This is a genomic window from Staphylococcus borealis (assembly GCF_001224225.1).
Lineage (GTDB): Bacteria > Bacillota > Bacilli > Staphylococcales > Staphylococcaceae > Staphylococcus > Staphylococcus borealis.
The window spans coordinates 57,672-115,342 of record NZ_CUEE01000001.1 but is presented as its reverse complement, the minus strand read 5'-3'; the positions used below and the strand labels follow the sequence as shown (position 1 = coordinate 115,342).

At 33.7% G+C, this 57,671-nt stretch carries 62 protein-coding genes (2 of these 62 cut by a window edge); 38 read left to right on the top strand and 24 right to left on the bottom strand.

What is annotated here, in order from left to right; translation table 11 throughout:
• Together AK212_RS00650 and AK212_RS00645 are read left to right on the top strand one after the other, a co-directional pair.
• Window positions 1-308, top strand: partial view of an HAD family hydrolase gene (locus tag AK212_RS00650; protein ID WP_053028614.1) — the end only. Its footprint begins 337 nt before the window's first position; only the last 308 of its 645 coding nucleotides appear in the window; its start codon lies beyond the left edge, outside the window; its stop codon occupies window positions 306-308.
• Between the two features lie 5 nt (window positions 309-313).
• Window positions 314-505: a hypothetical protein gene (locus tag AK212_RS00645; protein ID WP_053028613.1), complete on the top strand. Its 192-nt coding sequence runs from the start codon at window positions 314-316 to the stop codon at window positions 503-505.
• A 122-nt stretch (window positions 506-627) separates the two neighbouring features.
• Here the strand turns inward: AK212_RS00645 and AK212_RS00640 are convergent, their stop codons facing one another.
• Both AK212_RS00640 and AK212_RS00635 read right to left on the bottom strand, forming a co-directional pair.
• On the bottom strand, window positions 628-819 hold the full coding sequence (locus AK212_RS00640) for a hypothetical protein (RefSeq protein ID WP_053028612.1): 192 nt from the start codon (window positions 817-819) through the stop codon (window positions 628-630).
• Window positions 819-1,169: a hypothetical protein gene (locus tag AK212_RS00635; RefSeq protein ID WP_053028611.1), complete on the bottom strand. Its 351-nt coding sequence runs from the start codon at window positions 1,167-1,169 to the stop codon at window positions 819-821. The genes AK212_RS00640 and AK212_RS00635 overlap by 1 nt, the downstream gene beginning before the upstream one ends.
• Before the next feature lie 422 nt (window positions 1,170-1,591).
• On the opposite strand from AK212_RS00635, the gene AK212_RS00630 reads away from it, so the two are divergent.
• Window positions 1,592-2,980, top strand: a complete 1,389-nt coding sequence (locus AK212_RS00630) for an amino acid permease (protein WP_053028610.1) — start codon at window positions 1,592-1,594, stop codon at window positions 2,978-2,980.
• A 446-nt stretch (window positions 2,981-3,426) separates the two neighbouring features.
• Here AK212_RS00630 and AK212_RS00625 read toward each other — a convergent pair whose 3' ends face one another.
• From AK212_RS00625 to AK212_RS00600, 6 genes are all read right to left on the bottom strand, one after another.
• The gene (locus tag AK212_RS00625; RefSeq protein ID WP_053028609.1) at window positions 3,427-4,299 is read right to left on the bottom strand and encodes a MurR/RpiR family transcriptional regulator; all 873 of its coding nucleotides are present in this window, start codon (window positions 4,297-4,299) and stop codon (window positions 3,427-3,429) included.
• Complete coding sequence (locus AK212_RS00620; protein ID WP_053028608.1) at window positions 4,300-5,733, bottom strand: PTS transporter subunit EIIC; 1,434 nt, start codon at window positions 5,731-5,733, stop codon at window positions 4,300-4,302.
• 12 nt (window positions 5,734-5,745) lie between these two features.
• On the bottom strand, window positions 5,746-6,633 hold the full coding sequence (gene murQ, locus AK212_RS00615; protein ID WP_053028607.1) for an N-acetylmuramic acid 6-phosphate etherase: 888 nt from the start codon (window positions 6,631-6,633) through the stop codon (window positions 5,746-5,748).
• On the bottom strand, window positions 6,633-7,685 hold the full coding sequence (locus AK212_RS00610) for a MupG family TIM beta-alpha barrel fold protein (protein WP_053028606.1): 1,053 nt from the start codon (window positions 7,683-7,685) through the stop codon (window positions 6,633-6,635). Before AK212_RS00610 ends, murQ begins: the two co-directional genes overlap by 1 nt.
• Window positions 7,686-7,906: 221 nt before the next feature.
• Window positions 7,907-8,257, bottom strand: coding sequence for a hypothetical protein (locus AK212_RS00605; RefSeq protein ID WP_053028605.1), 351 nt, complete (start codon window positions 8,255-8,257; stop codon window positions 7,907-7,909).
• Window positions 8,258-8,330: 73 nt separating this feature from the next.
• Window positions 8,331-9,029 carry a helix-turn-helix transcriptional regulator gene (locus AK212_RS00600; RefSeq protein WP_053029048.1) on the bottom strand — a complete coding sequence of 233 codons (699 nt, stop codon included), beginning with the start codon at window positions 9,027-9,029 and terminating at the stop codon, window positions 8,331-8,333.
• 388 nt (window positions 9,030-9,417) lie between these two features.
• Between AK212_RS00600 and AK212_RS00595 the strand changes: the two genes are divergently transcribed.
• The 7 genes from AK212_RS00595 to AK212_RS00565 all read left to right on the top strand — a co-directional run bounded on the left by AK212_RS00595 (window position 9,418) and on the right by AK212_RS00565 (window position 17,464).
• Window positions 9,418-10,209 (top strand): inositol monophosphatase family protein, encoded by a 792-nt coding sequence (locus AK212_RS00595; RefSeq protein WP_053028604.1) that lies wholly within the window; start codon window positions 9,418-9,420, stop codon window positions 10,207-10,209.
• Window positions 10,210-10,319: 110 nt separating this feature from the next.
• On the top strand, window positions 10,320-11,261 hold the full coding sequence (locus AK212_RS00590) for an LCP family glycopolymer transferase (RefSeq protein ID WP_053028603.1): 942 nt from the start codon (window positions 10,320-10,322) through the stop codon (window positions 11,259-11,261).
• A 367-nt stretch (window positions 11,262-11,628) separates the two neighbouring features.
• The gene (gene fdhF, locus AK212_RS00585) at window positions 11,629-14,583 is read left to right on the top strand and encodes a formate dehydrogenase subunit alpha (RefSeq protein ID WP_053028602.1); all 2,955 of its coding nucleotides are present in this window, start codon (window positions 11,629-11,631) and stop codon (window positions 14,581-14,583) included.
• On the top strand, window positions 14,583-15,056 hold the full coding sequence (locus tag AK212_RS00580; protein ID WP_053028601.1) for a helical membrane plugin domain-containing protein: 474 nt from the start codon (window positions 14,583-14,585) through the stop codon (window positions 15,054-15,056). The genes fdhF and AK212_RS00580 overlap by 1 nt, the downstream gene beginning before the upstream one ends.
• Window positions 15,057-15,217: 161 nt before the next feature.
• The gene (locus AK212_RS00575) at window positions 15,218-15,436 is read left to right on the top strand and encodes a hypothetical protein (RefSeq protein WP_053029047.1); all 219 of its coding nucleotides are present in this window, start codon (window positions 15,218-15,220) and stop codon (window positions 15,434-15,436) included.
• A gap of 27 nt (window positions 15,437-15,463) precedes the next feature.
• Window positions 15,464-16,243, top strand: a complete 780-nt coding sequence (locus AK212_RS00570) for an N-acetylglucosaminidase (protein WP_053028600.1) — start codon at window positions 15,464-15,466, stop codon at window positions 16,241-16,243.
• A gap of 96 nt (window positions 16,244-16,339) precedes the next feature.
• On the top strand, window positions 16,340-17,464 hold the full coding sequence (locus tag AK212_RS00565) for an FAD-dependent monooxygenase (RefSeq protein WP_053028599.1): 1,125 nt from the start codon (window positions 16,340-16,342) through the stop codon (window positions 17,462-17,464).
• A 100-nt stretch (window positions 17,465-17,564) separates the two neighbouring features.
• On the opposite strand, the gene AK212_RS00560 is transcribed toward AK212_RS00565, so the two are convergent.
• The 5 genes from AK212_RS00560 to AK212_RS00540 all read right to left on the bottom strand — a co-directional run bounded on the left by AK212_RS00560 (window position 17,565) and on the right by AK212_RS00540 (window position 20,738).
• Window positions 17,565-18,521, bottom strand: a complete 957-nt coding sequence (locus tag AK212_RS00560) for a 2-hydroxyacid dehydrogenase family protein (protein ID WP_053028598.1) — start codon at window positions 18,519-18,521, stop codon at window positions 17,565-17,567.
• 78 nt (window positions 18,522-18,599) lie between these two features.
• The gene (locus AK212_RS00555) at window positions 18,600-18,914 is read right to left on the bottom strand and encodes a DMT family transporter (protein WP_053028597.1); all 315 of its coding nucleotides are present in this window, start codon (window positions 18,912-18,914) and stop codon (window positions 18,600-18,602) included.
• A gap of 1 nt (window position 18,915) precedes the next feature.
• A complete protein-coding gene (locus AK212_RS00550) occupies window positions 18,916-19,245 on the bottom strand; it encodes a DMT family transporter (RefSeq protein WP_053028596.1) in 330 nt (109 codons plus the stop codon).
• Between the two features lie 148 nt (window positions 19,246-19,393).
• Window positions 19,394-19,993, bottom strand: coding sequence for a CHAP domain-containing protein (locus AK212_RS00545; protein WP_053028595.1), 600 nt, complete (start codon window positions 19,991-19,993; stop codon window positions 19,394-19,396).
• A 316-nt stretch (window positions 19,994-20,309) separates the two neighbouring features.
• On the bottom strand, window positions 20,310-20,738 hold the full coding sequence (locus AK212_RS00540; protein WP_053028594.1) for a magnetosome magnetite crystal formation protein family: 429 nt from the start codon (window positions 20,736-20,738) through the stop codon (window positions 20,310-20,312).
• Between the two features lie 405 nt (window positions 20,739-21,143).
• Between AK212_RS00540 and AK212_RS00535 the strand changes: the two genes are divergently transcribed.
• Window positions 21,144-22,214, top strand: a complete 1,071-nt coding sequence (locus tag AK212_RS00535) for an NAD/NADP-dependent octopine/nopaline dehydrogenase family protein (RefSeq protein ID WP_053028593.1) — start codon at window positions 21,144-21,146, stop codon at window positions 22,212-22,214.
• A gap of 105 nt (window positions 22,215-22,319) precedes the next feature.
• Window positions 22,320-23,726: a Na+/H+ antiporter NhaC gene (gene nhaC / locus AK212_RS00530; RefSeq protein ID WP_053028592.1), complete on the top strand. Its 1,407-nt coding sequence runs from the start codon at window positions 22,320-22,322 to the stop codon at window positions 23,724-23,726.
• 525 nt (window positions 23,727-24,251) lie between these two features.
• On the opposite strand, the gene AK212_RS00525 is transcribed toward nhaC, so the two are convergent.
• Entirely contained in the window at window positions 24,252-25,016 is a 765-nt protein-coding gene (locus AK212_RS00525; RefSeq protein ID WP_053028591.1) for a CHAP domain-containing protein, read from the bottom strand.
• A gap of 802 nt (window positions 25,017-25,818) precedes the next feature.
• On the opposite strand from AK212_RS00525, the gene AK212_RS00520 reads away from it, so the two are divergent.
• The 9 genes from AK212_RS00520 to AK212_RS00480 all read left to right on the top strand — a co-directional run bounded on the left by AK212_RS00520 (window position 25,819) and on the right by AK212_RS00480 (window position 33,830).
• Window positions 25,819-26,541: a helix-turn-helix transcriptional regulator gene (locus AK212_RS00520; protein ID WP_228480668.1), complete on the top strand. Its 723-nt coding sequence runs from the start codon at window positions 25,819-25,821 to the stop codon at window positions 26,539-26,541.
• Between the two features lie 255 nt (window positions 26,542-26,796).
• Complete coding sequence (locus tag AK212_RS00515) at window positions 26,797-27,531, top strand: transcriptional regulator, SarA/Rot family (protein WP_156304986.1); 735 nt, start codon at window positions 26,797-26,799, stop codon at window positions 27,529-27,531.
• A 29-nt stretch (window positions 27,532-27,560) separates the two neighbouring features.
• Window positions 27,561-27,884 carry a PH domain-containing protein gene (locus AK212_RS00510; RefSeq protein ID WP_053028589.1) on the top strand — a complete coding sequence of 108 codons (324 nt, stop codon included), beginning with the start codon at window positions 27,561-27,563 and terminating at the stop codon, window positions 27,882-27,884.
• A gap of 468 nt (window positions 27,885-28,352) precedes the next feature.
• Entirely contained in the window at window positions 28,353-28,697 is a 345-nt protein-coding gene (locus AK212_RS00505) for a transcriptional regulator, SarA/Rot family (RefSeq protein ID WP_037549844.1), read from the top strand.
• Between the two features lie 159 nt (window positions 28,698-28,856).
• A complete protein-coding gene (locus AK212_RS00500) occupies window positions 28,857-29,999 on the top strand; it encodes an acyl-CoA dehydrogenase family protein (RefSeq protein WP_174841463.1) in 1,143 nt (380 codons plus the stop codon).
• Between the two features lie 255 nt (window positions 30,000-30,254).
• Window positions 30,255-31,172: an ABC transporter substrate-binding protein gene (locus tag AK212_RS00495; RefSeq protein WP_053028587.1), complete on the top strand. Its 918-nt coding sequence runs from the start codon at window positions 30,255-30,257 to the stop codon at window positions 31,170-31,172.
• Window positions 31,173-31,466: 294 nt separating this feature from the next.
• Entirely contained in the window at window positions 31,467-32,414 is a 948-nt protein-coding gene (locus tag AK212_RS00490; RefSeq protein ID WP_053028586.1) for a nucleoside hydrolase, read from the top strand.
• A gap of 68 nt (window positions 32,415-32,482) precedes the next feature.
• Window positions 32,483-33,031, top strand: coding sequence for a biotin transporter BioY (locus AK212_RS00485; RefSeq protein WP_053028585.1), 549 nt, complete (start codon window positions 32,483-32,485; stop codon window positions 33,029-33,031).
• Window positions 33,032-33,065: 34 nt separating this feature from the next.
• A complete protein-coding gene (locus tag AK212_RS00480) occupies window positions 33,066-33,830 on the top strand; it encodes a GNAT family N-acetyltransferase (RefSeq protein ID WP_053028584.1) in 765 nt (254 codons plus the stop codon).
• Window positions 33,831-33,855: 25 nt separating this feature from the next.
• Here AK212_RS00480 and fdhD read toward each other — a convergent pair whose 3' ends face one another.
• Window positions 33,856-34,659 (bottom strand): formate dehydrogenase accessory sulfurtransferase FdhD, encoded by an 804-nt coding sequence (fdhD, locus tag AK212_RS00475; RefSeq protein ID WP_053028583.1) that lies wholly within the window; start codon window positions 34,657-34,659, stop codon window positions 33,856-33,858.
• A 202-nt stretch (window positions 34,660-34,861) separates the two neighbouring features.
• Here fdhD and modA point away from each other — a divergent pair, with 202 nt between their 5' ends.
• The 5 genes from modA to AK212_RS00450 all read left to right on the top strand — a co-directional run bounded on the left by modA (window position 34,862) and on the right by AK212_RS00450 (window position 38,547).
• Window positions 34,862-35,656 carry a molybdate ABC transporter substrate-binding protein gene (modA, locus tag AK212_RS00470; protein WP_053028582.1) on the top strand — a complete coding sequence of 265 codons (795 nt, stop codon included), beginning with the start codon at window positions 34,862-34,864 and terminating at the stop codon, window positions 35,654-35,656.
• Between the two features lie 11 nt (window positions 35,657-35,667).
• Window positions 35,668-36,339: a molybdate ABC transporter permease subunit gene (modB, locus tag AK212_RS00465; RefSeq protein ID WP_053028581.1), complete on the top strand. Its 672-nt coding sequence runs from the start codon at window positions 35,668-35,670 to the stop codon at window positions 36,337-36,339.
• Window positions 36,340-36,945, top strand: a complete 606-nt coding sequence (locus AK212_RS00460) for an ATP-binding cassette domain-containing protein (RefSeq protein WP_053028580.1) — start codon at window positions 36,340-36,342, stop codon at window positions 36,943-36,945.
• Between the two features lie 79 nt (window positions 36,946-37,024).
• Complete coding sequence (locus AK212_RS00455) at window positions 37,025-38,029, top strand: ThiF family adenylyltransferase (RefSeq protein WP_053028579.1); 1,005 nt, start codon at window positions 37,025-37,027, stop codon at window positions 38,027-38,029.
• Window positions 38,030-38,040: 11 nt separating this feature from the next.
• Window positions 38,041-38,547 carry a MogA/MoaB family molybdenum cofactor biosynthesis protein gene (locus tag AK212_RS00450; RefSeq protein ID WP_053028578.1) on the top strand — a complete coding sequence of 169 codons (507 nt, stop codon included), beginning with the start codon at window positions 38,041-38,043 and terminating at the stop codon, window positions 38,545-38,547.
• A gap of 106 nt (window positions 38,548-38,653) precedes the next feature.
• On the opposite strand, the gene moaC is transcribed toward AK212_RS00450, so the two are convergent.
• Window positions 38,654-39,136, bottom strand: a complete 483-nt coding sequence (gene moaC, locus AK212_RS00445) for a cyclic pyranopterin monophosphate synthase MoaC (RefSeq protein WP_053028577.1) — start codon at window positions 39,134-39,136, stop codon at window positions 38,654-38,656.
• Between the two features lie 62 nt (window positions 39,137-39,198).
• On the opposite strand from moaC, the gene AK212_RS00440 reads away from it, so the two are divergent.
• The 7 genes from AK212_RS00440 (at window position 39,199) to AK212_RS00410 (ending at window position 43,927) form a co-directional block, all read left to right on the top strand.
• Window positions 39,199-40,458: a molybdopterin molybdotransferase MoeA gene (locus tag AK212_RS00440; RefSeq protein WP_053028576.1), complete on the top strand. Its 1,260-nt coding sequence runs from the start codon at window positions 39,199-39,201 to the stop codon at window positions 40,456-40,458.
• Window positions 40,455-40,925, top strand: a complete 471-nt coding sequence (gene mobB / locus AK212_RS00435) for a molybdopterin-guanine dinucleotide biosynthesis protein B (RefSeq protein WP_053028575.1) — start codon at window positions 40,455-40,457, stop codon at window positions 40,923-40,925. Before AK212_RS00440 ends, mobB begins: the two co-directional genes overlap by 4 nt.
• Before the next feature lie 6 nt (window positions 40,926-40,931).
• Window positions 40,932-41,381 (top strand): molybdenum cofactor biosynthesis protein MoaE, encoded by a 450-nt coding sequence (locus tag AK212_RS00430; protein WP_053028574.1) that lies wholly within the window; start codon window positions 40,932-40,934, stop codon window positions 41,379-41,381.
• Between the two features lies 1 nt (window position 41,382).
• Complete coding sequence (gene moaD, locus AK212_RS00425; protein WP_053028573.1) at window positions 41,383-41,616, top strand: molybdopterin converting factor subunit 1; 234 nt, start codon at window positions 41,383-41,385, stop codon at window positions 41,614-41,616.
• A gap of 6 nt (window positions 41,617-41,622) precedes the next feature.
• Complete coding sequence (mobA, locus tag AK212_RS00420) at window positions 41,623-42,228, top strand: molybdenum cofactor guanylyltransferase MobA (protein WP_053028572.1); 606 nt, start codon at window positions 41,623-41,625, stop codon at window positions 42,226-42,228.
• Between the two features lie 13 nt (window positions 42,229-42,241).
• Window positions 42,242-43,264, top strand: coding sequence for a GTP 3',8-cyclase MoaA (gene moaA / locus AK212_RS00415; RefSeq protein ID WP_053028571.1), 1,023 nt, complete (start codon window positions 42,242-42,244; stop codon window positions 43,262-43,264).
• Between the two features lie 309 nt (window positions 43,265-43,573).
• Window positions 43,574-43,927 (top strand): SarA family transcriptional regulator, encoded by a 354-nt coding sequence (locus AK212_RS00410; RefSeq protein WP_053028570.1) that lies wholly within the window; start codon window positions 43,574-43,576, stop codon window positions 43,925-43,927.
• 53 nt (window positions 43,928-43,980) lie between these two features.
• Here AK212_RS00410 and AK212_RS00405 read toward each other — a convergent pair whose 3' ends face one another.
• Both AK212_RS00405 and AK212_RS00400 read right to left on the bottom strand, forming a co-directional pair.
• Window positions 43,981-45,186: an MFS transporter gene (locus AK212_RS00405; RefSeq protein WP_053028569.1), complete on the bottom strand. Its 1,206-nt coding sequence runs from the start codon at window positions 45,184-45,186 to the stop codon at window positions 43,981-43,983.
• Window positions 45,183-45,620: a MarR family winged helix-turn-helix transcriptional regulator gene (locus tag AK212_RS00400; RefSeq protein WP_053028568.1), complete on the bottom strand. Its 438-nt coding sequence runs from the start codon at window positions 45,618-45,620 to the stop codon at window positions 45,183-45,185. Before AK212_RS00400 ends, AK212_RS00405 begins: the two co-directional genes overlap by 4 nt.
• 178 nt (window positions 45,621-45,798) lie before the next feature.
• Here AK212_RS00400 and AK212_RS00395 point away from each other — a divergent pair, with 178 nt between their 5' ends.
• The gene (locus AK212_RS00395) at window positions 45,799-46,560 is read left to right on the top strand and encodes a VOC family protein (protein ID WP_053028567.1); all 762 of its coding nucleotides are present in this window, start codon (window positions 45,799-45,801) and stop codon (window positions 46,558-46,560) included.
• On the opposite strand, the gene AK212_RS13735 is transcribed toward AK212_RS00395, so the two are convergent.
• Window positions 46,557-46,808 carry a hypothetical protein gene (locus tag AK212_RS13735; RefSeq protein WP_080365498.1) on the bottom strand — a complete coding sequence of 84 codons (252 nt, stop codon included), beginning with the start codon at window positions 46,806-46,808 and terminating at the stop codon, window positions 46,557-46,559. The two genes, AK212_RS00395 and AK212_RS13735, sit on opposite strands and share 4 nt — an antisense overlap.
• Before the next feature lie 162 nt (window positions 46,809-46,970).
• Between AK212_RS13735 and AK212_RS00390 the strand changes: the two genes are divergently transcribed.
• A complete protein-coding gene (locus tag AK212_RS00390) occupies window positions 46,971-48,230 on the top strand; it encodes a lipid II:glycine glycyltransferase FemX (RefSeq protein ID WP_053028566.1) in 1,260 nt (419 codons plus the stop codon).
• Window positions 48,231-48,368: 138 nt separating this feature from the next.
• Complete coding sequence (locus AK212_RS00385; protein WP_053028565.1) at window positions 48,369-51,551, top strand: efflux RND transporter permease subunit; 3,183 nt, start codon at window positions 48,369-48,371, stop codon at window positions 51,549-51,551.
• A gap of 85 nt (window positions 51,552-51,636) precedes the next feature.
• Here AK212_RS00385 and mspA read toward each other — a convergent pair whose 3' ends face one another.
• Entirely contained in the window at window positions 51,637-51,954 is a 318-nt protein-coding gene (mspA, locus tag AK212_RS00380) for a membrane stabilizing protein MspA (RefSeq protein WP_053028564.1), read from the bottom strand.
• 188 nt (window positions 51,955-52,142) lie between these two features.
• A complete protein-coding gene (locus tag AK212_RS13545; protein ID WP_174841458.1) occupies window positions 52,143-52,310 on the bottom strand; it encodes an SE1832 family protein in 168 nt (55 codons plus the stop codon).
• Between the two features lie 139 nt (window positions 52,311-52,449).
• On the opposite strand from AK212_RS13545, the gene AK212_RS00375 reads away from it, so the two are divergent.
• A complete protein-coding gene (locus AK212_RS00375; RefSeq protein WP_053028563.1) occupies window positions 52,450-53,358 on the top strand; it encodes an AEC family transporter in 909 nt (302 codons plus the stop codon).
• Window positions 53,359-53,611: 253 nt separating this feature from the next.
• Here AK212_RS00375 and AK212_RS00370 read toward each other — a convergent pair whose 3' ends face one another.
• From AK212_RS00370 to AK212_RS00360, 3 genes are all read right to left on the bottom strand, one after another.
• Entirely contained in the window at window positions 53,612-54,403 is a 792-nt protein-coding gene (locus AK212_RS00370) for a glucose 1-dehydrogenase (RefSeq protein WP_053028562.1), read from the bottom strand.
• Between the two features lie 27 nt (window positions 54,404-54,430).
• Window positions 54,431-55,294: a GRP family sugar transporter gene (locus tag AK212_RS00365; protein WP_053028561.1), complete on the bottom strand. Its 864-nt coding sequence runs from the start codon at window positions 55,292-55,294 to the stop codon at window positions 54,431-54,433.
• A 191-nt stretch (window positions 55,295-55,485) separates the two neighbouring features.
• Window positions 55,486-56,358 (bottom strand): GNAT family N-acetyltransferase, encoded by an 873-nt coding sequence (locus AK212_RS00360; protein WP_053028560.1) that lies wholly within the window; start codon window positions 56,356-56,358, stop codon window positions 55,486-55,488.
• A 148-nt stretch (window positions 56,359-56,506) separates the two neighbouring features.
• Here AK212_RS00360 and AK212_RS00355 point away from each other — a divergent pair, with 148 nt between their 5' ends.
• Window positions 56,507-57,671, top strand: the 5' portion of a protein-coding gene (locus tag AK212_RS00355) for a DNA topoisomerase III (RefSeq protein ID WP_053028559.1). Its footprint extends 971 nt past the window's final position; 1,165 of the gene's 2,136 nt are visible here — the first part of the coding sequence; the start codon lies at window positions 56,507-56,509; its stop codon lies off the right edge, out of view.

Sequence of the window (57,671 nt, the reverse complement as noted above, 5' to 3'; positions counted from 1 at the left end):
CGATTCAAACGTTAGGTATTAACGATTATATTGATGTGATTGTAGGAAGAGAAGATGTTGAAGCGGTGAAACCAGACCCAGAGCTTTATTTAACGGCTGTACAACGCTTAAATTATTCACCTGCACATTGCTTAGCTATTGAAGATTCAGCCAATGGCGCTACTGGTGCAATGAATGCTGGGTTAGATGTAATTATTAATACAAATGAGATGACAGAAGCACAAGACTTCTCTGACATAGCTTATGTCGGCAAAGATTTAAGCTTTGAAGAGATAGTAAATACATTCTTTGAAGCGAATAAGGAGTAAATATGATGTCGTGGCAAATTATCATATTCTTTTTAGCAGGTCCTATTATCATAGGCATAGGAAATTTAGTATTAGGCCCTATATTTAGTAAACATATACCTTTTAAAGTTCAAGTGCGTTCTTTCGTTGTCGGTACAATGATCTATTTGATTTTAGCTACTATAGGCTATTACTTATTGTTACAAGGAAGAATATAAAGCACTCGTATGATAGTTAGTAAATAGAAAAGAGTGGGAGTGGGACAGAATTCTTTTAAATTCGTCGTCCCACTCCCTCTTTCTATAAAAATCTAGTTTTACGATTAGATTATGATTACCGCTTAGTTCATAAATACTTTTAATATAATAGTGACGATTAATAAGACGATGAGAATTAAATCAATACCTACCATAATTGTATAACGTGTGGATTTTTGACCTTGTGATTTAGCTTGTTGCATCGCTTTATAATTAGGCACTAAACTTAGTATAAGTAAGACAATAATTAAAATGATACCTATTGTGACAGACATTATTTTGTACCTCCATTCTGTTTATCAATCCATTCCCAAATAAATCCTGCTAAAAGGCCAACAATGAGACCCGCTATAACACCCATTTCCAGTGTAAAGAAGAGGGCACCTATAATTATGAAAATAATTAAAGCGATTGGCAACGTAATGCCAAATTTTAACTTACGCTCATCTGAATTGAAAATTGTAAACACAGCAAAATATAATAAGAAAAAAGTTAAAGTTGCGATTAGTGTTCTTATGATTAGTGGATTAACGGTATCATGATTGGCACTGAAATAGTTTAATAGAAAGAAAACGATGCCAAATATAATAGAAATTTTAACACTCTTTTTTAACAATGCTTGCATTCATTAATACTCCTTGTATTGATCAGTAAAAATTCTAACAAAAGTATATCACACTCTAAATTAATTTTTGCGACATCCTCATCCATTAAACGCTTAGAAAATGATTATAAACAATTGAATTAAAAAAAGATTATTTGCAAAAGTGAAAAATCTCAATAAAAAATATTGTAAAAAGTAACTTTGTTTAAATGGCAAAAATACTGTAAAATCAAGGTTTTTAAAAATTTGAAAAGAGTTATTACAACAGTAATGGAAGCGATTTCAAAAAGTTGTAAAATTTATGTTTTAATTTTGTCAAATTATAGTATAATAACTTCATTAAGGTAAAGGAACTTTTAAGGGAAAAGAAGGAAAGCAAAAGAGGGTTTTCTGAAAGACAAAAGTATTCGAACCTTAGATTTAATAGAGATGGGGTTATTTTAATGGATAACAATGAATTACATAGGGGGCTAAGTGCACGTCAAATTAGAATGATCGCACTTGGTGGTACTATTGGTGTTGGTTTATTTATGGGAGCAACAAGTACGATTAAATGGACTGGTCCATCAGTTATTTTTGCATATTTAATCGCAGGGATCTTTTTATTCTTAATCATGAGAGCAATGGGGGAAATGATTTACTTAAATCCAACTACTGGATCTTTCGCTACATTTGCGAGTGATTACATTCACCCTGCAGCAGGATATATGACAGCATGGAGTAATATCTTCCAATGGATTGTTGTAGGAATGAGTGAAGTTATTGCAGTGGGCGAGTATATGAATTATTGGTTCCCAAACTTGCCACAATGGATTCCTGGTGTCGTTGCGGTGCTACTATTATTAGCAGCTAACTTAACTTCTGTAAAAGCATTCGGTGAATTTGAATTCTGGTTTGCAATGATTAAAGTTGTAACAATTATATTAATGATCATTGCTGGTTTAGGATTAATCTTCTTTGGAATTGGTAATGGTGGCCATGCGATTGGACTTTCAAATTTATGGTCTCATGGTGGCTTTATGCCTAATGGATTTGTAGGTTTCTTCTTTGCATTATCAATTGTTATTGGTTCTTACCAAGGCGTTGAATTAATTGGTATCACTGCCGGAGAAACAAAAGATCCTCAGAAAAATATTAAAAGTGCAGTAAACGGTGTTATCTGGCGTATATTAATTTTCTACATTGGTGCGATTTTCGTAATTGTTACTATCTACCCATGGGATCAATTAGGTGAAATCGGTAGCCCATTCGTAGCTACATTTGCTAAAATTGGTATCACTTTTGCAGCTGGATTAATTAACTTCGTTGTTTTAACTGCAGCATTATCTGGATGTAACTCAGGTATCTTTAGTGCAAGTCGTATGATTTTTACATTAGGTCAAAAAGGTCAAATGCCTAAAATCTTTACACGAGTTATGAAAAATGGTGTACCATTCTATCCAGTATTAGCCATTGCTTTAGGTATCTTAGTAGGTGCGTTATTAAATGTTATTCTTCCTTTATTTATTAAAGGTGCGGATAGTATTTTCGTATATGTATATAGTGCATCTATATTACCTGGTATGATTCCTTGGTTTATGATTTTAATTAGTCACATTCGTTTCAGAAGATTGCATCCTGAGAAGGTTGAAGGTCATCCATTCAAAATGCCAGGTGGAACGTTTGCGAGTGCAATTACAATCTTATTCTTATTAATTGTATTAATTGGCATGTTATTCAACAAAGAAACAGTTGTTTCAGTTGTCATTGGTATTATTTTCTTAGCAGCGGTAACGACTTACTACTTCGTTCGTGGACATCACAAAAATGATGGATACCGTAAAGTTAAATAAGCGCATAAATAAATCAAAATCAAACATCATCAACACATGATTCAAAATGGACTAAGACACACAGTGCTTAGATTCATATGAAGGGGAGTGGTACAATGAATTTAAATCAATTCTGTGCCGCTCTCTTTTTAACGCTTTTACCGAAAGAAAGCGTCGTAACAAAAAGAGCTAAAACCCAAGTCATAATGTCTTGGTTACATTAAATAAGAGGCTGGGACATAAATAATATAATGAGGCTATTTTTGCAAATTCGCAGTAGCTGACTGAACTGAGAAGGCGCTTGATTCAAGCTTTTCTCAGTTCTAGTCATCCTTGCGGGCGGGGCCCCAACAAAGAGAATTTCACTAAGAAATTCTACAAGCAAAGCAAGTTGGGAGTGGGACAACGAATTTAAAAAGAATTCTGTCCCACTCCCTCTTCTATATCTTATTTCTTGTTTGAAAAGGTTAATGCTTAAATTCCACATTTGATAAATGTTTACGATAATTATCGAGTGCCATTTTTGATTGCGTGATAAAATCTAATGACGTTTCATAATTTAATGCAATATAACGATAGAAAAGAACATCAATCGTAAACATCTGAGCAAATAAAGAAGTAGTTGCCCCCATACGCAATTCATTTTCGTCTGAATGGCCATACGTTAGAACAATATCAGAAAGCTTGGCTACATGATTATGCTCAGAACTTGAGATGGTAATAATTGGAATATGGTAATCTGAAACCACTTTGACCATTGCTCGAAGTTCACTTTGATCGCCGTTATTCGTTATAAATACTACACAATCATCTTTATCATGCGTAGACAACATCGTTGTAAATAAATGTGTTTCTTGTACAAGTTGAACATTTAGCCCAATACGCGATAATTTTTGATATAAATCCGTAGCACAGACGTATGATGCGCCATAGCCAAATATAAAAATCGTATTCGCACGTTTAAACTGTTTGCATATGTTATCTATTGTTGCATTATCCGCAAAGGTAGAACTCTTTTGAAGTGCTTCTTCTGCACGATGATATAACTTCTTTTTTAAAGTGTCTACCGACTCATTGTTAAGCAGTTCAATCTTATACGGTGTTTCTTGTTTAGGGAATAATGTTGCTAACTGTGTTCTGACTTCATGAAAGCTTTGATTAATTAATTTTTGGCTATATCGATTTAATGTTGAAACACTCATTTCCAGTTCTTCAGCAATCTCCTGATTCGACATGCGAATCACTTTATGTGGTGAGTTTAATATAAATCGTGATAGTTTCTTTTCATTTTTAGAAAAAGAAGGATAATTGTCGTCGATTAAATATAAAATATTTGTCATCTAATCACCTAGTTTATTTAAGTTTCTCATTTCTTTAGTCGTACCGAAAAAGTATGTGAAAATAAAACCACCTAGGTACGCAGATAGTAATCCTATAATGTAGCCTAAATATTTCTGATGTGCAATTAAAGGTAATAATGAAATACCACTAGGTCCTATTGCGGTAGCACCGATATGACCAATTCCACCGATAACCGCACCTCCAATACCACCACCGATACAAGCGGTAATAAAAGGTCGACCTAATGGTAAAGTCACACCATAAATAAGCGGTTCACCAATTCCTAAGAAACCAACAGGTAATGCACCTTTAATCGCATTTCTTAGTGTTGTATTGTGCTTACATCTTACCCATAAAGCTAAAGCTGCACCTACTTGTCCAGCACCAGCCATTGCTGCGATAGGTAGTAAGTAAGTTGCACCAGATTGATTAATTAATTCGATGTGTATCGGGGTGAATATATGATGTAAGCCTAACATAACAAGTGGTAAGAAGAACGCACCTATAATAAATCCGCTAAATATGCCACCTACACCAATGACCCAATTTACGACGCCAACCAAACCGTCAGATATAAATCCGGCAATAGGCATAATTAGGAATATCGTTAGCAAACCTATAATGAGTAATGATATTGTTGGTGTTACGATAATATCTATCGCATTTGGAACGACTTTATGTAACTTTTTCTCAATCATACTTAATAACCATACTGCTAAGATAACCCCTATAATACCACCTTGACCTGCTAATAAAGGTTCACCAGTAAAGATATTTTTGATTGGGTTGTCTTCGGTAATACCTGTTAATAATGTGGTACCCCCAATAACACCACCTAAACCTGGCGTTGCACCAAATACTTTAGCAGCATTAAATCCAGTAAAGATAGCTAAATACGCTAACATACCATCTTTAATGACATTAAGTACGGCTACAAGCTGTTTGACCCAATCGGCTGAAATAGTGCCTGCTGTAATAAAGTTATTGAGTACTGCCGCAATACCACCAATTAAACCGGCACCTATAAATGCAGGAATTAATGGTATAAAGATGTTAGCAATAGACTTTAAAATCTTGTTTAGTTTACTTTGTTTGTGCTTTTGTTGATAGTCACTTTTATTTTCTTTAGCTTGCGCTTCAATATTAGACTTATTGCTATGGTGGGGGATATCTTCTCCTAGTTGTACACCGCTTAGCTTAACCATTTCAGCTGATACCTTATTAACTGTACCGGGACCAACCACGACTTGAAGACGCTCATCTTGTACTACGCCGAGTACACCATCTATAGTTTTAAGTTTTGAGTAATCAATTTTTGACTCATCATTTATTTTTAAACGCACACGTGTCATACAATGAATGATATTATCCACGTTATCAATGCCACCAACCGCATCTAAGATATGATGGGCTAATTGTTGATCCTTATTCATATCATTGCCTCCTTAAGATTGAATTGCTTGTTTCACAATACCGTTATGCTTTGCTAGTCTCGATTTAGCATCACTTTTCGTTGTGTCACATAGATTCATAACGATTGCCACTTTGATATCATTGTCAGCTTGTTGATATAAGGATTGCGCTTCTTCAAAAGTTAAGCCACAAATGTCTTCAATAATATGTATAGAGCGTTGTTCAAGTTTGTAATTTGTCGCCTTTAAGTCAACCATCAAGTTATCATACACTTTTCCAACACCAATCATAGTCATAGTTGATATCATATTAAGCACAAGCTTTTGTGCTGTGCCTGATTTTAGTCTCGTAGAGCCAGCTAATACTTCAGGTCCAACATTGACTTCAAGTGCATGATTAGCGATTGTACTGATGTCACTATTTGAATTGCATGATAGAGCGACTGTCATTGCATTGATTTCATTAGCGTACGTTAACGCTCCTTTAACATAAGGCGTACGTCCACTTGCGGAAATACCTATGACAACATCTTTATGATTTAAATGGATTGTTTTTAAATCGGTCATTCCCATTTCTACGTTATCTTCAGCACCTTCGATTGCTTCAGTCATAGCTTGTTGACCTCCAGCAATTAAACCGATCACTTCATTTGGCTGTGTATTAAAGGTTGGAACACATTCGGCTGCATCTAATATACCTAAACGACCACTTGTACCTGCTCCAATATATATAATGCGACCACCATCGCGAAATCGAGTGATGGTTGCTTCAATGACTTTATTTAACTGTGGCAGTATAGAGGCTACTGCTTTAGCTACTAATTGATCTTCTTGATTCATTGCTTTTAAAGCTTCTAAAATAGACATTTCATCTAAATGCATCGTTTGTGTATTTCTACTTTCAGTTGTTAAATGTTCCATTAGCGTTTCTCCTTTTCAGTAATAAATTCAAAAGTGTCACCAGGTTGGATTAAGTCAATCATTGCTATATCTTCAGCACATATTGAAGCAACATGATTAATCGCTTTATGACTAGGCAAATTTGATTTAATAATTTGCAACTCACCTTCGTAACGTTTGTTAAGTGAATTATCCACAGTAATATCTCCTCTAGTGCGATTATGGTTCGAATGATTATTAGGAGGAATACTGACCTTTGTTGCTCTAGAATACTTAGATCGTATGACATGTTCTGGCGCATCAAGACGAGATGTATGATGTTTGAAGATGAGTTGCTCGTATGATTCATCAAAATAAGTTAGACGAAGCTTGAAATGACGATGATCAACCATCTGCTGTAAAGCGATTGCCTCTGAGCGAGTGATAGCAGTGTCACCAATAAGAATATAGTTTAGTTTAGAATGAACTAAAGCTTGTGCAGATTGAAGTAACGTCATATGTCTGTGTTGCTCAATAGTTGGAAGTCCCTTGAATATTGGACCTCTAAAAGTAGTTCCAGGAATAAAGGCCATAATCGGAGCATGTTCATCATATTTTCGTATAAGTTCATTTTGTTGTTCAATGAAACTTAAAGCTAAACCTGTATCAGGTCTAGGGTAGTAATTATGGCAAAAATAGATTTTCGGTAATGATTTTTGATTGTAAAGTGTATCAAGGATATGAGCAGTAATCGTACTAGCATTTAAACAACACTTTAAATGATGCTGATATAAGTCTTCTATTAAACTACGCTTAAAATCTTCATCTATTCTAATAACAAAATCCCCATTTGGAAATTGATCGAAAAAACGGTAAACGTTTTGATTCAGCAATGAAGGATTGATATCAATGATATAGGTTACTGATGTATCTTTTAATAATTGACATAATTCTCCCAAATACGTCAATTTTGTCTCATCATTTTCCTCAGGTATTTGTAATGATGTGAAAATAACGTCATAACCAAGATGAACCATATCTAAAATATAAGAAGTATTTAATGGTTGACCTAAATAGACTGAGAAACCTAGCATGTGAATCCTCCTTAATTACTGTAATCACTTACAATTATAGCGTTTCACGTTTTTTATTACAATTTACATATATATTATATAATTTTTATATTTAATTGGTGGATCGCTAAGTATTCAAAGATGAGATTGAATGACAGAATTGACGTGAATTTATAACTAAGAAAGATGCATAAAAGTTTGAAGAAGTCATGGGTATCGATGGTTGTACAAGGGAAATGAAACTACTGGAACACATTTAACAAGTGAACGAATGTTTGGTGAATTTGATTTTGGCGTTGTTGTAAATCAATTAATATCGTTCCTTGTTGAAAATCATGTAACGGGTGTGAGGATAAATGATTCAGTAATTTATTATAAGCATGTTTGAGTTCAAGGGAAGGTGATGTGTGACTGTTGTTGGCGTCATTTTGAAGCGTTAAAGCTAAATCATGACTAAAATGATGAATCGAAGTATGATACGCATCAATTTCTTGATTTAAGTACCGGTCATCCATTAGATAGTAATATCGTATCTTTTCGATGTGCGTGAGTAGCACAATGAGTTGTTGACGAATTTGAGTTAATTGATCCAAGGTATGTGAAACTCCTTACTTTGCAGGTATTAAGTCATAAAAGAGGTAGAACGTAGAGGACCAACCGAACATATTAGTCAGTATGCTCGATTGGATTTAAAAATTGAGTATAATTTTGTATTGAAATATCGTATGTTTTAATCGTCTTTTCGAAGGAATAAGAAATATCATAAATATCGAGTACTGGTAGCTCCCGTGTTCGACCTAAACCGATTTCATATATAATGGCTAGCCATTCACCATTACGACATAGTAAACCAATAAATATCACATTTTCAGCAATAGTGTCATGATGATCATTGAAGTCAATCAGCATAACATTTCGCTCAGAACTATAGATTAATATGTCTGTAAATAGACGAGGTAAAGTAATTTGTTCTGTATCTTCGAATTTAATTAAGTCAGTCATATGGGTGAGTGATTTACGAACATGCGTGTTAGGTATATTGATAAGCTGATTAATAATAGATTCAATCACTTTCGTATAAGGTAATGTTGAATAAGATTGGCTTTCTATTAAGGTTAAATATAGAGATATCAATTGCTGTTCATTAAAATGAATTTGTATTTTATCCTCAGAATTTTGAATTTGATAGCCACCATGTTTCCCTTTATGTGCGTATATTTGAACACCTTGATTTTCTAAATCAGCAATGTCACGACTAATTGTACGAACAGAAACATTTAAGTGTTGTGCCAATTCTGATGCATTGATTGTTTTGCCTTGTTGTATCAATGAAATAATTTGATTTTGGCGATCCAATTTCTTCAACATAAACACCACCTATAACCATTACATATTACATTAATTATAACATAACACTGATATTGAAGACATTTTGAGAATAGTCGTAGATTATGTGTGTAAAATTAAACATTTTTTATTTAGAAAACGCTTACAAATTAAAGTGTTTTATGCTAATATATTATTTGTAACAGGGGAGAACGAATTCAAACAAAGGGGTAGAAGCTATATAACAGATAGCTTGTTGTGAATCGTTCGAGTTACATCGAAACATCTTCAATATTTATTACTTACTTTCCTTTCTATTTGTCGGCTAGCAGATGACTAGCCGATTTTTTTGTGTCGCAATTTAAAAATACCTATGACAAATAAATACAGTAAGATACAATAAAGTGAAATAGATCGTTGAGGTGAAATGATGCAAAATGAACTTCATTATATAGATACACATATCATGAATTGGTTAACACACTTAGATGATGTTATTCCACAATTAATCAAAGATATGTCTACGGATACCAAACTAAATCGCTTTGATTTAGTTACTAATGTAGACAAGCAACTTCAAAACAAATTTGAAACGTATTTAGCTGAACACTTTCCTGGTCATCAATTGTTAGCTGAAGAAAAAGATAATGATACGATTCAGCCATACGAGGGTCATTTATGGATTATGGATCCAATTGATGGTACGGCAAATTTAGTTAAGCAACAAGAAGATTATTGTATTATCATTGCATATTTCGTTGAAGGGGAACCTAAACTGTCGTACATATATGATTATCCTCATGATAAATTGTACAAGGCTATAGCGGGTAAGGGGGCATATGTTAATGGTCAGCCATTATTGCCACCTCGTGAATTACAATTACGTGATGCTATCATTTCGTTTGGAACACAATATATAAATGAGGATACAAGTAAAGCATTATATGATGCGTCATTCAGCGTGAGAAATATTGGATCATGTGGATTAGATTCAGTTAGAGTCATCAAAGGGCAATTTGGCGCACATATTAATACAAACCCTAAACCGTGGGATATAGCTGCACAATTTTTATTTGCAAAAGAATTAAATCTGGAAATGACACAATTAAATGGCGAACCGTTAGACTTTGCTAAGAGTGGTCCTTTCATTATTAGTAACCGTGGTTGTTATAAAGCTATTTTGGCTATTATCAATCGAGATGGTGGCTATCATATTTAATACTTATAATCGCTAGTTTAAGAAAAGTTAGTTCTTAAGACGTATAGCAAGTTAATCATTTTAATATATAATTATGATATTAATTCATAAAAAAGAATAGGAGTGGTAGGATGCGTAGAACGCATAAACGAATGAGCCTGCCCGTAAAAATAGTTACATGGTTTATAGGGATATTGTTTGTACTAGCAATTGTAGCGACAATTTTTGTGGTGGCTAGTATTTTTATCACGAGTGGTAAGATTCATAATCCATTAAATAGACAACATTCAGAACTGAGATCAAATAATATCAGTTTATCTAACGGTGACCCATTTACCATTGCATTATTTGGTGTTGACTCAGATGCACAACGTAAAAGTCAAAATGATGGTGAAAGAAGTGACACAATCATGCTTCTTTCTATTAATCCGAAGAAACAAACAACAGAAATCGTTAGTGTGCCTCGAGATACACAAGCTGATATTGTAGGTAAAGGTACAACAGAGAAAATCAATCATGCTTATGCTTATGGTGGGCCGACGATGGCTGTTAAATCATTAGAGAAACTAATGAATGTTCCTATCGATCATTATGCGACGGTTGATATGGATGGCTTACATGATATGATTGATGCTTTAGGTGGCGTCGATGTTACGAGTAATGATACTTTCACTACGAAAGGAACAAACTTTGTAAAAGGTCAATCCACACACGTAGATGGTGATACTGCAATGGCCTTTATACGTAGTCGTAAAGAAGAGGGCGCTGGTGGCGATTTCGGTCGTCAAGAACGACAACAATTGATCCTTCAAGCGATGGCAAATAAGATGACAAGTGCGTCAGCATTGACACATTTCCCATCATTGATGAATCAAATCCAGAAAAATGTAAAAACAGATTTAACGTTAAATGACATGAACGATATTAGAAAAAATTATAAAAACGCCAATGCAACAGTGAACCGTCATCAATTAGAAGGGCAAGGAGGCATTCAAGATGATGGTCTTTGGTACTTTATACCAAATGATGACTCAAAACAGAACGCTACAGATGTGTTAAATAATAACTTGTAAGCATAATGAACGGGACAAAAGTTAAAATAAATGCGTTGTCCCACGCTTTCTCTTTTGCTATTCAAGTAAACCTATACTTATAGAGGTAGGCTATCAAACTCAAAAGTGTTTGGTCCTACCTCTTTTTATATACTCTAAAAAATTAAAATATAATAAATCTTTAAAAATTAATTTTGTAATAGTGGAATGTATTATTAATATTTAATTCTTTTAAAATTGCAAAAATTTATGAAACGCTTAACATTTAATGAAATAAGTAATACAATTAATGTAATTCTATGTTCAATATATGCGGGGTATTGGAATGGAATGGTTACGTCGTTAAAGTCATTTTATGGAAAATTTTAATATAGATGGGGTGGAGAGTATGCAAGAACATTTAATCGTCACGCTTGATGGCACAGATTATCTTGTAGAACCAGGAACAAGTTTGCTCGAGTTTATAAAATCTCGTGATACTTTCGTACCTTCAATTTGTTATAACGAGTCAATGGGACCAATCCAAACATGTGATACATGTATGGTCGAAATTGACGGCAAAATTGAACGTGCGTGTAGCACTGTTGTAGATCGACCTATGACAGTTAATACTCAAAATAGCGATGTGAAAGCGAGCCAAAAAGAAGCTTTAGATCGTATTTTAGAAAAACACATGTTGTATTGTACAGTATGTGATTATAACAACGGTGACTGTGAAATACATAACGCCATGGATGCATGGGGGTTAGAGGAGCAGTCATACGAATATAAGACGAAGCCATATGAAAAAGACTATGGTCCATTTTATCGATATGACCCAGATCAATGTATTCTCTGTGGTCGATGTGTCGAAGCATGTCAGGATATCGAAGTAAATGAAACCATCTCAATCGACTGGAATCGTGAACATCCTAGAGTTATCTGGGATAATGATGTTCCAATTAATGAGTCATCATGTGTATCATGTGGTCAATGTGCAACTGTTTGTCCTTGTAATGCCATGATGGAAGTTAATATGGAGGGCAATGCTGGTTATATGACAGATACTGAACCAGGTTCATTAGCAGCAATGATTGATTTAACTAAGAAAGCTGAACCAGGTGATGGTCTATTATTCGCAGTATCAGATTCTGAAGCGGAAATGCGTAAAGAACGTATTAAGAAAACGAAAACGGTTTGTACATATTGTGGCGTAGGTTGCTCATTTGATGTATGGACTAAAGATAGAGAAGTGCTTAAAGTTCAACCATCACACGATTCACCAGCAAACAAAATTGCTACATGTGTGAAAGGTAAATTCTCTTGGGGTCATATTAATTCAGACCAACGTTTAACAAAACCACTTGTGAGAAAAGATGGCGAGTTCCATGAAGTTGAATGGGATGAAGCATTGGATGTAATTGAATCTAACTTCAAACGTATTAAAGATGAATACGGTGGCGATCACCTAGCATTTATCGCATCTTCTAAAGGAACAAATGAAGAGTCATATTTAATGCAAAAACTTTCAAGACAAGTTTTCGGTTCTAACAATGTTGATAACTGTTCAAGATATTGTCAAGCTCCAGCTACAAAAGGCTTATTTAGAACAGTTGGTCATGGTGGGGACTCAGGCTCAATTGAAGATCTTGAAAAAGCAGCAATGACAGTTTTAATCGGTACCAATACTGCTGAAGCACACCCAGTTATTGCTTCAAGAATGAAACGTGCACAAAAATTATTCGGACAAAAAATGCATGTATTCGATATCAGAAAACATGAAATGGCAGAGCGTGCGGATGCCTTCTATCAACCGAAACCAGGTACGGATTTAGTATGGCTTGGTGCGGCTACGAAATACATCATTGATCATGATTTACATGATAAAGATTTCTTAAATGAATGGGTAGATAATTATGATGAATATTACAAATCATTAGAATTATTTACGATGGATTTTGCTGAAGAAGCAACTGGTATTCCAAAAGAACAAATCATTAGTTTTGCTGAAGAGGCTGCAAAAGCTGAATCAATGTCAATTTGTTGGGCAATGGGTGTTACGCAACAAGATATTGGTAGTGATACAAGTACAGCCATTTCTAACTTATTACTTGTCACAGGTAACTACAGAAAACCAGGTTCAGGTGCGTATCCGTTACGTGGTCACAATAACGTACAAGGTGCAAGTGACATGGGTAGTATGCCTGACCAATTCCCAGGCTATCAAAAAGTGGCCGACGATGAAGTTAGAGCGAAATTTGAAAAAGAATATGGTGTTGCATTAAACCCAACACCTGGACGTGACAATCACCAAATGATGGAAGGTATCCATAATGGAGATATTCAATCATTATACTTATACGGTGAAGATACAGGTATTGTAGATTCTAATATTAATTTTGTTCAATCAGCTTTAGAAAAAGTAGACTTCCTAGTAGTTCAAGATGAATTCTTAACATTTACAGCAACTTATGCAGACGTTGTCTTACCAGCAAGTCCATCATTAGAAAAAGATGGTACGTTCACAAATACAGAACGTCGTATTCAACGTATTAACAAAGCATTACAACCATTAGGTGAGTCTAAACCAGACTGGGAAATCTTCCAATTGATTGCGCAACGTATGGGTGCGGATTGGAATTATAAACATCCAAGTGAAATCATGGATGAAATCGCACGATTAACACCATCTTATTCAGGTGTAAGCTATGATCGATTACAAGGTTTCAACAGTCTTCAATGGCCAGTAGCACCAGACGGTTCAGATGAACCAACGTTATATATGAATGGATTTAATTTTGAAAATGGTCGTGCTAAATTATTCCCATTGACATTTGATAACTTCTTTAAAGAAGACGAAGTGTATGACCTACATGTGAATAACGGTCGTTTACTTGAACATTTCCATGAAGGTAATATGACATATCAAACTGAAATGATTAAATATAAAATGCCTAATGCATTTGTTGAAATTTCACCAGAACTAGCAAAAGAACGTGATATTCATGAAGGTGCAGAACTACGATTGATTTCTGAAACTGGGGAAGCAACATTGATTGCCACAATTACCGATCGAGTTAAAGGTAAAGAAATCTATATTCCTTTAAATAATGATGCTATGTCAAATGGTGATTTAGGTGCTATCAATAAATTAACGAACAGTGATGTCGATCAATATACAGACACACCATCATATAAACGAACAAGTTGTCGTATGGAAGTATTGACACGTAAAGGTAAGTCACCATTAAATCCAACCAACTTCCGTGTCGATAAGCAACGTAATCCGCAATATAGTGTCCAAGTACAGAAAAAATGGGAACGTCCTGATTATGTTTTCCCAGGAAATGTGGTGGATAAATAATGGCTGAAAGAATAACAAAAATTAAACGTTTAGAGAAGTCTGAAGCGCAAATTAAACTTGAAAGTATTAATGAAGTCACAGATGCTATTGCTGAAAATAAAGATAGTATTTTAAAAGCAATTCGTATAGTGAAAGCATTAGATGAGGCGAAAATTCTTGATTTAATGAATGGTGGCATTAGAGGTCGTCAAGTGATTATTAATAAATTTATGACCGAGCTTAATAAAGACTTATATGCAGGTTTAATTACAAATTTAGCACCAATGGTCTTTATGTTAGGTGAGCTCAATGTACAAGAATTAAGCCAATTCTTAAATAAACTGAATAAAGGCTTACATGTTGCAAATCAAGCTAATCCTAATGCTAAAACAAGTATTCGTAGTCTAATGGGTGTCCTTAAAGACGATGATATGAATCGTAGCTTAACATATATGCTTAACTTACTGAAAGGTATGTCAAGAGACGAGAAATAATGTAATTAAAATAAGTAAGGAGTGAGACGATGAATTCAGTCTCACTCCTTACTTCGTTTCTTTAAATAAATTTATAAGTACTTTCAACTTAAATTATGGTAAGGTGGACTATATATTAATAAAAAGGGGTGAGAACAATTCATCCAAACGCAATTAAAATTATGACAGTGATTTCTAATGTATTCATTATTTTAGGAATTATTTTTTTAGTGATGATGCAAATGGTGCTAGCAATTTCAATGTTTGCTGTATCACTGGCAATTAGTTTGGTTATCTTCAATGTATTATTCAGAGACCGAACTGGCATGAAGATTGTCATCAACATATCGTTTGCGATTGTCTTAATTGTTATTATCATTACTTACTTATATTTATCTTAATTAGCTATATAAAGGATTGTCAGTGACATGAAACAATTATCTCATTTACGTTTGCCAATCATATTGTTAGGCACTATCATCATTATTTTCATTGTTTTATTAATTATTAAACACTCGGATTTGTTGAAAAATGATCGTCATTATAGCTTTCAAGAAGCATTACAGAAACAAACGGATACAAGTGTGTTAAATACTGTTGAAAGCAATGGTCAATTTGTGAATGCGAATAACCAAGACATAGAGAAGGCGATGCGCATATCACGAGATGATAATAACTTTAAATACATGGATATTTCTCAACAAGTTCCAATGTCGAAACAAGAAGTAAATCAGATGCTAAAAGGATACGGTATTCTTGAAAATCAAGCCGATGCTTTTATAGAAGCGCAAGATAAATATAAAGTGAATATCATCTACTTAATAAGCCATGCACGTGTTGAAACGGCGAATGGTGAATCTAAACTCTCTAGTGGTATCAAAGATGGCAAGACACGGTATTATAATTTTTTTGGTGTGGGTGCCTTCGATGAAAATGCAATACATACAGGTAAAAGCTACGCGAAAGAAGCAGCATGGACGACACCACGCAAAGCCATACTAGGTGGTGCCAAATTTATTCGTGCGAACTATTTTGACAATGACCAAATTACACTCTATCAAATGCGATGGAATCCTAAGAATCCAGGTCAGCATCAGTATGCGAGTGATATCTTATGGGCAGATCATATCGCAACATTTATGCAATCATATTATGATGAATTTGGTATTAAAAAAGATGATATTCGCAAAAACTTCTATACTTCATGATTAGGTTAACAATTGCAGGATGTTGCATTTCCAACTGCAATGATAAAGCATAGTTATGATAAAATTTAGTAGAATTTAATACTGAGGTGTAAATAAATGAAAATTGCAATAATTGGTGCAGGAATAGGTGGTTTAACCGCTGGTGCACTACTTTCAGAAAAAGGACATGACGTTTCTATCTTTGAAAGACAACCAAACATTAGTAAAGTTGGCGCAGGGATAGGCATTGGTGATAATGTCATTAAGAAATTAGGAAAACATGACTTAGCTAAAGGCATCAAAAATGCGGGTCAAAACTTATCAGCGATGAATGTCCTTGATGACAAAGGAAACATTTTATCTACTGTGAAATTAAAAGAAAATACATTAAATGTTACTTTAGCACGACAAACATTAATAGAACTCATAGAGTCTTATGTCAATCCTCAATGTATTTATACTGATCATGATGTCATTAAAGTTGATAATGTTGATCAACAAGTGCTAGTTCATTTCTCTAACCATGCAAGTCAGCGCTTTGATTTATGTATAGGTGCAGATGGCATTCATTCTGTTGTCAGACAAGCTGTTCATCCGAATGCCAAGCTACTTTATCAAGGGTATACGTGTTTTCGTGGCTTAGTGGATGATGCAAATCTACAAAACACAGATATAGCTAATGAATATTGGGGTAAACGTGGTCGCGTAGGTATTGTCCCACTTATCAATAATCAAGCGTATTGGTTTATCACAATGAATGCGTCTGAAAAGGATTCAAAATATCAATCATTTGAAAAACCACATCTTCAAGCATATTTCAATAATTATCCAGAACCCGTACGCCATCTTTTAGATAAACAGAGCGAAACAGGTATTCTGAAACATGATTTATATGATATGAAACCAATCAAATCATTTGTAAACCAACGCATACTATTGTTAGGAGATGCAGCACATGCAACAACACCTAATATGGGGCAAGGTGCAGGGCAAGCAATGGAAGATGCAATTGTATTAGCCAATTGCTTAGCTGAATACGATTTGGACAAAGCGTTAAAACGCTATGATAAGTTAAGAGTTAAACATACTACTAAAGTCATTAAACGTTCAAGAAAGATTGGTAAAATAGCTCAAAAAGATAACAAATTAGTCATCTCATTACGCAATGGTGTAATGAAGCGAACACCTAAACGTTTATTAAGTAGACAAACTAAATTCTTATATAAAGCGAAAAGTAAATAAAAAAATAAGACGGATACTGAAGTCATTATACATGCTTAAGTGAGTACGAATTCACTTAGCCATAAGACCTTTCAGTTTCCGTCTTTTTTCATATTTTAGATTACTTATTAACTATAAATTGAGGTGTGTCGCCACTTAATTTTTTGATTGTATCATTTGCAACGATTTTAGACATCATATCTCTAGCTTCAAATGTTGCGTTACCAATGTGTGGTGTGATAACGACATTATCAAGTGATTTTAATCCTTCCGTAATGTCAGGCTCAAATTCATAAACATCTAATGCAGCGCCCTCGATTTCTTTTTCTTCTAAAGCGCTTACTAAAGCTTCTTCGTTAACAATAGGGCCACGACCTGCATTAATTAAATAGGCTGTTGACTTCATTCGTTTGAATTGTTCAGTATCAATCATATGATGTAAATCTGGATTATATGCAGCATTAATCGTGATGAAGTCTGCATTTTCAAGTAATGTATTTAAATCTACGTATTTCGCACCAATTTCGCGTTCTTTTTCTTTCTTTTGATGTGGACCAGTGTATAAGACATCCATATCAAAAGCTTTCGCGCGTTTAGCTACTGCACTACCAATTTCTCCTAGACCGATGATACCAATTGTTTTACCTGATACTTCACGACCTCTGAAGAATAAAGGTGCCCAACCGTCAAAACCTTTAGTACGAGATAATTTATCGCCTTCTACTATGCGACGGGCAACAGCTAAAACAAGGCCAAATGTTAATTCAGCTGTTGATGCAGTTGATGCTTTAGGTGTATTTGTAACATCAATATCTTTTTCACGTGCGTATTTAATATCGATGTTATTAAATCCAGCACCATAGTTTGCAATGATTTTTAAGTTAGTTGCGCTATCAATTACTTCTTGATCCACATTCGTTGAAAGGATACTTATCAGTGCAGTAGCGTCTTTGACACCTTCTTTTAGCGTTTCCTTGTCAATGATGCCCTCACCATCATACATTTCAACTTCAAAGTGTTCTTTAAGTAGATTTAATCCTACTTCAGGAATTGCGCCAGCGATATAAACTTTTTCCATGATACTCACTCCTTAACATTGTTTTCTCCTTAAGTATAATAAAAGGAGAAAACGTATACAAATGTAATTCATTTCATTTTATTGAATTATTTTGAGGCCAATTACAGAGAATAGTATTAGGAAAATAAAGAATATACGGCTAAAATGTGTTGATTCTCTATAAAATATCATTCCTACAATAGCGCCTCCAGCAGTACCAATACCTGTCCAGATAGCGTAAGCAGTTCCCATTGGAATGGTTGCCATTGCCAGTTTTAAAGTACTAAAACTAAAAATGAACGTCACTGCCATCAAAATAATATAAATTTTTTGTTTTGAACGTGCAAATTGATTTAACCAAATGACACCAAGTACCTCTAGTAATCCCGCAATGAGTAAATATAGCCATGACATATTACATACCTCCTTGAGGCGTGTCGTTCGTTGATAATTTGAGTCCTATAATTCCTATCAACAATAGTAGTAACAAGCCCAGTTTCGTAATCGTAAATGGTTGACCAAAGAAAAGCATATCAGCAATCACTGTACCAGCAGCTCCTATGCCTACAAACACCGCATAAACGGTCCCAACAGGTAGATGTCGAGAAGCGGAAATCATTAAATAGAAGCTTAATACAATAAAGATTAAAGTGAATAACCAAGTAACGAAATTATGGGCATTACTTAATCCTATTACCCAAACCACTTCAATCAGACCAGCAAAGATGACTTTAAGCCATTGCATAACCTAACACTCCTTACCTATAAAAGACTAATATGCTCATTCTCTCAAATCGTTGATTAAAATTCAATTTGAGAAACTTAAAAAAGCGTATGCTGTTAATGTTTAATTAACGAGGCATACGCTTTTAACTGATCATTATATATAGAAATTATGATAAGTGGATATAGTTATAAGCACTTGCTTGGCTTGCTGAAATGGTACGCGTATCTTTGACAAATGGTCCGCCAGAATAATTCATTTCTGAAACAGTTATAGAACCATCACTATTAACGCTCTCCACGTAAGCAACATGTCCATAAGTACCTTCAGATGTTTGTAGAATTGCGCCTTTTTCAGGTGTTTGATTTACTGTGTAGCCAGCTGCTGAAGCTGCACTAGCCCAATTATTCGCATTTCCCCAAGTACTCCCAATGTTGCCACCAACTCTGTCATAAACATACCACGTACATTGTCCAGCTGTATATAAATTCCCAGATGTTGAAGAAGTTGTTTGTGTTGATGACGTAGTCGTTGTTGAAGAACTACTAGATGACGTACTTCCGTCAGTTATTGAAGATGAAGTAGTGCTTTGATTATAGTTAAATGATTGTTGGTTAAATTGAGGTTGTTGATAACCGCCACCGAATTGATTGTGTTGTGGTGCTGGATTGTGATTATATTCCGCAGCATCCGCATGGTTAGCATTTAATCCTAATGCTGATACACCAATGCCTGCTGTTAAAGTTGAAATTGTAATGATTTTTTTCATAGTAAAAAGTCCTCCCAAAATATGATATTCAACAATAGGTTAAGTTAGCGATATGTTGAATAGACTTCGATTTAAGTTTTTAGTCGCTCCCAACGACAAATCATACTTTAACAGATTCCAAACCCGTTATGTGCATTGTTACGTTTTCGTAAATGAAATACAAAAACCTTGAACAACTCCGTAATAAAGGGGTGCTCAAGGTTAGGTAATGTAATAATGCTTGGAATATGCATGTATACTACATTATTCTTATATTTTGATAATGTTAACATATGATTTATGTTACAGATATTTGTAACATTAGTTGGTACGCTATTTATTTAAAGAAACGAATTGATAATGGAACAACATACGCTTTTCCACTAAAATATTTCACACAAGCAACGATGTGGAATACGAAATATAAAATAGAAAGCACAAATAGCAAGATAGAAAGAATAAAGATTAATATTGTTACGATAATGATAACCGCTTCATTATTAACAGCATATATGAAGAATAACGGAACAATACAAATGCCAATGACAGCACTCCAAATGAAATATGAAATGAGCATGTTGAAGTAATTTTTTCCAGCTTTATCAACTAATTGTGATTCATTACGTTTAATAGCCCAAATAATAATCGGACCAATAATAGAAGTAAAAAAGCCTAATAAGAAAACTAACATTGCCATTAAACGCGCATCTTGCTCATTATCCCTCTGAATCGGAGAGTTATGTGATTGATTATCATATTCTGACATAATAATACTCCTTTCAACTTATAATCATGTATCACTATTAATATAACAAAGTTACTTTAAAATGATTAGTTAATTTTAAAATTAATTTAAATTAATTTAGTGTGTTTAATTTTTTTAAAATAGGATATAGTTTAGCGTTGTATAAATTTAAGTACTAATTTGTTTAATAATGATTCATATGAATGATTTGGCAGTAGCTGACTGAATAAAAATGATGATGGCTTTAGTTTATTTTTATTCTAGCCAACTTTGCCCGGGAGCGGGACTTGGAAACAGACAGTTATTTTGGACTGTCTTTTCAAGGTTAAATAGAAATCTAGTGAAGCGATGTAGATTTCTAACCTGCTCCCTTTATTTTTAATCAAAATGAGGGACAATAAGATAGTTTGAAAGGAAGTTATAATTATGAAAATAGCAGTAGTAGGATCAGGTAATGGTGCAGTAACAGCGGCAGTAGATATGGTGAATCAAGGCCATGATGTGAAATTATACTGTCGAAATTCATCTATTAAAAAGTTTAATCATGCATTAGAAAAGGGTGGCTTTGATTTTAACAATGAAGGTGCCGAATCATTTGTACCGTTTACTGACATCAGTGATGACATTGAATATGTCTTGAAAGACGCTGAACTTGTTCAAGTAATTATTCCTTCATCTTATATTGAATACTATGCGGAAATAATGGCTGAGCACGTGACGAATGATCAACTGATTTTCTTTAATATTGCAGCAGCGATGGCTTCAATCCGTTTTATTAATGTACTTGAGGATAGACATATCGAGGTTCAGCCTAAGTTTGCTGAAGCTAATACGTTAACGTACGGTACGCGTGTTGACTTTGAAGCAGCACGTGTAGATTTATCACTCAATGTACGTAAGGTGTTCTTCTCTACTTATAACAAGAAAGAACTTAGTGACAGCTTTGAAAAAGTGAGTCAAGTTTATCCATACCTCGTAAAAGAAGAAAACTTATGGAAGACAAATTTAGAAAACGGAAATCCAGAAGTACATCCTGGACCAACATTATTAAATGTAGGTCGAATCGATTATGCAGATTCATTTGCCTTGTATAAGGAAGGAATCACGAAACACACTGTCAGATTATTACATGCGATTGAATTAGAACGTTTAACGTTAGGTCGTAAATTAGGGTTTGAACTTTTAACAGCGAAAGAGGCACGTATACAAAGAGGATATCTAGAGCGTAAAGACGAAGATGAACCATTAAATCGACTCTTTAATACGAGTCCTGTTTTCTCTCAAATTCCTGGACCTCATTCAGTTCAAAATCGTTACTTAACAGAAGATATCGCATATGGCTTAGTGCTATGGTCAAGTCTAGGACGAGCAATCGATGTTGAGACACCCAATATCGATGCGGTTATCATGATTGCGTCTACAATTTTAGAACGTGACTTTTTCGAAGAAGGTCTTAAAGTTGAAGAACTTGGTTTAGAAAAACTCGGCTTAGAATAATGAAAAGTTGAATAAACAATGTATACATGCATATTTAATTAATCATTCAAATAAATATTTAGCTATGAAAAGAGGTCATTAATCTAATAGAAACGAGGAATGTGTATGAAAAGACAGCCATCGTTCTGGGAAGCAATATCTACAATCATCGTTATGGTTCTTGTCGTAACAATCGGATTTATAAAATTTAATATTCCAATTCAAGTGCTATTACTTATATCTTCTGCCTATGCTGCTTTAATTGCTTGGCGTGTAGGATTAAAGTGGGAAGATTTGGAAGAGGGTATTACTCGAAGGCTAACAACGGCTATGCCTGCAATATTTATTATCTTAGCAGTAGGCATTATTGTTGGTAGTTGGATGTATTCTGGAACTGTACCAGCTTTAATTTATTACGGTTTGAAATTTTTAAATCCACATTATTTTTTAGTTTCTGCATTTATCATTTCAGCAATTTGTAGTTTAGCCACAGGGACAGCATGGGGCTCTGCGTCTACTGCGGGTATTGCTTTGATATCTATTGCACATCAGCTGAATATCGACTTAGGTATGGCAGCAGGTGCTATTATTGCAGGTGCAGTTTTTGGTGATAAAATGTCACCATTATCAGATACTACCAACTTGGCTGCCTTAGTCACTAAGGTGAATATCTTTTCTCATATTAGGGCAATGATGTGGACGACCATACCGGCATCAATAATAGGGTTAATCGTATGGTTCTTTGCAGGATTAAATTCAAAAGGTGCAGTCAATACAAAGCAAATACATCAGTTATTAAATGAACTTGATGGTATATATCATATTAATATATGGGTGTGGATACCTTTGTTAGTTATCATTATTTGCTTAGTGTGTCGAGTATCCACAGTACCCTCTATGTTAGCATCTAGTCTGAGTGCTGTTATTGTAGGTACATTAAATCATCACTTTAATATGGTTGATGGATTTAAAGCTATGTTTAACGGTTTTACACCTGCAATGACTGGTCATACCAATCTCTCTAACAATGCGACGTCGTTATTAGAACAAGGTGGCATGATGAGTATGACAGAAATACTTGTTACAATTTTCTGTGGTTATGCTTTCGCAGGTATTGTAGAGACATCAGGATGTTTAGATGTCATGTTAAATACAGTATCTAAAGGTGTAACATCAGTGGGTACGTTAATTTTAATAACGGTGATATGTTGCTTAATGTTAGTTTTTGCTGCTGGTGTAGCATCTATAGTCATTATCATGGTGGGTGTCTTAATGAAAGATATGTTTGTCGATATGGATTTGGATAAAACTAATTTATCAAGAACATTAGAAGATTCTAGTACGATGGTATTGCCGTTAATACCTTGGGGAACTTCAGGAATTTATTACACACAACAATTGGGCGTATCCGTAGATCAATTCTTTATTTGGACAGTGCCGTGTTACTTATGTGCAATTCTAGCTATTGTTTATGGATTTTCAGGACTTGGTATTCGTAAATTAAGCAACAAAAGTTATGTAAAAAATTCGTAAAAATATGTTTAATCATTTGTCAAAAGGATATATTCAAGTATGTTAAAACATTACATAGATATTTTTGTAGCGATGATATCTAATGCATTTAAGTTTTAACTGTAAATATCCTCAAAATATTTCATAGTAGTGGGTTCAATTTTTGTAGCGAGAATTGGATCCATGAACGATGACAAACGAATTTATTATTAGCACCATTATAGTAAAAGATATAACAAAGCAAGAAAGAATGAATTTGTTGGACATACATTAAGATTGGAAAGTATGGATTGTTACTTTCCAATCTTTTTTAATACGCTTAATTGTATATCCAAAAGGTCACAATATGATTAAACTTGTGCACATTAAAAAGGGAGCGGGACAGAATTCTTTTGAATTCGTCGTCCCACCCCCGCAAGGATGACTAGAACTGAGAAAAGCTTGATTTAAGCGCCTTCTCAGTTCAGTCAGCTACTGCGAATTTGCTAAATAGCATTATTATATTATTTATGTCCCAGACTGTTAATTTATTTGTTACGCATAAAATTAGTGAATGTAGTTGTATGCAGCAGCTTGGCTAGCTGAGATAGTACGTGAAGTAACAACACCAGCACCGTGACCGTAGTTCATTTCTGATACAGTAACTGAACCGTCACTACCAACGCTTTCAACATATGCTACGTGACCGTAAGCACCTTGAGAAGTTTGTAAAATAGCACCAGCTGATGGTGAATTGTTTACAGTGTAACCTGATGCAGCTGCAGCGCTTGCCCAGTTATTAGCATTGCCCCAAGTAGAACCGATTTTACCGCCTACTCTATCAAATACGTAGTATGTACATTGACCAGCAGTGTATAAGTTACTACCTGAACTTGAAGCTCTTGAAATTGACACACCATTTGATTGTGATGATGGCGCAGTAGTTGTAGTTACTTTAATGTTACGATCTGAAGTTGAGTAGCTTGCACCTAAACCACCAGTTTGTTGTGTGTTTGAACTATATGATTGTGTGTTATTGCCATAGTAATTGTAGTTATAGTTGTTATAGTTATTGTAATTATTGTAGTTATATGAATAGTTGTAGTTTGAATAATTTGATTGACTAGAGTGATTTACTTGATTTGGGCTCCAGTTACCTTTCCAAGTGTAATGATAGTTACCTTGTTGGTCGATAGTGTAAGAGTAGCTGTATGAAGTTGGATCATTTGGATTGTAACCTTGTTCAGCTGCATGTGCCTCATGACCATGTCCAGCGATAGCGATTGTTGCAACTCCTGCAGTAGCGATTGTAGCTGTAGCGATTTTTTTCATTGTAAAATTTCCTCCTGAGAATTAAATTAATATTTTATATTTAATAGTCATTTGATGACCCTTGAGTCCAGTTTTTAATAAGTTTCTTAACGACAAGAAATACTTTATCAGAAAAAAATCATTTTGTGTGCGTTGTTATCATTTTGTAATTTTTTGCTAATAAATAGTGTTGAGATAAATACAATAAGTAATTTTTTGTAATATTAAAAAACGCTGTTATAGCAACGTTTTAAAAATTATATGAAAAAGATACTCATTTCTCTGTAACATTTTTGTAAAGTAACAGCAAAAAATAAATTTGATATAAAATTAATAGAATTCATTATTTTTGTATTGTTTTTACAATAAGTATCTGAATCATCTTTTAATTTAATTGTATTATTACTCTCTCGCAGGCGTGTTAAAGCAATTTATAATATTTGATATTATAAAAATCATTTTGGATATAAAAATCGTTATATAAGATAATAAAATGATATAATTGGTTAAAAGTTTGCTACTGATAATACCGAAATAAACCATACAATTATATATGAAGATAGACATTCGATTAAATGCGTTAAAATTAGAGAAACGTTAATGATGCAGCAATAGTTATTAGAGTTATGGGGGATAATTTATTATTTCTGTTTATGTCATGTCTTTATATATTAAAAAGTGAGAGGACGTACGTATGATTAATAACTTTTCGGTAAAACTTTTAAAAGATATAAAGATAAGTAAGCAAAAGGAATCGAATATTAAATTAATCTATTGGCTGAAAGGGTCAGGACGAGTAAATTTAAATTTAGAGAGATTTCAGATGCAAGAAAGAGATTTATTATTTGTGATGCTAAATGATATTTACTCGATTGAAAGCGAAGATGGCGCGATCGTCGCAAACATTGAAATAGCATTCAAAGATTATTTGAAGTTTGCTGATGATTATATTAAGTCAAATGGCTATAAATTTTCTTCTATAGAAAGAAGACAAATAGAACCATTTATTCTAAATATACTGGAATTTGAAAGTAGGCAACCGCACAAATTACAAATCAAAGATAAGCTTGTTAAACATTTATGTGTAGAATTAGGATATTTGCAAAGAAAACAACGTGTTCATTACAAATTAGAAAATGCTTTAGTTGATAAGGTACACGAGTATGTTATTGAACATCACAGTACTAAAATTAGTCGTCAGGACATGGCAAACGCACTCAATATGTCAGCTAAAGAATTAAGTAAAGTTATCAAATATCACACACCTTATCGTAATATAACGCAATATATAAATGATGTTAGATTAAAATTATGTTTAATAGACATCTTAATCAGTAATCATTTGATTCAAGACATTGCGTTCAAGCATGGGTTCAATCATCTTCCACATTTTATCGCTTTATTTAATAAAAGGTATGGTAACACACCTGGTCAAATTCGAACTAAAAATCAGTCACATCAATACCAATCATTGAATCAATCAGAAATACCGTTTGATGAAACAACCCAGTTATTAATTGCTGAAGCCAAAGCGCATTACAGTTAAAATAACCTATCAGAAGTCATCAATCACTGTTATGATTGCGTATGCGTAAGTACGACCAACTGATTCACAAAATATAAAGATGATGTTGTTTTATTGAAAGAGTCATGTAAATGTCTATCTTTGAAAAGGTTGGGTAGGAATAGTGGTACATCATTGCTATGTTCAAAGTAATCTTAATCATTTTATACGGTTAAGCGATTTGTCATAGATGCTTTCGATAACCCAATCTAAAGATTGTGTCATGAGGTGATAGGTATGGTGGATAAGCATAAGTTAGAAACATTATTGTTTTATCTGGTTTTTATGAAGGCGGTAGGTGAGGTGCTAAAGTACAGCTACCAATTAAAGTTTGAACAATTAAAAACATTAAATGAAGTCATTAATTATTATCATGTTCATCATCAAGGTATTTATATAGATGAATTAATCACGTATCAATCTATTTCAAAAAGACAACTAAGACATCATTTAGAGCACTTATACCATTTGGGATGGATTATTAAATTGCGTGATCACAATGATCAAAGACGCTTATTATTTCTCCCATCACCAAACTGTCAGGATAAACTCAATACGATGTTTTCTGAAATTAATGAAATGGTAAAAGTGAAAAACTTTGCATGTATAATAGAAAGTACCCATTATAATTCATTGAAATATGTCATCACTATTTTTGATGCACGATATAAAGTCCAAATGTTAGCGAAGGAATTTAATCTGAGTTTAGATGAACTGATTTTATTAGGAGCGTTCATTTCGAATCGGCAAGTCATTTCATTAAAAGAGATTCAATCTATGTCTTATCGATACTTAATATGTATAAACGCAGTTATTAATGAACTTTATCATAAAGGGTATTTAGAGAAATATCGTAATTCAATAGATGAACGTATTGTAAACGTAAAATTTATTGAATCACGAGCATATGAAACCTATCAAATATTTGTTAAATGTTACAATAAATTCCAAGAGGAAATGAGATTGATTTAATAAACATAATAGGTAAGGAGAATATATGCATGATTTTAGATAATGTGAATCCCGATGATTTGTTCCCAACAGAGTCTAAAGGGCCTTCTGTACTAGGGATGATTGAGTATAATGTTCAAGGACAAAGTGAGTTTGAAGGTGCATTTATTGCTACCTCTGAAAGATTAATTATGAATGTAGATATGAATGGACAATTCTATTATAGAAATATTCCATACAATGAAATAGAAGCAATTGAATTTGATGGTAAAGATTTAGTGTTTACTTTTAACATTGGGAAAGTACCAATGAAACAAATTAAAACAAAAGAGATTCAACCATTTGTTGATTATGTGAATGCTAAAATTAAATAACGTTAAAATGGCAGTATTAGATAATTAAGGGATAGAACAACATTTATTAACTATTTTTTCAGTTAGTTTAAGTCTTTAATATATAGAAAGAACGAAATAAAAAATTAATATAACGAAGTGACATTGCAATTATATCGTAGCTGACTGAATTGAGACAGCGATTTAAAGAAGCTGTGTTCAACGCGAATCATCTTTGTTAGGAGTGGGACAATGAATTCAAAAAGAGTTCTGTCGCACTCCTTTTTTATATTCTATTAACTAGCAATTAAGACAAATTGATTATGTGTAATTTAATTGATGGAACGTGTTATTGATATATAATATCATTTTAATTTCATAAAAATATTGAAATATTATACTTAAATGTTATAAAATAAATTTTATAGCATAAGAAATGTTTGGTAAGTAATAAATAGTAGACATGAACCTTGTAGCAACAAGACGTACATCAGAGGAGTGGTTTAGGATATGGGACAAATTAAAGACATCAATGATTTAGTTAACGCAACATTTCAAGTTAAAAAGTTCTTCAAAGACACTAAAAAGAAATATAATTTAAATTATGAAGAGGTTTATATTTTAAATTATATTGCAAGAAGTAAAACAAATGAAATAACTTCGAAGGAAATTGCAACGTATTCAGAGTTTAAACCTTATTACTTAACTAAAGCATTACAAAAGTTAAAAGATTTACAGTTACTTTCAAAAAAGCGTAGCATACAAGATGAAAGAATAGTTATTGTTTATGTAACAGATGAACAACGAGACAAGATTAATAAACTGATTGCTGAATTAGAAAAGTACATCAAGTAATTCATGTTTATTCATGAGAAGACTTAAGTATTGAGATATTCAATCTCTCTGACTTAAGTCTTTTTATATTGCTATCTGAACGTGGTTAACTTTCATTTTAAAATGTTGAGTGATAAACTAGGTTTAAATAACAATGACAATGAACAGGTGATATAATTGATCAATTCAGTTCTGATTAACACAGATATTCAAAGAAAATGGATACAAAAGTTTCAATCAATTGAGGAAACTTTTAAAAAAAGAGCAGCAGAAAATGATAAACAATCGAGATTCCCATTTGAGAATATTGAATGGTTAGTGCAAGAAGGATATAGCATACTTACGTTACCCGTTGAATATGGCGGTGAAGGCGCGACTATTGAAGATATGGTTGTGTTACAAACGTATTTAGGAGCAATTGATGGTGCAACGGCGTTATCAATCGGTTGGCATTTAAGTGTCATAGGACAAATATATGAACAATCAATGTGGAATCAAGATATGCTGGATCGTTTTGCTAAAGAAATTAAAAATGGTGCTTTAGTCAATAGAGCAGTAAGTGAAGCGGATACAGGTAGCCCTACTCGTGGTGGCAGACCTGCAACGCATGCAGTTAAGCAAGATGATGGCTATCTATTAAATGGTGTTAAAACGTTCACATCAATGAGCAAAGCGTTGACACACTATATTGTCGCAGCTTATGTCGATGACTTGCAAGAAGTAGGATTTTTCTTAGTGCCTAGAGCCACTGATGGCTTAGAAATTGCCGATAATTGGAATATGGTAGGTATGAGAGCAACAGAAAGTCACGATTTAGTATTAAATGATGTGTGGGTACCGAATGACTTTTTTGTTGAGTCAAAACGAAAACCGCAACCGAATGGATGGATATTGCACATTCCTAGCACTTATTTAGGCATTGCTCAGGCGGCAAGAGATTATGCAATCAATTTCGCAACAACGTATGGTCCAAATAGTATTGAAGGTACGATTAGTCATTTGCCAACTGTACAACAAAATATTGGTAAAATGGAGTCGCTATTATTATCAGCTCGTCATTTCTTATGGAGTACTGCTAAAGGCTATAATCATCCAGAAAATCAACCTAAGTTATGGAATGAAACATCTGCGAGTAAAGTACTAGTAATGAATCAAGGGTTAGAAGTAGTTGATTTAGCGATGAGAATCGTTGGCGCGAAGAGTCTTGAAATGGAACGACCATTGCAACGTTATTACCGTGATATGAGAGCTGGATTACACAATCCACCTATGGAGGATGCGGCTTATACTAACATAGCTAAATCTGTGTGCAATTTATTTTAAACAGTGTAAATAAGGTAAGTATAAGAGAATGGGAAAAAATAATAGTATGACGTAGTAGTTGATCGAACAGAGAAGATGCTTAAATCAAGCTTTTCTCAGTAGTGATGAGCTTTGCGTGGGAGTGGAACAACAATTTTAAAATAATGTGTTCCACTCTTTTTTAATTTATCAATAATTTAAAATTTTATTGTAAAACGTCGCATTGTAGGATACAATTTTGTTGAAATTGATAATCGTTTTCAACAGGAGGATGTTATGAAGAAATTAATTTTACCATTACTAGTTCTAATCATCGTTTTAGCTGCATGTGGTAATAACGGTGGTTCGGGTAAATCTGATTCAAAAGAAGAAACAAAATCATATAAATTAGATAGTGGAAAGACGATAGATATTCCTAAAGATCCTAAACGTATTGCTGTCGTTGCACCTACATTTGCAGGTGGTTTACATAAATTAGGCGCGAATATTGTTGCGGTTAACAACCAAGTTGATCAAAGCCCAATTTTAAAAGAGAAATTTAAAGATACAACAAAAATTGGTGAAGCTGACGTTGAAAAAGTGGCTAAGAAAAAACCAGATTTAATTATTGTTTACTCTACAGATAAAAATATCAAAAAATATGAAAAAATCGCACCAACGATTGTTGTTGATTATGGTAAACACAAATACCTTGAACAACAAGAAATGTTAGGTAAGATTATGGGTAAAGAAGACGAAGTTAAAAAATGGGAAGAAAAATGGAAGAAACAAACTGAAAAAGATGGCAAAGAAATCAAAGATGCAATTGGTAAGGACGCAACAGTTTCTATCTTAGATGAATTTGACAAGAAAGTTTACACTTACGGCGACAACTGGGGTCGTGGTGGAGAAGTATTATATCAAGCATTTGGTTTGAATATGCCTAAAGGCCAACAAGATTTAGTTAAAAAAGAAGGTTGGGCTGAAGTCAGTCAAGAAAAAATTGAAGACGTAGCTGGTGACTATATCGTCTCAACAGGAGAAGGTAAATCTAAACCAAGTTATGAGACAACAAACATCTGGAAAAACTTGCCAGCAGTTAAAAATGGTAACGTGATTGAAGTTAAGGCTGAAACATATTGGTATAATGACCCTTACACACTTGACTTTATGCGAAAAGATTTAAAAGACAAATTAATTGAAGCTAGTAAATAATAGAATATAGAGACGACGATCAATTTTTTATGATATTTTAAGAGCCTGGGACATCAATCAATGTTTTAGGCTCTTAAAATATATTGGCAGTCGTTGACTAACATAACAGTGCACTTGCAGCAAGCTTCTTTTAATTTTTGGGCAACCTTGTTGGTGGGGCCTAGCAATTAGCATTTCATCAAGAAAGTCTACAAGCTAAGCAAGTTGAGAGCGGAACAACAAAATAAATTTTTGGGAAAATATCATTTCTGTCCCGCTTTATTTACTATTTACATAATAATGGGAGGAATCACTTTGACTAAAGTATATTTTAACCACGATGGTGGTGTAGATGATTTAATATCTTTATTTTTATTATTACAAATGGAAGATATTGATTTAGTTGGTGTAAGTACAATAGGAGCAGATTGCTATTTAGAACCGTCTGTTAGTGCTTCATGTAAAATTATTAATCGATTTTCTAATGCATCATTACAAGTTGCGCCATCATATGAACGTGGTGCCAATCCTTTTCCGAAAGAGTGGAGAATGCATGCATTCTTTATGGATGCATTGCCGATATTGAATGAACAAACGACGAATCAACAATCTGGCATGAGCAACCTAGAAGCGTATGAGGATATTATACGCGTATTGAGCGAGTCAACAGAAAAGATAACACTATTGTTTACGGGACCATTAACAGATTTGGCTAAAGCACTTAAAATTGATCCAAGCATTCAGAAGAATATTGATAAATTAGTATGGATGGGAGGGACTTTTCTTGAAAAAGGCAATGTGGAAGAGCCAGAACATGATGGTACAGCTGAATGGAACGCATTTTGGGATCCAGAGGCGGTAAAAGTAGTATTTGATAGTGACATTGCTATAGATATGGTGGCTTTAGAAAGCACGAATCAAGTGCCATTAACATTAGATATTCGACAAATGTGGGCAAACGAACGTCATTATTCAGGCGTTGATTTTCTAGGCGTTAGTTATGCGGCAGTCCCACCTTTGACACATTTTATAACTAATTCAACTTACTTTTTATGGGATGTCCTAACCACTGCTTATGTTGGTAATCCTGAATTGGTTCAATCAATAACAAATCATGTTGATGTTGAACATCAAGGACCAAGTCAAGGGCGTACATATGTGACAGAAAAAGGTCGTCCTGTCCAAGTTGTTACGAGTGTAAATCATGATGACTTCTTTAAATATATTACGCAGTTAGCTAAAAAAGTAGATTCTCCTTCATAAATGTAAACTTTTTATTTTATAAAGTTTACATTAGTGGTATAATCATCTTCGTAGAAGGAGGATACAACATGAATACAAGAAATTTAGTTTACACAGCTTTAATGACAGCGATTATTTGTGTTTTAGGATTGGTTCCGGGAATTCCGCTTCCGATTATGCCAGTACCTATCGTATTACAAAATATTGGTATATTTTTAGCAGGTATGATATTAGGTAAAAAATATGGGACACTCAGTGTCATTGTCTTTTTACTATTAGCAGCTGCAGGTTTACCAGTTCTTTCAGGTGGACGTGGAGGAATTGGCGTATTTGCAGGACCATCAGCAGGATTCTTATTCTTATATCCGGTTGTTGCGTTTGGTATTGGTTTTGTAAGAGATCAATATTTTAATAAAATCAATTTTGTCGTATTATTTGTTACTACATTAGTAATTGGTGTTTTATTTTTAGATATCGTCGGTACAATTATTATGGGCTTCATTATACATATTCCAGTAAGTAAAGCCTTCTTATTGTCATTTACTTTTATGCCAGGAGATATCATTAAAGCCATCATTGCAAGTTTAATTGGCGTAACACTTTTAAATCATTCACGCTTCAAAAGTTTGATACAATAAGTCTAACAAATGAACGAGGCAGGTGGATGTAGTGATGTCGAATATATCAATCCGAAACATTGCTCAAGAGGGGCATCTATATCATGAAGATGAACGAATAATGATTTACTTAACACCTTCACAACCTTTGAAATATGATACAAATAAGTGGGTGTATAAAGAAATGCCAACTATAGAACAGTGGCATAAAGATATGACTACACAGTATGAATTGCATGAGCAACAGCATTCGAATCATTTAGCGTTTACTTTTCCAGAGAATGAAAGATTGGAAGAAGTATGGAAAAATGCAATTGAAAAGGAAGGATTTCAACTAGGTTTACTTGAATTCTATATTATAGAAGGTAATGAATTAACACGCTTACCTAGTCGAAAAGATGTTGTGATTGAAGAGGTAAATGAAAGCAATATGGAAGATTATTTGAATATTTATTATTCATTTGCCTTGCCTTATGGTAAGCCGTTTGCGATTGAGAGTGTCAATGATACGAGACGGACAATTCAGCATAAAAAAGATAACATATGCCGACTAATAGCCTACGTTGACAAAGCACCTGTAGGTACTGTTGATGTGATTGAAACTGAGGAAACTATCGAAATTGATAGTTTTGGTGTTATGGAAAACTATCGAAGACAGGGTGTTGGATCAACTTTGCAAGCACATATAGGCAGCATAGCAAATGAACGTCCAGTTATACTCGTAGCTGATGGAGAAGATACAGCCAAAGATATGTACACGAAACAAGGTTATACGTATCAAAGCTTTGTGTATCATATCATCAAAGAAGATGTAAAATAAAAAGGCCACTGACGCATTTGGAAGATTAATCCAATGTGTCAGTGGCTTTAATACGTTCTGGATGACTATAAACATTAAAGTTGCCATCTCTAATAAAACCAATTGCAGTTATATTTAAATCATTAGCTAACGTAATCGCTAACGTAGTAGGTGCAGATTTGGATAAAATGACGCCTACACCTATTTTAGCTGCCTTTAATAATATTTCCGATGAAATACGCCCACTAAAAATAAGTACCTTATTTCTGACAGGTATACGTCTTTCAAGACAAAATCCATAAAGTTTATCGAGCGCATTGTGACGGCCGATATCTTGTCTATGTTCAAAAAATTCATCACCATCACTAATGGCAGCATTATGCAACCCACCTGTTTGTTTAAACAATGTACTGGCAGATTGTAGCCCAGTCATCATATTGAGCACTTGTTTCGGCGTTAATGTAATTTTGGACATTGAGGTTTTAGCGATAGCTGCATCATTGTGAAAGTAAAATTCTCTACTTTTTCCGCAGCATGATGCAATAATACGTTTAGTTGAATACTCAAAACGATCGCCTAAATCTTTAGTTAACTCTACATGTGCGAAACCTTTACTATCATCTATTTGCAAAGCGCGTATTTCTTCTTTTTTATAAATAGCTCCCTCAGAAGCTAAAAATCCGACTACAAGTTCTTCCATATGTGTTGGACTACAAATGACTGTAGCAAATTCTGTGCCATTAACAATAATTGTCAATGGAAATTCTGTAACATAGCTATCTGTTGTATTGATGAGTTGCCCATCTTCATAGCGGAGGATAGATTGCCCTTGTAATACATCTTTATCCATTTTTTATTTCTCCTTTAGGCATATATAACTCTATATTAAAACTTTTGAACATTATTTGAAAAGATTTAAATTACATATAAATTATTGATAGTATATTAAATATATTTAATAATGTGAAGATTAGGTGAAATTTATCATTTTATACCTTTTAAAAGTTATAAATAAGCGTATAATAAGTGGTGTAAAAGGAGGGGTTTGTGAAATGAAACTTAAACATTTCATGGCAGTTATTGCTACATTAGTTATTATTTTAGCAGGATGTTCAAATTCTGGTAGCAATGATAGTGGAAATAAATCATCTGACTCAAGCAAAAAAGATAGTGACAACAAACAAGAATTACAAATTTCGGCAGCAGCTAGCTTAGGTGATGTAAGTAAAGCATTAGAGAAAGAATTTAAAAAAGATCACAAAAATGTTGATGTAAGCTTTAACTATGGTGGTTCTGGCGCATTAAGACAACAAATTGAAAAAGGTGCTCCAGCTGACGTGTTCATGTCTGCGAACACTAAAGATGTTGATATGCTAAAAGATAAAGACAAAGCACATGATACATACAAATATGCACATAATAAGCTTGTCTTAGTTGGAGATAAAAATAGCGACAAAACATCAGTTAAAGATTTAGAAGATAATGAAAAATTAGCAATTGGTGAAGTTAAAACAGTTCCAGCTGGTAAATATGCGAAACAATATTTAGAAGATCAAGGTTTATATAATGACGTTAAAGATCATTTAGTTTATGCCAAAGACGTTAAACAAGTATTAAATTATGTTGAAAAAGGCAATGCCGAAATGGGCTTTGTTTATGAAACAGATTTATATACTGACAACAAAAAAACAGATAAAGTAAATGAAATTAAAGAAGCAGAACTTAAAAAACCAATCACTTATGAAGCAGGTGCAACTTCAGATAAAAAACTTGCGAAAGAGTGGATGGACTTCTTAAAATCTGACAAAGCGAAAGATATCTTAAAAGAGTATCATTTCGAAGTTTAGGAGGTTGAAGAATGCCTGAATTAACACCTTTTTGGATATCGATTCAAGTAGCCGTCATAAGTACGATTATTGTAACAGTACTAGGTATTTTTATATGTCGATTGCTTTATAAGGGAAAAGGGCATCTTACTAAACTCCTTGAAAGTTTTATATTATTACCCATTGTTCTACCGCCAACGGTGCTAGGGTTTATCTTACTCATTATATTTTCTCCTAGAAGTGTTGTAGGACAATTTTTTGAAGAGATACTACATCTTCCGGTAGTATTCACAATGACAGGTGCAGTTATTGCATCTGTCATTGTTAGTTTTCCGTTAATGTATCAACACACGATTCAAGGATTTAGAAGTATTAACCCTAAAATGTTAAATACTGCTCGTACCATGGGGGCAAGTGAAAATAAAATATTCTATCGCCTAATTTTACCGTTATCTAAACGTTCAATCATTGCTGGGATTATGATGAGTTTTGCTCGTGCAATTGGAGAATTTGGTGCAACATTAATGGTTGCAGGTTACATACCAAATAAAACGAACACGTTACCACTTGAGATATACTTTTTAGTGGAACAAGGTAGAGAAAACCAAGCTTGGTTATGGGTGCTTGTGTTAGTCGCATTTTCAATTACTGTAATAGGTGTATTGAATTTTGCTAATAAAGATAAATATAGGGAGGTAGATTAGATGTTAGAGTTAAAACTACAATATCAATTAAAGAAGACGTTTATTGATATTAACATTCATGATACTGTCCCTAAAATTTATGCAATACGAGGACCTTCAGGTATAGGTAAAACGACAGTATTGAATATGATAGCAGGTTTAAGAAAACCGGATAAAGCATATATTAAAATAAATGATAGACTTATCACTGATACTGAACATAAAGTGAACGTGAAAATCCAAGAGCGTCATATTGGTTATTTATTTCAAGATTACCAATTATTTCCGAACATGACAGTGAATAAGAATATCACTTTTATGGCTAAACCATCTGTTCATATAGATGACTTAATGGATCGTCTAAATATTCATCATTTAAGCGCGCAATATCCAGCGACGCTTTCAGGAGGCGAATCTCAACGTGTTGCATTAGCACGTACATTAAGTACGAAGCCAGATTTAATTTTATTAGATGAACCCTTTTCAAGTTTAGATGATGCGACAAGAGATGAGGGAATCAAGTTAATCAAACGTATTTTTAAAGAATGGAAGATACCTATCATCTTTGTTACACATTCTAATTTTGAAGCTGAAGTTTTAGCGGATAAAATCATAAAGATAGGGTAATAAAAGCACCTCTTTGTAAAAGAGGTGCTTTGTTCGTTATAATAATAGAAATGGATCTTAACTAGAGAGGGCAATAAAAATGACGAGGGAACGTTATTCGAGACAAACTTTGTTTAAAGGAATAGGAGCTAACGGACAAAATAAAATCAGTCAAAAGCATGTACTTATTGTTGGTATGGGCGCATTGGGAACACATGTTGCTGAGGGACTCGTTCGTGCAGGAATAAACACACTTACAATTGTGGATAGAGACTATATTGAATTTAGTAATTTACAGCGTCAAACATTATTTACAGAAGAGGATGCTAATAAAATGCTACCTAAGGTCGTCGCTGCTGAACGTCATTTAAAAGCATTGCGTCAAGATCTAGCACTCAATACGTTCATTACGCATGTTGATTATTATTTTTTAGATAAACATGCACAGCATGTAGATTTAATCATTGATGCTACGGATAATTTTGAGACAAGACAATTAATCAATGACTTTGCTTATAAAGAGAAAATACCTTGGATTTATGGTGGTGTCGTACAAAGCACTTATATAGAAGCTGCATTTATACCTGGACAAACACCGTGTTTCAACTGTTTAATGCCACAGCTTCCAGCAATTAATTTAACGTGTGATACAGTCGGCGTTATACAACCTGCAGTCACAATGACAACGAGCTTTCAATTGCGAGATGCCCTTAAATTATTAACTGAACAATCAGTGCCTAGTAAATTAACATACGGGGATATATGGGAAGGACAACATTATACATTTGGCTTTAGTCGCATGTTCAGAGATGAATGTCCAACGTGTGGTTCAAATCCATCTTTTCCTTATTTAAATCAGCAACATACATTGTATGCAACTTTATGCGGTAGAGATACAGTACAATATGATAATGATAATATTACCCAGGAAATGGTGCGTGAGTTTCTTAAACAACATCAACTTAATTATAGAGAAAACAAATATATGATAATGTTTGAATATAAAGGGCATCGAATTGTTAGTTTTGAAGGTGGACGGATGCTTATACATGGGACAACAAAAACGTCAGATGCCATTCATTTAATTAATCAATTATTCGGATAGGAGTGAATTTAATGCATCAACATGATCATGCGAAAGTAGACAGAACGATTCATTGTGCAGTTTTGACAGTTTCAGATACTAGAGATAAAGAAACAGATAAAGGTGGTCAACTTGTTCAAACTTTAATTCAAGACATTAATGTTGAAGTCGCAAAGTCACATTATGCGATTGTCAAAGATGATAAAGAAGCGATTTATTCGCAAATCAAACAATGGTTGGCAACTGATATTGATGTCGTTATTACAACAGGTGGTACTGGCATTGCGCAAAGAGATGTTACGATTGAAGCAGTTAAACCCATCTTTGATAAAGAAATAGAGGGATTTGGAGAATTATTTAGATATTTAAGTTACACAGAAGATGTGGGCACTAAAGCTTTATTATCAAGAGCGGTTGCTGGTACAGTCCAAAATAAATTAATTTTCAGTTTACCTGGATCAACTGGCGCTGTGAAATTAGCTATTGAAAAGTTAATTAAGCCAGAATTAAATCATATGTTGCATGAATTGAATAAATAAAAAAATAGTCATGGATTTAAACTTAAATGATAGGTTTCCCTAATTGAAGTTTTGCATCCATGACTTTATTATTTAAATTGAACATAGTATATGTGCTTAGAATAGCTTATCGACGATAATCACCTGATTTGCCACCTGATTTTGATTCAAGATACGTTTCACCGATGATCATGCCTTTATCTACTGCCTTCGTCATATCATAAACGGTTAGTGCAGTCGCTGATGCGGCAGTTAATGCCTCCATTTCAACACCAGTCTTTCCTGTTGTGGAGACAATCGCAGTGATATTTAATGTATAAGACATGTTGTCATTCGTTTGCCAATCAAATTGAACATCAATGCCAGTTAAAGGTAAGGGGTGGCACATAGGTATTATTGTTGATGTGTTCTTAGCGGCCATAATACCAGCAATTTGGGCCGTATTTAAAACGTTACCTTTCTTATTAGTATTATCAATTATTTGTTTATAGATTGTTTCATTAACAGTAATGCTAGAATGGGCTTGTGCAGTACGCTTCGTAACAGCTTTATTTGAAACATCAACCATTTTAGCATTACCTTGTTCATTAATATGAGTGAATTTTGACATATTAACCCTCCTGATAGGGATAGTATATCATGATTTTAAATTATAAATTGGAGATGAAATCAATGGCAGTTGAAAAAAGAAATCCTATACCAGTGAAAGAAGCAATACATCGTGTTGTCCAACAAGAGATATATTTGAATCAAATTGAAGTGAATTTAGATGAGAGTTTAGGATATATTCTAGCAGAGGATATTGTTGCGACTTATGATATACCTCGTTTTAATAAATCACCTTATGATGGGTTTGCAATACGCAGTGAAGACTCTGTAGGTGCCTATTCAGAAAACCGCAAACAATTTAAAGTAATTGACCATATAGGTGCAGGTTCAGTTTCTAGTAAAACACTTGGTCAAAATGAAGCGGTGCGTATTATGACGGGTGCTCAAATTCCAGAAGGCGCCGATGCAGTAGTGATGTTTGAACAAACAGTTGAAGACGGAGATACATTCACGATACGTAAATCATTTGAAGCAAATGAGAATGTATCGCTTAAAGGTGAAGAAACGACAACTGGAGATATTGTTTTGAAAAAGGGACAAGTCATTAACCCCGGTGCAATTGCCGTATTAGCAACGTATGGCTATACTAAAGTGCAAGTTACACGTCGTCCTAGCATTGCTGTCATTGCAACAGGTAGTGAACTATTAGATGTGAACGATGACTTGCAACCAGGAAAAATTCGCAACTCAAATGGTCCAATGATTAAAGCATTATCAGAGAAGATTGGCTTAAACGTGGAAGCATACAAAATCCAACAAGATGATTTAGAAAGTAGTATTGCTGTAGTTAAAGATGCTATGTCTAAACACGATATTGTTATAACAACTGGCGGTGTTTCTGTTGGAGACTTTGACTACCTACCAGAAATTTATAAAGCGGTTAATGCTAAAGTATTATTTAACAAAGTTGCAATGCGACCTGGTAGTGTAACAACGGTAGCTGTTGCTAATGGACAATATTTATTTGGCTTGTCAGGCAATCCATCTGCTTGCTTTACCGGTTTTGAATTATTTGTGAAACCAGCTGTTCAGCATATGATGGGCGCAACTGCATATTACCCTCAGGTTGTTAAAGCTACATTAATGGAAGATTTTACGAAAGCTAATCCATTTACACGTTTTATTCGAGCAACTGCTAACTTCTCACAAAGCGGTGCGACTGTAGTACCATCAGGGTTTAATAAATCAGGTGCAGTAGTTGCAATTGCGCATAGTAATGCAATGATTATGTTGCCAGGGGGAACAAGAGGATTTAAAGCTGGACACACAGTAAATGTTATTTTAACTGAATCTAATGTTTTTGAGACGGAAATGACCTTATGATTTTGCAAATCGTAGGCTTTAAAAATTCAGGAAAAACAACATTGATGCAACATACGATACAATTTTTAAAATCTCATGGTTACACTGTAGCAACAATCAAACATCATGGTCACATTGGTGATGATATCACGCTTCAAGAGGATCATGTAGATCATATGAAACACTTTAATGCTGGAGCAGATCAAAGCATTGTGCAAGGTGAACACTATCAACAAACGGTCACGCGTGCATATAAACAAAATCTTACTCAAATGATTGACCAATCTGTTACAATTGATTGTAATATCATTTTGGTTGAAGGATATAAAGATGAACATTATGATAAAGTAATTGTTTATCGAACAACCAAAGAATTAGACCAGCTAAAGCAATTGACATGTGTTAAATATTGTTACCATGTTCAAGATATACAAGCATTATCACATTATGATAATTGGCTATTACAATGGATAGAGCAAAGGAATTGACACTAAATGAAGCAATTTGAAATCGTTACTGAACCTATCCAAACGGAACAGTATCGAACATTTACTATAAATGAACACCAAGGTGCTGTAGTGGTCTTTACAGGGCATGTAAGAGAGTGGACCAAAGGCATTAAAACGGAATACTTAGAATACGAAGCGTATGTTCCTATGGCAGAGAAGAAATTAGCGCAAATCGGTGATGAAATTCAAGAACGTTGGCCAGGGACAATTACAACCATTGTTCACCGAATTGGGCCACTTCAAATTTCAGATATTGCAGTATTAATTGCAGTATCATCACCACATCGTAAAGATGCATATCGTGCGAATGAGTATGCGATTGAGCGTATTAAAGAAATTGTTCCAATCTGGAAAAAAGAAATATGGGAAGATGGTGCAGAATGGCAGGGCCATCAAAGAGGTAGCCACGACCTTGCAACTAAAGGAGAGGACTAGTGTGAAGGTATTATACTTCGCTGAAATAAAAGAAATTTTGCAAACTGATAGTGAAATACTTGATATTAATGAAGCAATTGATGTTAATAATTTTAAACAAAGATTGTTTGAGAGACATCCCTCAATTCAATCTAAAAAATTTCAGGTTGCAGTAAACGAAGAATTTGTACAAGAAGAGGATATCATTCAACCAACAGATACAGTTGCATTGATTCCACCAGTAAGTGGGGGTTAACAGGAAATGAAAGCTATTATTTTAGCAGGTGGTCATTCAGAACGCTTTGGCACGGCTAAAGCGTTTGCTGAAATAGATGGACAATTATTTTATCAACGAATTGTTCAAACATTACAAGAAACAAATATGTTTAATGACATCATTATTAGCACGAATGATCAATTAGCTGATCAATTTAAACATGATCATGTCATTATAGATGACACTAAAAATAAAGATAAAGGGCCACTTGCTGGTATATATACTGTAATGGAGCAATACAATGATGAGGAATTATTCTTTGTCATTTCTGTTGATACGCCGATGGTAACTGGTAAGGCCATCAGTGCATTGTATCAGTTTTTAGTTTCTAAACTAATCGAAGATCAAATTGATATTGCTGCATATTCAGAAAATGGACGTGTCATACCAACCATTGCATTTTATCACCCGAATTGCATTGACGTTATGAAAGAAGCTTTAGATTCAGATGATTTTAGCTTACGACACGTATATAATCAAGTGACGACAGAATGTATAGATGTTACAAGCATACAATCACCTGAATATTGGTATAAGAATATTAATTATCAAGAAGATTTAGCCACATTGAAACATCAGATAAATCATTAAGGAGGATCCATGTATGGTTGCACAAATCAAAGATAAATTAGGTCGACCTATTCGCGATTTACGTATTTCTGTAACTGATCGTTGCAATTTTAGATGTGACTATTGTATGCCTAAGGAAATCTTCGGTGATGACTACGTGTTCCTACCTAAAGATGAGTTATTAACGTTTGAAGAGATGGTGAGAATTGCGCGTGTTTATGCAGAACTTGGCGTGAAAAAATTACGTATAACAGGTGGGGAACCATTGCTTAGACGTAATTTATATCAATTAATTGCTGAGTTGAACAACATTGATGGTATTGAAGATATCGGTATGACGACGAATGGACTCTTGTTGAAAAAGCATGGTCAAAAATTATATGATGCGGGCTTAAGACGTATTAACGTTAGCTTAGATGCTATAGATAATGAAGTGTTCCAAGCCATCAATAATCGTAATATTAAAGCTACTACTATTCTAGATCAAATTGATTATGCAGTATCTATTGGTTTCCATATTAAGGTAAACGTTGTAATCCAAAAGGGTGTAAACGATGATCAAATCATCCCAATGGTCGATTACTTTAAAGATAAAGATATTGAAATTAGATTTATCGAGTTCATGGATGTTGGTAATGATAATGGTTGGGACTTCAGTAAAGTTGTGACCAAAAATGAAATGCTAGATATGATTGAAGCGCATTTTGATATTGAGCCAGTCCCTCCTAAATATTATGGGGAAGTTGCAAAGTACTATAGACATAAAGATAATGGTGCTCAATTTGGTTTAATCACAAGTGTCTCAGCTTCATTTTGTTCTACGTGTACGAGAGCACGTTTATCATCGGATGGTAAATTTTATGGGTGCCTATTTAGTACTGTTGAAGGCTTTGATATTAAATCATTTATTCGTTCAGGTGTGACGGATGATGAATTAAGAGAACAATTAATAAGCTTATGGAACATTCGTGACGATCGATATTCAGATGAACGTACAGAACAAACCGTTAAAAATCGTCAACGCAAGAAAATTAATATGAACTACATTGGTGGTTAAATTAAGAATGGGAGTGGCGCAGTATTTAAAAAGAATTCTGTTTCGCTCCCGTTCTTTTAGAATATAAATTCAATTAACAGTTTACATTTAAAGTAAATCACTATTTAATATAATACCTATGATTAAAGTATAGGAATGTCATAATAGCACTGAGTATATGTATAACTGATTTTGTATTAAACACTAATCAGAAAACAAATAAAATTTGTAATAGATTAAATTGTGTATGTGTTATATAATTTTGTTAAGGAAAATTAATTTTTTAAAGCAATAATTACATCTTAGAATCAACATTGGAGGTCTTTAATTATGGCAACAGAAAAAGTACAACGCTTTATTGCAGCAGAGAGAGAATTAAGCCAATTAAAACATTGGTTAAAATCATCGTATAAAATTTCCATTGAGGAATTTGTAGTTTTATTTAAAGTTTATGAAGGTAAAAAAATTAGCGGTAAAGAATTACGCGATACGTTGCATTTTGAAATGTTATGGGATACAAGCAAAATTGACGTGATTATACGTAAAATTTATAAGAAAGAATTGATTTCTAAATTACGCTCTGAAACAGATGAGCGACAAGTTTTTTATTTCTTCAACGCAACACAACAGAAATTATTAGATAAAATGAAATCTGAAATCGAAGCAATTAGTATTGCTAATTAATAGATTATAATAAGCGCTAGGAAATGTTTTAATGATTTCCTAGCGCTTTATATTTAATGATATTGCATTTTGACTTTTCTACCATGAACAAAAAAGTAAAGTACAATGCTAAGTGCAGCGACAATAGCCATAATAATATAAACTTCTGTATAGCTAATGAAACCTGTAAATAAGCCTAATAAAGATGGTCCGAATCCAATGCCGATATCTAAACCAATAAAGTAGGTTGATGTTGCAATACCATATTTACTTGTAGGTGACACTTTAATAGCAATTGCTTGCATTGATGACGATAAATTGCCATATCCAATACCTAGAAAGACACCAGCAAGTAATAACATCCAGCCACTATAACTGAATACTAATAAGACAAAGGTAATGATTAGTGCGATAAATGCTGGATAAACAACAACATTTTCTGTACGTGCATCAATCATTCGACCTGCAATTGGACGTGTAACTAGAGAAGCGATGGCATAACAAATAAAGAAATAACTGGATGCTTCTAATAAATGACGTTGCTCTGCAAAGAATTTTAGGAAAGTGAGTATGGAAGCATAGTTTAATGCAATAACCATCATAACAATAGATACAGGTACTGCTTCTTTAGCAATAAAGTTGTGAATGTTGAAACCAGACGCTTGAGCTACTTTAGCATCCGTTTTATTATGAACGGCATCGAAATCAATTTTAATAAATAAAGAAATAATTAAACTAATAAGGCCTAACACGACACATATCGTAAATAATAAATTGATAGAAAATGATTTTAATAATAAGATGCCGAAGAAAGGACCTATAGCTGTTCCAAGTACTAAACTCAGAGAAAATAAGCTAATACCTTCACTCTTACGTTCAACTGGTGTGACATGTGCAGCTATCGTGCCAGTTGCTGTAGTCGCAATAGCCGTTGCAATGCCATTTATTAAACGTACGAACATTAAAAATGTAATTGATCCGGGTATAAAATAAAGTAATTGTGTAATAAGAAGCAATAGTAATCCTGTGATTAATATTTTTTTAGGACCAAATTTATTAACATATTTACCAGTACCAAATCTTCCTATTAAAGAACCGATAATAAACAATCCTACTACGAGTCCGGCTAGACTATCTGAGGCATGATAAGTTGTCTTACTATAGTCAGCAATAATGACTAATAAAAGATACATGCATAAATACACGAAAAAGTTGATTGAGAAATTAACTGTAAAGCTTTTCGTGAAGATGGGTTGTTTTGCATTTATGTTTTGTGTCATTCTGCTTCCTCCTCTGCCAACGCAAGATGAAGTTTATTCATTACTGTTATGACACTTTCAAGATCTTCCTTTGATAATCCAGCATGCTTAATAAGCGCTTGTTGAACTGGTAGAATCTCACGATAAACTTCTTCGTATAGTGCCTGTCCTTTATCAGAGAGACTTAATAATTTCTCACGTTTATCTTGCTTACTTGGTTTTATAACTAGCAATTCTTTCTCAGACAAAATTTTAATAATCTTACGTGTCGTAGGTTTCTCTATAAAACGACGTTTAGAAATATGAACTAGTGTCGTCGGGGAAGTACTGGCAATATCTCTTAATATTAACCATTGCCCAGGGTGTAAATCGAATCGATCGAGTATCGGTTGCGTCCGTTTAATATATGGGCGATATAAACCGATGAAACTGTTAAAAAATTCATTTGTTAACATAATATACTCCTTCCAAACAAGTTAGCTTTGCTAACTATTTTTTGAACAAAAATTATTATATGACGTATTTAAAAAAATTGCAATACTTTATTAATAAGTTGTATGAATAAAAGAAGTAATCAGATAAGAAGTTTGATAAGATAGATGCAAGTCGAATAATTAAAGGGGAATACGATCAATGGAACTAAGATTTGACCATATTATTCATTATGTTGATAACCTTAAGAATTTTAAATACCCAGGGGAAATCTTAAAAATTAGCTCGGGTGGTAAACATCATAAATTTGGAACATTTAATCGTTTATCTTATATAAATGAAAATTATATTGAATTGATAGATGTAGAAGACAAAGAGAAACTAACTAAAGAGTCAAAAACAGAAGAAGGTCGCGTTGCATTTGCGACTAAAATTGTTCAAGACCACTTCCAACAAGGTTTTAAGACAATTGCTTTAAGAACCTCAAATATAGAACAATTGAAGCAAACATTAGAAAGTCGTGGCATTGAAACAATTGGACCTATAGATATGCATAGAGAGAATAAAAAAGGTGACAAAGTAAGATGGAAACTACTGTACATTGCAGATCCTGATTACATGGTAAAACCGCCATTCTTTATTGAATGGGCAGAAAAAGAAGTTAAACACAATCAGAAATTAGAACCGCTTTTTCAAAAACAATTCAAAATCGACAAAATTATTATAGATAGTGAAAAGCGTGCAAAAACACTTTCAAAATGGCAAAAATGGTTTGATATGACTATTCTTGAAGAAGGCGATCATTATACGGATGTGCAATTAACGACAGATCACATTATATACCGTATACAAGATGCGAAAACGTCGGGGTATAATACAGTCGTATTTAAAGATAGCGAAACGACTGCGCCGTACTCAATTATTACAAAAGGTGCTAAATATCGCTTTGAACCAGAAAATTAATATAGATAAATATAAGTACTATGTGCAATCAATCCGATGTGCACGATTGAAAGTATTAAAGAGAGTATACTGAGGTATGCAGTTATTTTTGACGTTTGTAATAATAAGAAAAAGATAGTAAGTACAAACGACAATCCAACGAACATTACTCTTAAACTAAAATATGAAATAGTTAAAGGTTGAGTCATCGTAACAACAATAGCTATCAAGTTTAAAATAACAAATAGTATTAATATTAAATTTCGCATAATAACCCTCTTTTTAAGAAATATTAGTATTTTAAGTCTATACAGTATATCAAAAATTTAAAATCATGAAATAATATTTGAATCGGACGGCGAGTTTGTCGACACTCAAATCATGACATTGTATAATTATAATTAATGTAAAGAAAAAGGAGTTTTTATAGCATGGAAAAGATGAATATCACTAACCAAGAGCATGATGCGTTTGTGAAAGCTCATCCTAATGGCGATTTGCTACAACTAACGAAATGGGCAGAAACAAAACGACTAACAGGATGGTATTCAAAGCGTGTAGCAGTGGGCGAAGATGGTGAAATTAAAGGTGTAGGTCAATTACTATTTAAAAAGATACCTAAACTACCATTCACGCTATGTTATGTTTCTCGTGGATTCGTAACAGATTATAGTGATAAAGCTGCCTTGGAACAGTTATTAGCCGAAACTAAAAAAGTAGCTAAAGCAGAAAAAGCCTATGCTATTAAAATTGATCCAGATGTTGAAGTCGATAAAGGTATAGATGCACTTAAAAATTTAAATGCATTAGGATTTAAACATAAAGGGTTTAAAGAAGGTTTATCTAAAGATTACATTCAACCACGAATGACAATGATCACACCAATCGATAAAACAGATGAAGAAATAATACAAAGTTTTGATCGACGAAATCGTTCAAAAGTACGTCTTGCTTTAAAACGAGGTACGAAAGTAGAACGTTCAAATCGAGAAGGACTTAAAACTTTTGCGGAATTAATGAAGGTAACAGGAGAACGTGATGGCTTTTTAACAAGAGATATAAGTTATTTCCAAAATATTTATGACTCTCTGTATGAAGATGGAGATGCTGAATTATTCCTTGTTAAGTTGGAACCAAAGTCTGTCTTAGAGGACATTGATAAAGAACTTCAAGAACTGGACAACGAAAAAGCACAACTACAAGACAAATATGAAAGAAAGCAAGATAAAAAGACGCAGAATAAACTCAATGATGTCGAAGCTAAAATTCAAAAATCTATTGAAAGAAAAGACGATATGACTGACTTATTAGCAAAACATCCTAATGGAATTTATTTATCTGGTGCATTGTTAATGTTTGCAGGATCAAAATCATATTATTTATATGGTGCGTCATCGAATGATTACCGTGACTTCTTACCTAACCATCATATGCAATATGAGATGATGAAGTTTGCGCGTGCACATGGTGCGACAACTTATGACTTTGGAGGAACGGATAATAACCCAGATAAAGATTCTGAACATTATGGTCTTTGGGCGTTTAAACGTGTATGGGGTACGTATCTAAGTGAAAAAATAGGTGAATTTGATTATGTATTAAATCAACCACTTTATCAATTAATTGAACAAGTTAAACCACGTTTAACTAAAGCTAAAATTAAAATTTCTCGTAAATTAAAAGGTAAATAGTTTATTTATTATTAGAATTTAATCTGAACGATAACACAACTAACATTGTGACGTTCAGATTTTTTTAGGATAATAGGGATGGCTAAAATGGATGAATGGATGATTTTTTTAAGATAAAAGAATGGGGGAAAACCAGAAGTGATTAAGAAAATGCTAACGTTCTCGTTAGGAAATAAATTTGCAATATTCTTGATGGTTGTATTAGTTATCCTAGGAGGTGTATATGCTAGTGCTAAATTAAAACTCGAGTTACTGCCAGATGTTGAAAATCCAGTCATATCTGTACAAACCACAATGCCGGGTGCGACACCTCAAACAACCCAAGATGAGATCAGTTCCAAAATTGATGACCAAGTGCGCTCACTCGCATATGTAAAAAGTGTGAAAACACAGTCAATACAAAATGCCTCTATAGTAACCGTTGAATATGACAATGATACGGATATGGATAAAGCTGAGGAAGTCTTAAAGAAAGAAATAGATAAGTTAGACTTCAAAGACGGTGTAAGTGAACCAGAATTAACACGAAATTCTATGGATGCATTCCCAATCGTAGCGTATTCATTTACTAATAAAAATAATGATCTCAAAGCGACGACAAAAGAAATTAATACACAACTTATCCCTAAATTACAAACCGTTGATGGCGTACAAAATGCGCAACTTAATGGTCAAACTACAAGACAAGTAACATTAAAATTTAAACAAAATAAACTAGATGAAGCTGGATTAACAGCTGATGACGTAGAGAATTACATCAAAACAGCAACACGTGAAACACCTCTAGGATTATTTCAATTTGGCAAAAATGAAAAATCAATCGTCATTGATGGTCAATTCAAATCCGTCAATGCCCTTAAAAACTTAGAAATCCCATTAACAATATGCGGTCAAAGCCAAGCAAGTAGTAGTGATGACCAATCTGGTAATGAGATGCGTAGCACTGGAGACAGCGCATCATCGTCAAGCGCTCAATCTCAAATGAACAATCAATCTCAAGCGTCTAGTGGTGAAATGCCAAGCGTACCGTTAAGTGACTTAGCAAACATTACTGTTGGAGATGAACGTGAATCAATTTCTAAGACGAACGGGAAAGATGCGGTCAATGTCCAAATTATGAAGGCACAAGATGCTAATACGGTTCAAGTTGCTAAAGATGCACAAAAGAAAATTGATGACTTTGTGAAAAACAATGATGACATTAAAGCGACTAAGACTATGGATACTGCTAAGCCAATCGAAGATTCACTTTATACTATGGTTGAAAAAGCAGCATTAGGAACTATTGTCGCAATTATTGTTATCCTATTATTCTTGAGAAATATTAGAACAACGGCTATATCAATAGTTTCTATACCGCTTTCTATTTTAATCGCACTCATTGCATTAAAGTTAAGCGATGTATCTTTAAATATTTTGACGCTAGGTGCATTAACAATCGCAATTGGTCGTGTGATAGATGACTCAATCGTTGTTGTTGAAAATATTTATCGACGATTGTCAGATCCAAAAGAAGCATTGTCTGGAGACCATTTAGTAATCAGTGCAACGAGAGAAGTTTTTAAACCTATTTTATCTTCTACAATTGTTACGATAATCGTATTCTTACCACTTGCATTTGTATCAGGCTCAGTAGGTGAAATGTTTAGACCTTTCGCTTTAGCAATCGCCTTTAGTTTGTTAGCATCATTACTTGTATCTATTACTGTGGTACCTGCATTAGCTTCTACATTTTTCAAAAAAGGAATTAAGTTAAAGGCGCATTCGAATAGTCAAAATGAAGAAAGTCGTGGCGTCATAAGTAGGGGCTACCGTAAAATCCTTGGCTGGTCTTTAAATCATAAGTGGATTGTTTTAATTATTAGTGTTGTTATCCTAATTGGAAGCATTGCACTAGGCGGCTCAAAATTAGGTACAAGCTATATTTCGACTGGTGACGATAAATTCCTAGCTGTAACTTATACACCTAAACCTGGTGAAACTGAAAAAGCTGTGTTGAATCATGCAAAACAAGCGCAAGCCTATTTGCAATCGAAAGATAAAGTGAAAACTGTGCAATATTCTGTGGGAGGACCTTCGCCTGCAGATCCAACTGGTAGCACGAATAGTATGGCGATTATGGTTGAATATGATAAAGACACACCTAACTTTGAAGAAGAACCTGATAAAGTGATTTCACATTTATCTAAGATGAATCAACCTGGTGAATGGAAAAATCAAGACATGGGTACTGGTTCTGGAAATGATTCGGTTGAAGTCACTGTAAAAGGACCTTCAACGAATGCAATCAAAGATACCGTTGCCAAAGTAGAGAAAGAAATGAAATCTGTTAGCGGTATAACTAATGTAAAATCAGATTTATCGCAAACGTATGATCAATATGAAATTAAAGTTGATCAAAATAAAGCAACTGAAAAAGGTATCTCAGCTGGTCAACTAGCATTGAATTTAAATGAGAATTTACCAGAAAAAACGATTACCACAGTTAAAGAAAATGGTAATAAAGTAGACGTCAAAGTTAAACAAAACAAACAGACAGATTGGTCTAAAGATAAATTGAATAATATGGAATTAAAATCACCAACTGGTGAAACAGTTCAACTGAAAGAAATCGCGAACCTTGAGCGTACAACAACACCAAGTAAACTCGTGCAAGAAGACGGAGATTATGCAACAACAGTATCTGGTAAAATCACAGATTCTGACGTTGGTGGCGTTTCAAGTAAAGTCATGAATAAAATTAATAAGATAGACAAACCAGATAACGTTAAAATTAACGTTGGCGGTGCAACAGATGATATTAATCAAGCAATAAGCCAATTGGCATTTGCGATGCTAGTAGCTATCGTCATTGTTTATCTCGTATTAGTTATCACATTTAAAGGTGGCTTAGCGCCATTCACAATACTGTTCTCACTACCATTTACAGTTATCGGTGTCGTATTAGCATTACTCATTACGGGTGAAACAATTTCAGTGCCAAGTTTAATAGGTATGTTAATGTTAATAGGTATCGTTGTAACCAATGCTATTGTGTTAATAGATCGTGTGATTACAAATGAGCAAGAAGGTATGTCTATGAAACAAGCATTGCTAGAAGCGGGAAGTACGCGTATTAGACCAATTTTGATGACAGCCATTGCCACTATTGGCGCATTGTTACCACTATTATTTGGTCAAGACAGTTCAATATTAATATCAAAAGGTATGGCAGCAACTGTCATTGGAGGATTAATTTCGTCTACACTGCTTACTTTAATTGTAGTACCTGTCATCTATGAAATCCTCTTCACTTTAAAAAATAAAATAACACGTAAATAAAACATATAGCCAACTATTGCTAATATGTAAAAAGTAGCCTAAGACATTGATGCCTTAGGCTACTTTTAATCTTATAAAGAATGGTTTAGTACATTACAAAAATTAAAATGATATAAATTACAAATAAAATAACTGATAGGATATTCAGAATTGAAACAGCTTTAGCATCATGTTTTAAAGCTTTGAATGCAGTTACTTCAACATTACCGACAAGTAGGGCTAATACAACAAAGACCCACCAGTTTTCAGCTGGAAATTGTAGTGTTGTTAAGGCTAATACAAATAGTAATAATACACCCATGATAATGCGTAAAATGCGAATAAATATAGAATGCATTTTGAAAATACTTATATAACTAACAATGAGATATAAAACGGGTAATAATAATAAGTAGAGTTTCACCTGTTGTCTTCCTTTCTAATTACAACTTATATGATTTGTCTAAAAATAATATATAATTTATTACATATTGGCAATTACTAAATGGATTGGAAAGATGCCCAAGTACGACTATTCTTAGTTGTGATGATTACTACAGAAAGCACTAGGGCAACAAATTAATCCTGAAATGGTCTATATCAAGACAATCGTTATTTCTGACGTGATTTAGCACGTATGTCAGCAATTTGTAATTCGATGTCTTCTAATTGCTTAACGAGAGGATCTATCGTTTGATTTAGAGATTCTCGCTTTTCGAGGTCATTTTGTAATCGAACATAATCATATTTTAATTCATCTAATTGTGATTCTAAATCCATTAGTCTCAAACCCCTTCAACATCAAAATTTAATAATCACATTGAATTATAGCATGAAACAAGACACTTCTAAAAATGATGTAAATTATGTTAAAGTATTTAACTGTAATAAAATGTTTTAGTAGAAGGAAGGAACTACCGTGACAGAGCAGTTTATAATGATCATTCTTTTAATCGCGCTAGGATATCTATTGAAACGTATAAACTTTTTGAAAGCAGCAGATAGTCAAGTGTTATCAACGCTAGTACTCAATGTCACACTACCTTCTTTAGTTATTGTTAATCTTAACAGTGCAGCATTAGATTTTTCATTTTCAATATTACCTATCATGATGATTGCATATGGTGTGCTTGCTAAGATAACTGTTTTATGGCTATTTAACAGACATAATAACCATATTAAAGGTACAGTAGGGATGATGACTGCATCACTTAACATTGGATTATTTGCTTATCCGCTTGTTGATACAATCTGGCCAAAGAACGGTATGATTTATTTTGGTATGGCTGATATAGGTGGCGCAATTATTATGTTTGGCGTAACTTATTTTGTTGGTAGCTATTTTAGTCAAGGCGGAGATCAGTTCGATTTTAAATATCTAGGTAAGAAACTGATTACTTCCGTTCCGCTTGTCACATATATCATAATGTTTACTTTGAACATGCTAAATATTCATTTACCAAAGGTGTCAATTGATTTTTTCACAATTATCTCTAAAGCGAACATGCCACTTTCAATGATTCTATTAGGTGTTATGCTTAACTTCAAGATAGAACGTCATTTCTTACCCATTGCGATTAAATATTTATTAGCACATTATGGTTTAGGCTTAATAGCCGGACTACTTGTTCATTTCTTATTACCTGTTTCAGATGAAATGATTAAGACGACATTGCTTATTGCTTGGCTACTACCTGTAGGTGTAGCGATTATTCCATATTCTATTCAATTTAAATATAAGACATTACCTTTAGTCGGTATGGTAACGAATATTTCAATCGTTATAAGTATTATCATTCTTTATATTTACCAGGCACTATTTGTATAATAAAGTAATATAAATATGAAAAAAGGGAGCGGGACAGAATTCATTTGAATTCGTCGTCCCACTCCCAACTTGCTTTGCTTGTAGAATTTCTTAATGAAATTCTCTTTGTTGGGGCCCCGCCCGCAAGGATGACTAGAACTGAGAAAATCTTGATTTAAGCGCCTTCTCAGTTCAGTCAGCTACTGCGAATTTGCAAACTAGCTTCATTATATTATTTATGTCCCAGCCTCTTTTTATGATTAGCACATAAAACTTAACCTTTACCACCCATGAAGGCAGGGTAGTTCGTCATACCACCATCAACGTAAATTGTAGTACCATGTATATATTTAGCTAAATCTGAAGCTAAGAATAAAGCAACATTAGCAACATCTTGTGCTTCACCTATTTCTTTAGCTGGAATCATTTCTAATGTTTCTGCGCGTGTATCTGGATCAGAAAATTTTTCCTTAGTATGTTCAGTAACGATTGCACCTGGAGAAATATTATTGATACGAATACCGTGTTGCGCATATTCCATCGACATTGTTTCCATCATTAATTTCAAACCGCCTTTACTAGCAGCATAGTTAACATAGTTAGGCCAAGGTATAGTATCATGTACACTTGATGTATTGATGATAATACCTTTTTTATCTTCTTTTAAGAACTGATTAACAGCTTCTCTAGATCCTATAAATGCCCCAGTCAAATTAATGTCTATCACTTTTTGCCATTCTTCAACTGACATTTTATGTGATGGAATTGGTTTTTCAAAGCCAGCATTATTAATCATAATGTCTAACGTACCAAATTCATTAACCGCAGCTTGTACTAATTGTTGTACCTCTTCTTCAACGGCTATATCCGCTTGAACTGCAATGGCTTGTCCACCAGCATCATGAATGATCTGCTTGACTGCTTCAATTTCGTCTAAATGACGATTTGAGCGATAATTTAAAACGACTTTTGCTTTTGCTTTACCAAAATTCTCAGCAAACGATTTACCAATGCCACTTCCTGCACCAGTTATAATAATAACTTTGCCTTCTAAATCTGAAAACAATCTGACTCCTCCTTAGTATTAATCAAACTATTTAAGATTTCCTAGTATAAATGCGGCAATGACAATTAGAACGATACCAGACCAAATACCAATCATTTGACGTTTGTCTTTTTTCTCGCCTAATAAGAAAATACCGCCTAATGTTGATACGATAACAAGTAATTGTGATAATGAGAAACTTGTTGCAACACCAACTTTAGGTTGTGAATAGAACATGAATAAGTTACCTACAGCCCATACAACACCAGGGATTAAGTTAAGCGCAGTAGATTTAATATTGGTTTCATGTTTCATTGATAGTAAGAAACCACCAATAGCCATACCAATTGATTGGAAGAATAATGCATCCGTACCACTGACACCAAAGATATCGGCAATTACGACATATCCAACATAACCCACTGTTGAAATGATAAGTATTAACATTGCTTTCTTAAATTCTGGATCATTGGATTGACCTTCATTCTTACCACGTAATGAGGTTAATGCGATACCTGTAACTAATAGAATCATTGCGATAATTCCTAGCGTGACTTGAACACCGGTACTCCATTCACCAAGAAAAATAGCACTAAATAATGTCGTACCAACTAATTGCATACCAGTTGATATTGGCATTGTTTTAGAAACACCGATTAAACTGATTGAACGTAATTGGTTACCTTGTCCAAATGCCCATAACGCACCTGAAATTAAGCCAACGATAATGACTGTTAAATTATCAAATTCTGCTTTACCAATTAAGAGTAATATGAAACCGACAATTAGTGCACCTAATGTCGTACCTCTAATTTGGTTGTAGGGACCGCCACCTACATAGACATTAATTAAAACAACACTCCCCCAAAATAGGGCTGGTAATAATGCGATAAGTATATCTATAAACTGCATTATACTGACACTCTCCTTATTTAATTACTTAAAAGTGCTTCCTTCCTATAACACTCGTGAACATTTTATCTGAAAAATATTCATTTTAAAATGTAAACGCTCAAATACAATCGTATTGAAAATAAAAAGCATAGGAAAGGAACAGTGATTTCATTTAGAAATTTCGTTCTTTCCTATGCTTTCATATAAGCTTAATGATGTAATTGACTTGGATCAATTTTGTATTTAGTATATTCACTTTCAATTTCAAATCCTAATTCATTAAATCGTTCAACTAAGGCAGCATTTTTACTTCGTATTTTAAAATAAACTTTATTCACTGCATAGTGTTCAAAGGCATAATGTATTGCGTACGATAGTAAATCAAATGCGATCCCTTTTAGACGATAATCAGTATGTGAACTAAAATATCTTATTTCAGCTAGCGAAGATTGACTATCGATTTGTAAATAAAGATAACCTTTAAGTAAGCCTTCACTTACAAATAGGAATAAACGATTATATTCATCTAAAGTATTTACAATTTCTTTTGGTGTTAAAGCATTATGCCTAAATGTCTGCGCATGTAATTTACTAAAAGCACGTTGAAATCCCGGCTGATATTCAATGATGTTCATTTTAGCATCTGGTTCATTAAGTGATTGATAGACGTTTAAGTAATAATCCGTAAAGTTATAATTTGCATGAATCGTCTTCATTGAAGGTTTTGAATTTTGTGTGCAATCATTATAAGAGAAGTTAAATGTTGCATTAGCAGATTGTTCATCTCTTAATGCCGAAAATAAAGAAATAAAATGTGCCTCTGTAAAATCAAAATCTGTTTTAACGAATGGTCCAATAACTTTGTACTTATCTTCTTCATATAATATTCCAGTGATGAGTGCGACAATTGAGTCATCTTCTATTAAACAGAAAACACCTGTCGTATTGATAGATGCATTGAGCAACTGTTCTACATCATCATTAGACGAATGAAGTTTATATATATAAGACGCAATTTTGTCTGATGATGCATTAATAAAAGATATGATTTGGTTCAGGTTGCTTACTTTAATAATGTCCATAGCGTACCTCCATTTCAATATCAATTTGTTAAATTAATTATAAATTTATTTATTAGTAATTGAAAGTTTGGACTATTGTCTATCGTGTTACAATTGTATTATTATCAAAAACATTAACTGAGAGATCTTTTATCGAAAGGAAAGTTCTATGAAATCATTAATTTTAGCTGAGAAGCCATCCGTAGCTAGAGATATTGCTGAAGCTATGAATATAAAAGGAAAGCGCAATGGTTATATTGAAAATGAGCATTATATTGTTACATGGGCGTTAGGACATTTAGTTACTAACGCGCAACCTGAACATTATGATAAAGCATTTAAAGAATGGAAACTTGAAGATTTACCTATTATTCCTAAACAAATGCATACGGTCGTCATTGGTAAGACGAGTAAACAATTTAAAACTGTGAAATCACTTATATTAGATAAGAATGTTAAAGAGATTGTCATCGCAACTGATGCTGGAAGAGAAGGGGAACTTGTAGCACGTCTTATATTAGATAAAGTTCATAATAAAAAGCCAATTAAACGTTTGTGGATTAGTTCTGTAACTAAGAAAGCAATACGTGATGGTTTTAAAAATTTGAAAGATGGTCGACAATTTCAACATCTTTATGAAGCAGCATTAGCTAGAAGTGAAGCGGATTGGATTGTAGGTATCAATGCTACACGTGCGCTCACAACAAAATATGATGCGCAATTATCATTAGGTCGCGTTCAAACGCCAACGATACAATTGGTCAATGCTAGACAACAAGCAATTAATCATTTTAAGCCCAAGAAATATTATACGTTGTCTAGTGAAATAGCTGGATTAACCTTCCAATTAGCAACGGATCGTCACCATATGACTAAAGAAGATGTCACGCAAATTGCAAATGAAGTTAAACATGCAGAAGGTAGCGTTGATAGCGTTGATAAGAAACTCAAAAAAAGTTATCCTAAACCACTTTATAATTTAACGGATTTGCAACAGGAAGCATATCAACGATACAAAATGGGACCTAAAGAAACACTTAATACCATTCAAAATTTATATGAGCGTCATAAAGTACTCACATATCCACGTACAGATTCTAATTATTTAACTGATGATATGGTTGATACGATTAAAGAACGATTACAAGCATTACTAGCTACTGATTATAAAGCACAAGTAAGACCCCTAATAGGACAATCATACTCACGTAAAATGCGTATTTTTAATAATCAAAAGGTGTCAGATCATCACGCGATTATTCCAACAGAAGTACGTCCTGATATGGAACGTTTAAGCAATAGAGAAAGCAAGATATATATGATGGTGGCTGAAA

Coding starts and splice junctions, on each gene's coding strand:
- AK212_RS13545 (WP_174841458.1), bottom strand. CDS start 52,310: ATGGATTTAGAATCACAATTAGATGAATTAAAATATGATTATGTTCGA.
- AK212_RS00645 (WP_053028613.1), top strand. CDS start 314: ATGTCGTGGCAAATTATCATATTCTTTTTAGCAGGTCCTATTATCATA.
- AK212_RS00440 (WP_053028576.1), top strand. CDS start 39,199: ATGGCAGTTGAAAAAAGAAATCCTATACCAGTGAAAGAAGCAATACAT.
- AK212_RS00580 (WP_053028601.1), top strand. CDS start 14,583: ATGGCTGAAAGAATAACAAAAATTAAACGTTTAGAGAAGTCTGAAGCG.
- AK212_RS00480 (WP_053028584.1), top strand. CDS start 33,066: ATGTCGAATATATCAATCCGAAACATTGCTCAAGAGGGGCATCTATAT.
- AK212_RS00510 (WP_053028589.1), top strand. CDS start 27,561: ATGATTTTAGATAATGTGAATCCCGATGATTTGTTCCCAACAGAGTCT.
- AK212_RS00620 (WP_053028608.1), bottom strand. CDS start 5,733: ATGAATAAGGATCAACAATTAGCCCATCATATCTTAGATGCGGTTGGT.
- AK212_RS00450 (WP_053028578.1), top strand. CDS start 38,041: ATGCATCAACATGATCATGCGAAAGTAGACAGAACGATTCATTGTGCA.
- AK212_RS00635 (WP_053028611.1), bottom strand. CDS start 1,169: ATGCAAGCATTGTTAAAAAAGAGTGTTAAAATTTCTATTATATTTGGC.
- AK212_RS00520 (WP_228480668.1), top strand. CDS start 25,819: ATGCAAGAAAGAGATTTATTATTTGTGATGCTAAATGATATTTACTCG.
- AK212_RS00430 (WP_053028574.1), top strand. CDS start 40,932: ATGAAGCAATTTGAAATCGTTACTGAACCTATCCAAACGGAACAGTAT.
- nhaC (WP_053028592.1), top strand. CDS start 22,320: ATGAAAAGACAGCCATCGTTCTGGGAAGCAATATCTACAATCATCGTT.
- AK212_RS00400 (WP_053028568.1), bottom strand. CDS start 45,620: ATGTTAACAAATGAATTTTTTAACAGTTTCATCGGTTTATATCGCCCA.
- AK212_RS00525 (WP_053028591.1), bottom strand. CDS start 25,016: ATGAAAAAAATCGCTACAGCTACAATCGCTACTGCAGGAGTTGCAACA.
- mobA (WP_053028572.1), top strand. CDS start 41,623: ATGAAAGCTATTATTTTAGCAGGTGGTCATTCAGAACGCTTTGGCACG.
- AK212_RS00540 (WP_053028594.1), bottom strand. CDS start 20,738: ATGTCAGAATATGATAATCAATCACATAACTCTCCGATTCAGAGGGAT.
- AK212_RS00505 (WP_037549844.1), top strand. CDS start 28,353: ATGGGACAAATTAAAGACATCAATGATTTAGTTAACGCAACATTTCAA.
- AK212_RS00535 (WP_053028593.1), top strand. CDS start 21,144: ATGAAAATAGCAGTAGTAGGATCAGGTAATGGTGCAGTAACAGCGGCA.
- AK212_RS00515 (WP_156304986.1), top strand. CDS start 26,797: ATGGTGGATAAGCATAAGTTAGAAACATTATTGTTTTATCTGGTTTTT.
- AK212_RS00460 (WP_053028580.1), top strand. CDS start 36,340: ATGTTAGAGTTAAAACTACAATATCAATTAAAGAAGACGTTTATTGAT.
- fdhD (WP_053028583.1), bottom strand. CDS start 34,659: ATGGATAAAGATGTATTACAAGGGCAATCTATCCTCCGCTATGAAGAT.
- AK212_RS00575 (WP_053029047.1), top strand. CDS start 15,218: ATGACAGTGATTTCTAATGTATTCATTATTTTAGGAATTATTTTTTTA.
- murQ (WP_053028607.1), bottom strand. CDS start 6,633: ATGGAACATTTAACAACTGAAAGTAGAAATACACAAACGATGCATTTA.
- AK212_RS00455 (WP_053028579.1), top strand. CDS start 37,025: ATGACGAGGGAACGTTATTCGAGACAAACTTTGTTTAAAGGAATAGGA.
- AK212_RS00395 (WP_053028567.1), top strand. CDS start 45,799: ATGGAACTAAGATTTGACCATATTATTCATTATGTTGATAACCTTAAG.
- AK212_RS00595 (WP_053028604.1), top strand. CDS start 9,418: ATGATGCAAAATGAACTTCATTATATAGATACACATATCATGAATTGG.
- moaC (WP_053028577.1), bottom strand. CDS start 39,136: ATGTCAAAATTCACTCATATTAATGAACAAGGTAATGCTAAAATGGTT.
- AK212_RS00360 (WP_053028560.1), bottom strand. CDS start 56,358: ATGGACATTATTAAAGTAAGCAACCTGAACCAAATCATATCTTTTATT.
- AK212_RS00640 (WP_053028612.1), bottom strand. CDS start 819: ATGTCTGTCACAATAGGTATCATTTTAATTATTGTCTTACTTATACTA.
- modB (WP_053028581.1), top strand. CDS start 35,668: ATGCCTGAATTAACACCTTTTTGGATATCGATTCAAGTAGCCGTCATA.
- AK212_RS00485 (WP_053028585.1), top strand. CDS start 32,483: ATGAATACAAGAAATTTAGTTTACACAGCTTTAATGACAGCGATTATT.
- AK212_RS00565 (WP_053028599.1), top strand. CDS start 16,340: ATGAAAATTGCAATAATTGGTGCAGGAATAGGTGGTTTAACCGCTGGT.
- fdhF (WP_053028602.1), top strand. CDS start 11,629: ATGCAAGAACATTTAATCGTCACGCTTGATGGCACAGATTATCTTGTA.
- moaA (WP_053028571.1), top strand. CDS start 42,242: ATGGTTGCACAAATCAAAGATAAATTAGGTCGACCTATTCGCGATTTA.
- AK212_RS00365 (WP_053028561.1), bottom strand. CDS start 55,294: ATGCAGTTTATAGATATACTTATCGCATTATTACCAGCCCTATTTTGG.
- AK212_RS00390 (WP_053028566.1), top strand. CDS start 46,971: ATGGAAAAGATGAATATCACTAACCAAGAGCATGATGCGTTTGTGAAA.
- AK212_RS00405 (WP_053028569.1), bottom strand. CDS start 45,186: ATGACACAAAACATAAATGCAAAACAACCCATCTTCACGAAAAGCTTT.
- modA (WP_053028582.1), top strand. CDS start 34,862: ATGAAACTTAAACATTTCATGGCAGTTATTGCTACATTAGTTATTATT.
- AK212_RS00590 (WP_053028603.1), top strand. CDS start 10,320: ATGCGTAGAACGCATAAACGAATGAGCCTGCCCGTAAAAATAGTTACA.
- AK212_RS00625 (WP_053028609.1), bottom strand. CDS start 4,299: ATGACAAATATTTTATATTTAATCGACGACAATTATCCTTCTTTTTCT.
- AK212_RS00495 (WP_053028587.1), top strand. CDS start 30,255: ATGAAGAAATTAATTTTACCATTACTAGTTCTAATCATCGTTTTAGCT.
- AK212_RS13735 (WP_080365498.1), bottom strand. CDS start 46,808: ATGCGAAATTTAATATTAATACTATTTGTTATTTTAAACTTGATAGCT.
- mobB (WP_053028575.1), top strand. CDS start 40,455: ATGATTTTGCAAATCGTAGGCTTTAAAAATTCAGGAAAAACAACATTG.
- AK212_RS00610 (WP_053028606.1), bottom strand. CDS start 7,685: ATGCTAGGTTTCTCAGTCTATTTAGGTCAACCATTAAATACTTCTTAT.
- AK212_RS00560 (WP_053028598.1), bottom strand. CDS start 18,521: ATGGAAAAAGTTTATATCGCTGGCGCAATTCCTGAAGTAGGATTAAAT.
- AK212_RS00555 (WP_053028597.1), bottom strand. CDS start 18,914: ATGTCATGGCTATATTTACTCATTGCGGGATTACTAGAGGTACTTGGT.
- AK212_RS00410 (WP_053028570.1), top strand. CDS start 43,574: ATGGCAACAGAAAAAGTACAACGCTTTATTGCAGCAGAGAGAGAATTA.
- AK212_RS00630 (WP_053028610.1), top strand. CDS start 1,592: ATGGATAACAATGAATTACATAGGGGGCTAAGTGCACGTCAAATTAGA.
- AK212_RS00570 (WP_053028600.1), top strand. CDS start 15,464: ATGAAACAATTATCTCATTTACGTTTGCCAATCATATTGTTAGGCACT.
- AK212_RS00545 (WP_053028595.1), bottom strand. CDS start 19,993: ATGAAAAAAATCATTACAATTTCAACTTTAACAGCAGGCATTGGTGTA.
- AK212_RS00550 (WP_053028596.1), bottom strand. CDS start 19,245: ATGCAATGGCTTAAAGTCATCTTTGCTGGTCTGATTGAAGTGGTTTGG.